This window comes from Bradyrhizobium sp. SBR1B (genome assembly GCF_014198205.1).
Classification (GTDB): Bacteria; Pseudomonadota; Alphaproteobacteria; order Rhizobiales; family Xanthobacteraceae; genus Bradyrhizobium.
In genome coordinates, this window is record NZ_JACIHC010000025.1 from 1 (window position 1) to 55,205 (window position 55,205).

Consider the following 55,205-nt stretch of genomic DNA (forward strand, 5'->3'; position numbering starts at 1 on the left):
ACTGCTGGCAGGCTCGTCGGCCATTTCTACATACACAATGGCGACGATTCAGGCTTCGTTTGCGAACGCGGCTGAGTTCTTCAACAGCCTGCTAGTCGTCGCCGCGGCTGCAATCCTGCTCGGGCGAACCATCAAGGGGTTCGAGATTCGTGTCGTCGGCGCAGCGCCCCGCGCGGCCCGGTTCGGCGGCTTCAACGCCAATCAACTGATCATCCTGACCTTCGCGATATCAGGCGCGCTCGCAGGGCTCGCCGGCATCATCGAGGTGGCAGGTCCGGTCGGACATCTCCAGCCCGGCATCTCACCCGGCTACGGTTTTACTGCGATCATCGTCGCCTTCCTCGGCCGGCTGAACCCGCTTGGAATATTAATTGCAGGCCTTTTCCTCGCGCTGACTTTTATCGGCGGCGAGCAGGCGCAGATCGCGATGAAGATTCCATTGGATGTCACCAAGGTCTTTCAAGGCATTCTGCTGTTCTACGTGCTCGCCTGCGATTCCCTGATTCTCTATCGCTTCAAGCTGAGCTTCCCGAACCGTCAGGTGGCCAGTGGAACTCATTGAAGCCATCATCCTGGCCGTGCTCGCCGCGTCCACGCCGCTCCTGATCGCTGCGACCGGAGAGCTCGTGACCGAGCGCTCCGGTGTGCTCAATCTCGGCGTCGAGGGCATGATGATCGTTGGCGCGGCCTGCGGCTTTGCCGGCGCCTGGCTCACCGGATCGGTCTTCGTCGGCGCGCTGTTCGGCATCATCGCGGGCACGATGATGTCGCTGATCTTCGCATTGATGGCCCTCGGGCTCGCCGTCAACCAGGTGGCGACGGGACTCGCACTGACCATCCTCGGCGTCGGGCTGTCCGGACTGATCGGCGCCGGCTTCGTCGGCGAGCGCATCACGCCGGCGGTCCATCTCGCCATTCCGGGCCTCACCGACATCCCGCTGGTCGGGCGCGTGCTGTTCGGCGAGGATGGCTTCGTCTACTTCTCGATTGCACTCGTCGTCGGCGTCTGGTGGTTCCTGTACCGCACGCGGGCGGGATTGATCCTGCGCGCCTGCGGCGACAACCACGTCTCCGCACATGCGCTCGGCTATCCCGTGCTGCGTATCCGCACCTTCGCCGTGATGTTCGGCGGCGCCTGCGCCGGCCTTGCCGGCGCTTATCTGCCGCTCGCCTATACGCCGTTCTTCATTCCCGGCATGACCGCGGGCCGCGGCTGGATCGCACTGGCGCTGGTGGTGTTCTCGTCCTGGCGGCCGGGCCGGCTCGTGATCGGCGCCTATCTCTTCGGGGCCGTGACGATCCTGCAATTGCATGCGCAGGGCTGGGGCATCGGCATTCCCTCGCAATTCATGTCGGCGCTGCCTTATCTTGCGACGATCATCGTGCTGGTCCTGCTTTCCCGCGCGCGCAGCGGCGGCTCGACCGCACCCGCCGCGCTCGGCACCGTGTTCGTGCCGGACCGCTGAATTTCATTTCCGCGGCGCGCGCGATGGGGCGCGCAGGTTGCGGATCGTGGCTTTCCCCTGACGTTTGGAGATCGATGATGAGGAAATCACTTCTTGCGCTGGCCGCCGGACTCCTGCTCGTCGGCAGCGTCAGTGCAGTCTCCGCCGCCGACAAGCTGAAGGTCGGCTTCATCTATCTGGGTCCGATCGGAGATTTGGGCTGGACCTATCAGCACGATCTGGCGCGGCAGGCGCTGGTGAAGGAATTGGGCGACCAGATCGAGACCACCTATCTGGAGAACGTGCCAGAAGGCCCGGACGCCGAGCGCTCCATCGAGCAGCTCGTCCGTGCCGGCAACAAGCTGATCTTCACGACCTCGTTCGGTTACATGGATCCGACGCTGAAGGTCGCGAAAAAATATCCGAACGTGCATTTCGAGCACGCGACCGGCTACAAGCGCAATCCGAACATGTCGACCTACTCGGCCAGATGGTATCAGGGCCGCTACATCCAGGGGCTGATCGCGGCCAAGATGTCGAAGTCCGGCGTGCTCGGCTATATCGGCTCGTTCCCGATTCCGGAGGTCGTCTCCGGCATCAACGCGACGATCCTGGCGGCGCAGACCATCAAGCCTGACATCAAGGTCAAGATCATCTGGGCCAACACCTGGTTCGACCCTGGCAAGGAGGCCGACGCCGCCAAGGCGCTGATCGACCAGGGCGCCGACGTGATCATGCAGCACACGGATTCGCCCGCCGCGATGCAGATTGCCAGCGAACGCGGCAAGCTCGCCTTCGGCCAGGACTCCGAGATGATCAAGTTCGGGCCCAAGACCCAGCTGACCTCGATCCTCGACACCTGGGGCCCCTATTACATCGAGCGGGTCAAGGCCGAGCTTGCCGGCACCTGGAAGTCCCAGGACAGCTGGGGCGGCCTCGACAGTCACATGTTCGCGATGGCGCCCTACACCAATATGCCCGACGAGGTGAAAAAGCTCGCCGAGGATGCCCAGGCCGCGATCACTGCAGGCAAGCTGCATCCGTTCAAGTGCCCGATCGTTGGGCAGGACGGCAAGCCGGTCGAGTGCAAAGGCGGCGATCACCTCGACGACGGCCAGATCCTCGGCATGAATTTCTACGTCAAAGGCATCGACGACAAGCTGCCGGGCAAGTAGCACGCTTCTTGCTTAGGCTAGATCACCTGCTCCTCCCGGAGGAGGTTCGGAGGGGGTGGCCAGAAGCACCCGGCACTTGTGGTCGCCCCCTCTTTCATCCCATCCGCATGAGCCGCGCCGCCGAGCTGTGGCGGCGGATGAGGTCTGCCACATCGAGGCCGGGGATCGCGCCGTCGATCACGGCCCATCGTCCCCCCACCATCACCCGGTCGGCCCGATGCGCCCCGCACAGCACCAGCGCGGCCAAGGGGTCGCCATGGCCGGAGAAGCGCAATTCGTCGAGCCTGAACAGCGCGAGGTCCGCGGCCTTGCCGACCGCAATCTCGCCGAGTTCCGGCCGGCCGACGCAGGCCGCGGAGCCCTTGGTGGCCCAGCGCAGCGCGTCCTTGTGGCTGACCTTGGCCACGCCATAACGCGCCCGTTGCAGCAGGAACGCAGCCCGCACCTCCTGCATCAGGTTCGAGCCGTCGTTCGAGGCCGAGCCGTCGACACCGATCCCGACGCCGGCCTCCTCCATCTCGCAGACCGGGCAGCAGCCGGACGCCAGCAGCTGGTTGCTGCACGCGCAATGGCTGATGGTCGTCTTCGCCTTGCCAAGCCGCTTCATCTCGTCGGCATTGAAGAATATGCCGTGGGCGAGCCAGGTCCGCGCATTGAGCCAGCCGCATTGCTCGAGATAGTCGAGTGGACGACAGCCATACATCTGCTGGCAGAATTTGTTCTCGTCCTCGGTCTCGGCGAGATGGGTGTGCAGGCGCACGTCCAGCTTGTCGGCGAGATCGGCGGTGGCGCGCATCAGCGACGTCGTCACCGAGAACGGCGAGCACGGCGCCAGCGCGATCTGTACCATCGCATCGGCGCCGCGCTGGTGGTGCCTCGCCACCACGCGCGCGCTGTCGGCGAGGATCGTGTCCTCGTCCTGCACGACGCTGTCAGGCGGCAGGCCACCGTCCCGCTGCGACAGGTTCATCGAGCCGCGCGTCAGCAGCACCCGCACGCCGAGACGACTTGCGACGCCGACCTCGATATCGACGGCATCCTCGAGACCCGCGGGGAAGACGTAGTGATGATCCGTCGTGGTGGTGCAGCCCGAGAGCAACAGCTCGGACATCGCCACGGTGACGCCGAGCTCGAGCGCCTCAGGCGTCAGCCTCGCCCACACCGGATAGAGCGCCTTGAGCCAGGGGAACAGCTCCCGATCCATCGCCGCCGGCAGCGCCCGGGTCAGGGTCTGGTAAAAATGGTGGTGGGTGTTGATCAGGCCCGGCAGCACGACATGTGCGCTCGCATCGAACACCGCAACATCGGCGGTCGCAGGCGTGGCGCCGGCCGGCACCAGCTCGACGATGCGACCGTCCGTCACGACGATTCCGCGCTCGGCACCGTCGGCGAGGACGGCCAGGGGATCCCTGATCCAGATCGGCTTTGTGTCGCTCATGATCCCGATTCTCCTCATACCCGCTGACAGGCCAGCCGAGTAAACGCTGGCTCGATCACCTTCGCGCCACGACTTGCTTGTTGCGACTTGGCTCCGGTCTTGCAAGAATCATCGACACGATTCACCGGCGGAAGCTTTGGCGCAGCCATGGATTTGAATACCATCACGACAGTGGCCCGTCCGCAAACACGGACACAATTGCCGGCCTGGACGGCAGGCGACGCCTGGCTCGCGGGCGGCACGTGGTTGTTCTCGGAGCCGCAGGTCCATCTGAAGCGGCTGATCGATCTGACCGATTTGAAATGGCCGGCGCTGACGATCACAGACAGCCATCTCTCCATCGCCGCCACTTGCACGGTCGCGCAGCTCGACGGACTTGCCTGCCCGTCCGACTGGCTCGCCGCGCCGCTGATCAACCAGTGCTGCCGCGCCTTCCTTGCCTCGTTCAAGATCTGGAAGACCGCAACCGTCGGCGGCAATCTCTGCATGTCGCTGCCGGCGGGACCGATGATCTCGCTCACCGCAGCGTTGGGCGGCGTCTGCACCATCTGGAAGGCCGGCGGCGGCGAGCAGAAGATTCCTGTCGTCGACTTCGTCACCGGCAACCAGCGCAATCGCCTGACGCCGGGCGACCTGCTTCGCCAGATCGATATTCCGATTGCCGCGCTGAAGCGCCGCACGGCATATCGCCAGATCTCGCTGGCGCCGGTCGGCCGCTCGGCGGCGCTCCTGATCGGCAGCCTCGATGCCGATGGCACGCTGACGCTGACGGTCACCGCATCGACGGCGCGGCCGATCCAGCTGTCCTTTCGCCGGGCCCCGGACGCGAGCGTGCTGCGTGACGCGATCGTCCAGCAGATCACGGATGACCTGTACCACACCGACATCCACGGCCAGCCGCTCTGGCGCAAGCACATGACATTGCGGCTCGCGGAAGAGGTTCGCCGCGAGTTGCTGGGGGCAATGCCGTCATGAGCTTCGAGATCAACGGCAAACCGTTTGCGCAGGAACCGCGCGCCGGCCAGTGCCTGCGCACGTTCCTGCGCGAGCTCGGCCATTTCGGCGTGAAAAAGGGCTGCGACGCCGGTGACTGCGGCGCTTGCACCGTGCTGCTCGACGGCGAGCCGGTGCACAGCTGCCTGATCCCGGCGTTCCGGGCCGAGGGACGCGCCATCACCACGATCGAAGGTCTGGGCGGAGACCACGGCACGCATCCGATGCAGCAGGCTTTCCTCGACGCGCAGGGCTTTCAATGCGGCTTCTGCACCGCCGGCATGATCCTGACCTGCGCCTCGCTGAACCAGGCGCAGCGGACCGATCTCGGCGCGGCGCTGAAGGGCAATATCTGCCGTTGCACCGGCTATCGTTCGATCGAGGACGCATTGCTCGGCAACACCAATGTCGAGGCGAGCGTCGAGGCCGGCGCCGCGTTTGGCCGCAGCCTGCCGGCGCCCGCAGGCCCCGACATCGTGCGCGGCGAGGCGCGCTACACCTTCGACACCGCCATCGACGGACTGCTTCACGTCAAGCTGGTGCGGTCGCCGCATGCCCACGCCAGGATCGTCGCGATCGACAAGTCGGAAGCGCTGAAGGTTCCCGGCGTGCACGCGGTGCTGACGCATGAAGACGCACCTTCGATGCTGATCTCGACCGCGCGGCACGAGATGGACTGGATGGACCCCGAGGACACCCGCGTTCTCGACGACGTCGTGCGCTTCATCGGCCAGCGGGTTGCCGCCATCGTCGCCGAGAGCGAGGCCGCCGCCGAGGAGGCCTGCCGCCGGCTGAAGCTCGATTATGAGCTTTTGCCTGCGCTGATCGAGCCGGAGCAGGCGATGGCGCCCGGTGCGCCCATCATTCATCCCGACCGCACCACCGCGAACCGCATCGCCGACGCCCAGCGCAACCTCGCTGCGGAGACACATGGCGAGTTCGGCGACGTCGCGGCGGCGCTCGCGACATCTGCCGTCACCTACGAGGCCACCTTCCACAGTCATCGCGTCCAGCATGCGGCGCTGGAGACCCATGGCGGCCTCGCCTGGCTCGATACTTCCGGCGTGCTCAATGTCCGCACCTCGACGCAGGTGCCGTTCCTGACCCGGCGCGCGCTGTCGGACATCTTCAAGCTTCCTCCCGACAAAGTTCGCGTGTTCTGCGAGCGCGTCGGCGGCGGCTTTGGCGGCAAGCAGGAGATGTTCGTCGAGGACATTCTGGCGCTCGCTGCGCTCAAGACGGGACGTCCGGTGAAGCTGGAGCTCACCCGCGAGGAGCAGTTCATCGCGACCTCGACGCGGCACCCGATGCGGGTCAACATCAAGGCCGGAGCGGATGCCGACGGCAAGCTCACCGCGCTCCAGCTCGACGTGCTCTCCAACACCGGCGCCTACGGCAATCACGCCGGCCCGGTGATGTTCCACTCGCTGTCGGAGTCCATCGCAGTCTACAATTGCCCGAACAAGCGGGTCGACGGCTACGCCGTCTACACCAACACGGTGCCGGCGGGTGCGTTTCGCGGCTATGGCCTGCCGCAGACGTTGATCGCGATCGAGGCCGCGATCGACGAGCTGGGCGAGCAGCTCGGCATCAACCCCTACGAGATGCGCCGGCGCAACATCGTGAGGGACGGCGATCCCATGCTGTCGCCGCCGCCGTCCGAATTTCACGACGTGCTTTACGGCTCCTACGGTCTCGACCAGTGCCTCGACCTCGTCGAGCGCGCGATGCAGGCTGACGGCCCGCAGCCGGACCTGTCGCCGGACTGGCTGATCGGCGACGGCGTCGCGCTGACCATGATCGACACCGTGCCGCCGGCGGGCCACCTCGCCGACGCGACGATTACGCTCAACGACGACGGCGGCTTCGATCTCACCGTCGGCACCGCCGAATTCGGCAACGGCACCAGCACCGTGCACCGGCAGATCGCCGCGACCACGCTGGCGACCACCGTCGACCGGATCCGCTTGCGCCAGTCCGACACCGCCCATGGCGGCCACGACACCGGCGCCTATGGCAGCGCGGGCATGTTCGTCGCCGGCAAGGCGACGCATGCGGCTTCCATTCAGCTCGCGACCGAGCTGAAGGTGGCCGCCGCCGGCGCGTGGCTCTGTGACATCGGGAGCTGCGTGCTCGAGGACAATGCCGTCGTCAGCGGCGTCCGGCGCATGCCGTTTACGGAGCTGGCGAAGCTCGCGCGCGAGCACGGACAGCCGTTCGCAGGCAGCGGCAATTCCACCGGCACGCCGCGCTCGGTCGGCTTCAACGTCCAGGGTTTTCGCATCGCCGTGAACAAGGCCACCGGCGAGCTCAGGATACTCCGGAGCGTCCACGCCGCGGACGCCGGCATCGTTGCCAATCCGATGCAGTGCCGCGGTCAGGTCGAAGGCGGCGTTGCGCAGGCGCTCGGCGCCGCGCTCTACGAGGAGATGGTGATCGACGCGACCGGCCGGGTCACCAACCCGAAATTCCGCGACTACCACCTGCCTTCGTTCGCCGACGTCCCGCGCACCGAAGTGTTCTTCGCCGAGACGTCCGACACGATCGGTCCGTTGGGTGCGAAGTCGATGAGCGAGAGCCCGTACAATCCGGTCGCAGCCGCGCTCGGCAACGCGATCGCGAATGCCACCGGCATCCGCTTCACCGCGCCACCGTTCAAGCCGGACCGGCTGTTTCCGGCGCTGCTCGACAAGTTTGGCGGCTCCACTGGGACGCGATAGCTCGACCACGGCGACGCTGTTCTCCCTCGCCCCGCTTGCGGGGAGAGGTGAAGAGCGCGCCTCGCATTTAGCTGCCGCGATAGGTCGAATAGCTCCATGGCGTGACCAACAGCGGCACGTGATAGTGCCCCTCTGGCTCGCTGACGGCAAAGCGCAGCGGGATCTCGTCGAGGAACGGCGGATCCGACAGCGGCACGTTGCGCTCGGCGTAGTATCTGGCAACGCTGAATTTGAGCTCATAGCGGCCGATCGGCAGCGGACGGCCGCCGATCAGCGGTTGATCGGTGCGGCCGTCCGCATTGGTGACCGCGCGCGCGATTACACGGCTCTCGCCGAGGCTTGCGAGCTCCACGAGCTCGACCGGGATGCCGGACGCCGGCTTGCCGACGTGGTTGTCCAGCACATGGGTCGAGAGCCGGCCGTGCACCTTCAGCCTGTCGTCGGCCATGACGAGCTGATCCAGCCGCAGCGCGGAGATGCGGCCGATCTCCTCGATCGCGCGCCGAGTCTCGGTCTTGGCGATATTGCGTAATCGCGTCTCGAAGTCGCGCAGCACGGAATCCCGGGTGTGACGACGCACGCAGACGATATAGGGGAAACCGAACTTGTCCCGATAGGCGCTGTTGACGCGCTCGAACGCCGCGTATTCCGCATCCGACAACCGGTCGAGGCCGGCGCTGTTCTGCTCGTCGGTCGATTCCGCCGTCAGCCCCGCCGCGCGCTGGGTCTTGCTGGCGAGATCGGGATGCGCCCGGATCAGCGCCAGTTGCGCGTCGGGTTCGGCACTCTGGATCGCCGCCATCAGCGCTGCGTGCAACTGGTTGACGCCCGCAAACGGCCGCTTGTCGGCGAGCTGCTCCGCGATCCACGGCGAATATTCGACGACATTGGCGAGCGCCGCGACGAAATCGGCCTTGCTTGCGGCATTGAGATCGGCGAGCGAGATCTGCGACATCGTCCTTCAACCGATCTCGAATGCGTCGGCCGCAAGATGAGCATGCTTGTCGTGCCAGTGCTGGGCGATCTGCAAACGCGTCGGCACCCAGACACGCTCGTGCTTGCCGATATAATCGAGGAAGCGCATCAGGCCCGCAGCGCGGCCGGGTCGGCCGGCGAGACGGCAGTGCAGACCTACCGACATCATCTTCGGCGCGGTTTCGCCCTCCGCATAGAGCACGTCGAAGGCGTCCTTCAGATAGGTGAAGAACTGCTCGCCCTCGGCAAAGCCTTGCGGGTTGATGAAGCGCATGTCGTTGGCGTCTAGCGTATAGGGAATGACGAGCTGCTTGCCGCCCGCGCTCTTGACCCAATAGGGCAGATCGTCGGCATAGGAGTCGCAGAGATAGAGGAAGCTGCCCTCCTCCATCAGCAAACGGTTGGTGTTGATCGAGGACCGCCCGGTGTACCAGCCGAGCGGCCGCGATCCGGTGGCCTCAGTGTGGACGCGGATCGCTTCCGCGATCTCGGCGCGCTCCTGCGCCTCGGTCATGTCCTTGTGCTCGATCCATTTCAGGCTGTGGCTGGCGATATCCCAGCCCGCCTCCTTCATGGCGGCGACGATCTCGGGGTTGCGCTTCAGCGCGCTGGCGACACCGAACACGGTGGTCGGCCAGTTGCGTGCGGTGAACATCCGCCACAGCCGCCAGAAGCCGGCGCGCGAGCCATATTCGAACATCGATTCGATATTGGCGTGGCGCTGGCCCGGCCAGGGCTGCGCGCCGAGCACGTCGGACAGGAACGCTTCCGAGGCGCGGTCGCCGTGCAGGATGTTGTTCTCGCCGCCTTCCTCGAAATTGACGACGAACTGCACCGCGACCCGCGCGTTGCCGGGCCACTCTGGGTGCGGCGGGTTGCGGCCGTAACCGCGGAGATCGCGCGGGTAGCGTGTGTCAGCCACTCAGACTTCCTCGAAGCGGATCGGCAGCGCGCCCTTCCACAGCACGCTTTTGCCCAGCGTCGCCAGATTCTCCAGGCCCGAGGTCAGCGTGATGAAGTGGTTGCCGGCGAGCTGGCCCATCTTGCTGGCGAAATGCACGCCGCCATAGGCCAGCAGGATCTCGGTCTCGCTGATGCCGCCGGGATAGAGGATGATCTGGCCCGGCGCGGGATAGCTGGTGTGGTTCTCGTAGCCGACGCCGAAATCGAGATCGCCGAGCGGCATCCACACGCCTTCGCCGCTCCAGCGCACATGGATGATGTGGCTTTCGAACGGCAGTGCCTTGCGGAAGGCGGCGACGGTCTTGGGCGCCAGCTGCTCCTCGAAACGGGCATCGAAGGTGAAGTCGCCGGCACGGATAACGAGTTTGCTCATCTCATCTCTCTGGATCGGGGCCGGTGGCCCCACGGATAATTTTCAAGCAAAGAGCACTCCCGACAGTTTCGCGCAAGGGGCGCGGACGCATCACCTGCGGTCGTAGGACCAGCCGAAAATGCCGCTCCGCCGCGTCTCCGGTTCCGGCTCGGCGGCCGGCGGAGGGGCTTCCTTCAGTTCCGCCCGCGGCGGCGGGGGCGGTGCCGGCAGGGTCTCGCATTTCATGGAGTAGACCAGCTTGCCGTCTGAGGTACGCCCGATCGGGGCACAGGGATCGGGATGTCCGGCCGCGGTCTTCGGCGCCAACTTGACTTGCGCGGCCGCCGGTGACGCCAGCAGCAGCAGGACCAGCAGATATCTCGACATCATTGTCGCCTGAAAGCTCGATTGGCCATTGAACCGGATTGAGGCGGGCAAGTCCATCGGCGCCGGAGGGCGCGATTGCCGAATATTTAGCCGTGTCCCGGACAAGCCGCAGCGCTTCTTGCCGCTGCTGCGCATAGCTCGGATCCAGATGGCGATACGGTACGACGCGGATGGATGGGCCCCGGCTCTGCAGCGCACCGCACCGGACGATGCTTCGCATCGCCGGGGACGCTGCGCTGCGTCCGGGGCACGAGAGCGGATTGTGGCGCATGCTGTCTCCACATGTCATTGCGATGCTCCAGTGCATATCCCAGCGGCAGTGCCGTAGGGTGGGCAAAGGCGCATAGCGCCGTGCCCACGATCTCCGTCCATAAGCGACAAGGCGTGGGCACGCTGCGCTTTGCCCACCGTACGAGATCGAGCTTGTGGCACGCAGCTCGGCTCGCAGACACGCCTTCCCGATCTCGCGGCGCAATTCGCCCGAGCTTTGCTTGGTCTCGCGACCCTCTAAATCCAAGAGGGCGCAGGGAAGGCCGGGTGCTGGCTCGCACCCGCGGTCCGCTGCGCAATAGGCACACGCAGAAGAACCGCACAGCAGCATACAGGTGGTGCCGATCACTCGGCCTTCCCTGCGCGGTGGTTGGACGGCTTATGCCGTGATCTCCCGGGAGCCGACCATTCCTTCTGGCCTCCCTCGCCCCGCGAATTTGGATGATGCAGTCTGCCCGGTTGGGCTCGCTCGCACCTTCGCAAGGACTTGACCGTAGCAACGACGGCCAGGACCACACGGTTTTGCCGTACGCACGGCCCGCCATTTCGCCGCAGTTTTTCCAGCCCTGTCGACGGAGCCGGAAACTTACAGACGAGACGAAGCCTGGCAGCGCCGCTCATCCGCACGAAGCCTCGGGCTCACAGGGACTACCCGCCCTGCCCGCGCCTCTCGTGCCGACGCTGCCGCGTCCACCGCAAGCCCGGCTCGCGACAGTGACGACCACATAGTCGCCCCTCTTGGGTCAGCCGGGATGGACGACACATACGTCGAAACCGAATTTCGGTAAAGTGGAATATTTTTAGCGAAGCGGATTGACAGCGGGCGACACAGGCTCGGCCCCGTAGCCCGGATGGAACGCCAGCGTAATCCGGGACGGTGCGAGATGCCGGGCGGGCGGACCCGGATTGCGCTTCCGCCGTCGCTCTTCGAGCTATGGCGGACAAGTCGCTTCATCCGGGCTACGAGCGTACCGACGCATCAAAAAAGGGCGGCACAAAGTACCGCCCTTTTCGCGCAACCCAATCCGGGCCGCGTTGAAAACAGCCGCTCAGTAGCCCGGATCGTAATAGAACGGACTGCCGCCGCCGTAATAGCCTTGACCGCCATAATAGCCGGGACCGCCGTAGTAGGGACGCGAACCATAATAATAGCGGTTCTCGTAGTAGTCGCGGCGCCGCTGCTCGGCGATCACCCCGCCGATGATCCCCGCCGCGGCGCCCATGAAGGCGAGGCCTGCGGCGTTCGACCCGCGCCGATAATAGTGGCGCCGCCGGGCGCTGAAATCGGTGACGTCGGAGGAGCCCTGCCCTGCCGTGACGGGCTTTCCAGACACCGCCCCGGGGGACGCCGCAGCCGAGGGCGATGCGGAGGTTGCGACCAATGCCAGGCTTGCGAACGCGGCCAGCACCATGTTGCGGCCGGCTGCGGAAATCATGGGTCTCACAGTCATTTTGACCTTCCTATAATCTTGCCGATGCTCTTGCCAAACGTAGGGATGTGCAAACCGGATTCAATGCGCAAACCGTTGAGATGGTTTCATGTTCGCGGCAATCTGCCACGTTTCGAACGATTGTAAACCGAACGACCAACTCGCAGCTTGAACCATCGAACCTGAGCGGATAATGAACAGCCGCGCCGTTTTTCGGTCGCCGTAAGCGTTTCACGTGAACCAACGCATCAACCGACGCCGTCGGGATCGATGCCATTTGCAGGGTTCAACGTGATCGACGCGTCCTTTTCCAAGAGAAATCAGATGATTGTGGTTCGCAAACTGCCGGCGCGCTATGCGCCGATCGTGATGCCGTTCGTGCTGTCCATCCTCATGACGGCCGTGGTGTCGGTCATTTCGACGCTCCGGAGCTTAGGGGCGACGCCGGCGTTTCTCGCGACCTGGCCGGGCGCCTGGGCGCTGTCCTGGCTGGTCGCCTTTCCGACGCTGCTGGTGGTGCTGCCGATGGTGCGGCGGATCGTGACGCTCCTCGTCGCAGCCCCGCCTCAACCAGGCCGATAGAAGGCGCCTACGACAGCGCCCCAAGCACGCCGCGCGTCGCCTTGTCGATCTCCTCGACATAGCGGCGGCGGGCGAAGTTTTCGGTGAGGAAGCCGACCACCTTGCGGCTGTCGGTGGAATCCACCACCGCCAGCATCTCGGCTTCGGCCTCGTCGAACACCGCCATCGCCGACTTCACGTTCATTTCCGGGATCAGCACGATGTCGATCAGGCGGGCGAGCTCGATCACCTGGATGTCGTCGGCGATGGTGTCGAGGTCGCTGGAGAACAGGTCCGGCAGCAGGACCAGGCCTACATATTCGTCGGAATTGTTGACGATGACGATACCGGGCCGCGATCCCAGCGCGAACTCGCGGCGGACCGCGGCGATCGTCGTGGTCGAGGGCACCTTGCCGACGTCGGAGCGCATCAGCCGCTCGACGGTGAGATTGCGCAGCCAGCCGACGTCGTTGGCGCTGCGGATGGTCTCGCCGCGCAGATGCAGGCGCCAGGTCGAGAAGGAGTGGCCGAACATGAAGCGGACGCAGATCGAGGTGACGATGCAGCCGGCGAGCACCACGGCGGTGACGTCGACGTTGCGGGTCATCTCGAGCACCAGGAACGACATGGTCAGGGGGCCGCCGACGATGGCGACACCGAGCGTCGCCATGCCCGTCAGCATCGCTACCAGCGGATCGATCGCGAAGTTCGGGCTGATCAAGAGCAGCACCGCGGCAAAGAACTTTCCGATCAGGCTGCCGACGAACAGCGAGGCGAAGAACAGACCGCCGCGGAAGCCGGAGGCGAGCGAGACCAGGCAGGCCGTCACCTTCAGGGCGATGATCAGCGCGATCAGGCCGATCGTCATGTCGTGAAAGAGATCGAGCACCATGGCGCCATGGCCGGCCGCCAGCACCTGCGGCGTCACGATGGCAAAGCCGCCGACGATGAGGCCGCCGATCACCGGCCGGAGCCAGATCGGCAGCCAGGCGAACAGACGCTCGAACATCGGCGAGGAGCGCATCACGGCGATGCCGACGCCGCTGGTGATCAGCGCAAGTCCGATCAGGGCCAGATATTGCTCGACGCCGACGGCGCTGACCTTGGGTATCTCCAGCGAGTATGGCGCGCCGCCGAGCCATTGCGCGGTCAGCGCGCCGGCGAGCGAAGCTGCCAGGATCGGGGCGGCGCTGCCGACCGAATAGACGCCGACGATCAACTCACAGGCATAGAAGGCCCCGGTGATCGGCGCGCCGAACGCCGCCGCGATCGCAGCCGCCGCGCCGCAGCCGACCATCAGGCGAAGATCGTTGCGGCGCAGATTGAAGAACTTGCCGAACAGCGAGGCGATCCCCGAGCCGATCTGGGTATAGCCCGCCTCGAGGCCGACCGAGGCGCCGCAGCCGTTGGAGATGAGCGTCTGGCTCGACACGATGACGCTGTCCCGCATCGACAGATTGCCGCCGCGCAGCGCGTTCGCCTCGATCGGATCGACCGCATTCGAAATCTTCATCCGACGCCGCGACCACTCCATGATGCCAAGCGAAAGCCCACCCAGCGCCGGCGCGATCAGTGCCGCCCACGGGCTGACGCTCGCGTGGGCCGACAAGTGGACATCGACGGGAATTCCATAGATCACCACGTGCGCGATCTGCGCGATATGCGCCATCAGCGTCACCACCGCGCCGGCCAGCGTGCCGATCACCAGCGCCAGCGGGATCAGGTAGAACTCGTTGCTGCGCAAGAGGGCACGCAGCCGAACCATGGTGCGGTTCGTCCCCTTGCGATCCACGAGATGCCTGATCCGCACGAACACCTTCTGCCTGCCCTACCCTTCCGACAGGCCGTAGCCGGCCATGCGCTGGCGGACCCGCTCGATCTCGGCGCTGGGAAGCAGCGGCGGCTGTCCGATCTGGAGGCAACCGTGATATTGCCGCGCCAGCGTTTCCACCTCGACGGCGAGCCACATCGCCTTGTCCAGCGTCTTGCCGATCGCGATCATGCCGTGATGGTCCAGCAGGCAGGCAAGCCGCCCCTCCAGCGCCTGCACCGCATGTTCGGACAGCTCCACGGTTCCGAACGTCGCATAGGGCGCGCAGCGGATGCTGTCGCCGCCGGCCGCCGCGATCATGTAGTGCACCGGCGGAATCTCCATGCCCATGATCGCCAGGATGGTGCAATAGGTCGGATGGGCGTGCACTACGGCGTTGACGTCACCCCGTGACTTCAGGATGTCGCGATGAAAGCGCCATTCGCTCGACGGCTTCTGATCGGGCGCATGTGTGCCGTCCATGGCCATGAAGACGATCTGGTCCGGCGTCATGACCTCATAGGGCACGCTGGTCGGCGTGACCAGGAGCCCGTCCACATGCCGGACAGAGATATTGCCCGAGGTGCCCTGGTTGATGCCGAGCGCGTTCATGCGCCGGCAGGCGTCGATGATGGCCTGTCTCTTGGCGGGCTCGTCCGCTGTCATCGACATCCCGATTTCCTGATCGATGGTCTTGTTAGACCGGAAGTACGTCAAAGCAACATGGCAGTGCAAGCGAAAGCGGCCCGGATCCGGTGCCACCTTGTCGCCCCTCCCGCCAAACCACGATATGGACGGCAAAATCGACAAATTCACAGATTGTCGCAGCCCTATGACAGGCTGGTCCTGACCGCCGCAATCCCGTTGATCACGAACTGCACGGAATAGGCGGCGAGCAGCATGCCGAGGACGCGCGACAGCACCGCATTTCCGGTGCGTCCGAGGGTCGTCGCGATCAAATGTGCCGAGACGAAGCACAGCATGCAGAGCAGGCAGACCGAGAGGACGACCGCGATGATCACCGCGAGTCTCGCCCCATAGCCGGCATCGCCCGAAAGCAGCAGCGTGGTCGCAATCGCGCCGGGGCCGGCCATCATGGGGATGGCCAGGGGAAACACCGCGACATCGGAGGCGTGCTCGGACGTCGCCTTGTCGGCCTCGCGGGCCTCGCGATGCGGACGATCGCCGAAGATCATCTGGTAGGACACGCCGAACAGCAGCAACCCGCCGGCAATCTGGAAGGCGGGGATCCCGATCCCGAGCTGGCGCAGCAACCAGTTTCCGACCAGCGCGATCACCACCAGGATCGAGGCTGCGATCAGCGGCGCGCGCAGCGCGATGGTTCGTTTGACCTTGTCGGGCATGCCCCCTGTCGCGGCCAGGAAGGCCGGCGCAAGGCCGACCGGGTCGACCACCAGCAGCAGCGTCACGAAGGCGGACAGGGCGAAGTCGAGCATGTGTCGGTGGGATCCTTGGACGCTGGAACGATGGCTGCCGGGCTGACTTAGCCCAGCAAAGCCGCTTTGGAAATCACTGGAGGCGACAATGAGCGACAGTGGAATCGGAATGCTTCTCGGCCAGCTCTCGGCCAACCTGCTCTGGCTCTGGTTCATCGGAGCCTTCGTGCTCGGCGGGGTCCTCGTCTATGGCGTGATGAAGGCCGGCCACCTCAGGCGCAGCGAGCGGGCGCAGCTCGATCGCAATACCGAGGCACGGCAGCGCCAGGAAGATCCCTACAAGCGCCCGACCTGAACGGTTGCCGCGCGCGCCGGTTGCAGTTTGGAACTTTCGTTCTCCAACCGGCTTTGAACGCCTGAGGATTGGGGAAGGAGATGCCTTCCCGTGTCACCTCAAGAGGAGGACATATGGCTAAACGAGCGAAGAAACGCGCACCCAAGAAGACCGCCGCGCGCCGACCGCGTCAGGCGCCGAAAATGCTCAGCGACCTGTTTCTGGAAACGCTGAAGGACATCTATTTCGCCGAGAACAAGATCATCAAGACGCTGCCGAAGATGGCCAAGGCCGCGCAATCGAAGGATCTGGCGGCCGCTTTCAACAAGCACCTGCGTGAGACCCAGGGCCAGGTCAAGCGTCTGGACCAGATCTTCAAGATGCTGGGCAAGCCGGCACGCGGCAAGCCCTGCGAGGCCATCAACGGCATTACCGACGAGGGCGCCGAGATCATGAAGGAGTTCAAGGGCGCACCTGCGCTCGATGCGGGGCTGCTCGCGGCCGCCCAGTCGGTCGAGCACTACGAGATCTCCCGCTATGGCACCCTGCGCACCTGGGCCGAGGAGCTCGGCATGCAGGACGCAGCAAGGCTGCTTCAGGCGACGCTGGAGGAAGAAGAGGCGACCGACCATACGCTGACCGAGCTGGCGACGTCCGTGATCAACCTCGAGGCGGAAGAAGATTACCGCGCCGCGGCCTGACCCGCGCCCCTGCCGATGACGGAACGCCGCGGCCAAAGCCGCGGCGTTTGCATTTTGGGCCAAAGCCGCGGCGTTTGCTTTTGCGATCGCACGACGGCGCATGGCACGTCAGCGCCACCGCACTGGATTTCCCGGGAACCAGCCCCATATGCAGGCTTTCCCACCCCTGAGCCCGCATCATGCAACCCAAAAATCCCCTCGACTGGATGCTGTCCGAAGCCCTGGACCAGCTGACGCGCGCCGAGCGGCTGCGCCAGCAGTTCGGCCGCCAGGAAGCCTGCTGGGAGCCGCCGATCGACGTGCTCGAAACCGAGCATGAGCTGCTGATCCTGGTCGCGCTTCCCGGCGTCAATCCGGACAATGTCGAGACGGTGATTCACGACGGCGTGCTCGTCGTCTCCGGCCAGCGCACGCTTCCGCCGGAGCTTCGCAACGCCCGCATCCACCGGCTCGAGCTGCCGCAGGGGCGTTTTGAGCGCCGCATTGCATTGCCCCTTGGCCGCTACGCCATCAGCCGCTTCGTGATGGACGGCTGCGTCGCGCTACGCCTCGCCAAATCCTGAGGTCGATCATGGCCACCGAACAGATGAACAACGAACAGACCAGTAACGACGTGAAGATCCCCGAAGACGCGCTGATCATGGTCGCCGTACGCGACATGGTGCTGTTTCCCGGCGCGATCGGGCCGATCGCGATCGCGCGACCGAAATCGATCGCGGCGGCGCAACAGGCGCTGCGCGAGCAGCGGCCTATCGGCATCGTCCTGCAGCGCAATCCCGAAGTCGACGATCCCACGCCGGACGACCTCTACCGGGTCGCGACCATCGCCAACATCGTGCGCTACATCACCGCGCCCGACGGCACCCATCACATCGTCTGCCAGGGCGTGCAGCGTGCGCGCATCCTCGACTTCCTGCCGGGGACGCCGTTCCCGGCCGCGCGGATCCAGCAGATTCCGGAGCCGACCACGACTTCGCCCGAGATCGAGGCGCGCGCGCTGAATCTGCAGCGCCAGGCGATCGAGGCGATCGAGCTGCTGCCGCAGGCGCCGCCCGAGCTGGCCGCGATGTTCCAGGGCACCACCGCGCCCGGCGCGCTGGCGGATCTGGCGACCTCGTTCATGGACATCAAGCCGCAGGACAAGCAGGAGGTACTGGAGACCATCGACCTCGCCTTGCGCGTCGAGAAGGTGTCCAAGCATCTGGCCGAGCGGCTGGAGGTGCTGCGCATCAGCAATGAGATCGGCCAGAAGACCCGCGCCAGCTTCGACGAGCGGCAGCGCGAGGCGATCCTGCGCGAGCAGATGGCGACCATCCAGCGCCAGCTCGGCGAAGGCGACGGCAAGGCGGCCGAGGTCGCCGAGCTGACGTCTGCCATCGCCAAGGCCAACATGCCGCCGGAGGCGGACGCGCACGCCAGGAAGGAGCTGCGCCGCTACGAACGCATGCCAGAGGCGGCCGGCGAAGCCGGCATGGTCCGCACCTATCTCGACTGGCTGATCGAGCTGCCCTGGGGGCTGCCCGCGGAGAAGCCGATCGACATCAAGGAAGCGCGAGCCATCCTCGACGCTGATCACTTCGGCCTGGAGAAGATCAAGGGCCGGATCATCGAATATCTGGCGGTGCGCAAGCTGGCCCCGCAGGGCAAGGCGCCGATCCTGTGCTTCGTCGGCCCGCCCGGCGTCGGCAAGACCTCGCTCGGCCAGTCCATCGCGCGTGCGATGGATCGCCCCTTCGTGCGCGTCAGCCTAGGCGGCGTGCATGACGAGGCCGAGATCCGCGGTCACCGGCGCACCTATATCGGCGCGCTGCCCGGCAACATCATCCAGGGCATCAAGAAGGCTGGCAGCCGCAACTGCGTCATGATGCTGGACGAGATCGACAAGATGGGCCGTGGCGTGCAGGGCGATCCGTCAGCTGCCATGCTGGAGGTGCTCGACCCCGAGCAGAACGGGACGTTCCGGGACAATTACCTGGGCGTGCCCTTCGACCTGTCGCGCGTGGTGTTCATCGCGACCGCCAACATGCTGGACCAGATCCCGGGCCCGCTGCTGGATCGCATGGAGCTGATCAGCCTCGCCGGCTACACCGAAGAGGAGAAGCTGGAGATCGCGAAGCGCTATCTGGTACGGCGTCAGCTCGAGGCCAACGGCTTGACCGCCGAGCAGGCCGAGATCGAGCCGGAGGCGCTGAAGCTGGTCGTCAAGGGCTACACCCGCGAGGCCGGCGTGCGTAACCTCGAGCGCGAGATCGGCAAGCTGTTCCGGCATGCCGCGGTGCAGGTCGCCGAGGGCACCGCCGTGAAGGTCGTGGTGGGGGCGAAGGACATCGCCACCGTGCTCGGCCAGCCGCGCTTCGAGGGCGAGATCGCGCAGCGTACCAGCATTCCGGGCGTGGCCACCGGCCTTGCCTGGACGCCTGTTGGCGGCGACATCCTGTTCATCGAGGCTTCGCGAGTGCCCGGCCGGGGCGGCATGATCCTGACCGGCCAGCTCGGTGAGGTCATGCGCGAGAGCGTGCAGGCTGCGCTGACGCTGGTGAAGAGCAAGGCCACGCAGCTCGGCATCGATCAGTCGGTGTTCGAGAAGAGCGACATCCACGTTCACGTTCCGGCGGGCGCAACCCCGAAGGACGGACCGAGTGCGGGCGTTGCGATGTTCACGGCGCTGACCTCCCTGCTCACCAACCGCACGGTGCGCAGCGACACCGCGATGACCGGCGAGATCTCGCTACGCGGCCTGGTGCTGCCGGTCGGCGGGATCAAGGAGAAGGTGGTGGCGGCCGCGGCGGCGGGCCTGAAGCGGGTGATGCTGCCGGCGCGCAACAAGCGGGACTATGACGACATCCCGAAGAGCGCGCGGGACAACCTCGAATTCATCTGGCTGGAGCGCGTCGACGAAGCCATCGCCGCGGCGCTCGAGCCGGTCGAGGTCAAGGTCGAAGCGGCGGAGTGACTGCGATGAAGAAACTGCTTGAGAAAGCGAAGAGATCGCGGACGACGCAGCGGCTGCGCCGGTTGCTCGATCGCGCGATCGACCGGGTTCGCGATGGGCTGGCGGCGGCCGGGCCGCAGCTTCAACCCATTCCGGTCCGGGTGAAGCGCCGCAAGGGTTGAGCCCTCCGTCTCAGGCCCTCGCGGCTGCCCCAATCAAAAGGCCCCCTCCGACCCGAGGGGGCCTTTGCGTTGTTAGCCCACGGCGTCCTTGGCCGCCTTGACCGGGCGGGCGCGGACGATCTTGCGGGCCGGCTTGGCCTTGAACATCATCTCTTCACCCGTGAACGGGTTGGTGCCCTTGCGCGCCTTGGTCGCGGGCTTCTTGATGACCACGAACTTGGCGAAGCCCGGCACCAGGAACAGGCCGTTCTTCTTGAGCTCCTTGTGACCGACGTCGGTCAGCGTCTCCATGACGTTCTTGACGTCGCGCTTGGAAAGCTCGGTGGCGGTCGCAATCTTTTCGATCAACTGCGATTTGGACATTTGGGTTGGCATCGTGTCTCCTCTGATTCGTTGCCGGTTGCATATTAGACCAACCGGCGAAGGCCTATAGCCTTCTGCACAGTTTTGTCGCGGTTTTACGGGCTTTTTTGGCCCTCAGCGGCAAAAAACCCTGCTTTTTAGCTACTTCCGGAGCGGGAGAAGCCTCGGGCAGCGGATTTTACCTTGTTTCAAAGGCCCGCACGCAACCTTGCTAAAGCTGATTCGCCGCTTTCGACAAGCGACGAGGTGCCTCTTTGTGCGCGGAGAAGCGCGTTTCGCCCTAGAAAATAAGGCTAGATCGTCGCGTTGGGACGTCTCACCCGCTCCCTCACCCTATTCCCACAGGGGCGCGGCGAGCTTCGCGCGCGCTAGATGCGCTCGATGATGATGGCCGGCGCCATGCCGCCAGCGGCGCACATGGTGACGAGACCACGCTTGAGGTCGCGCCGTTCGAGCTCGTCGAGCACGGTGCCGATCAGGATCGAGCCGGTGGCGCCGATGGGATGGCCGAGCGCGATCGAGCCGCCATTGACGTTGACCCTGGCGCGATCGAGCTTGAGGTCGCGGATATATTTTTCCGCAACCACCGCAAACGCCTCGTTGATCTCGAACAGGTCGATGTCGTCAACGGTCAACCCCGCCTTCGCCAGTACCTTGCGCGTGGCCGGCACCGGCGCGTTCAGCATCAGGGTCGGCGAGTCCCCCATATTGGCCATCGCGACGACACGGGCGCGGGCTTTAAGGCCATGCGCTTTGGCGTAAGCGGGCGAGGCCAACAGGATCGCGGCGGCGCCGTCGACGACGCCGGACGAGTTGCCGGCGTGATGCATGAAGTCGATATCGAGATCAGGATATTTCTGCAGGATCAGGCCGCGATAGGTCGTGCCCCTGTCATCGAGCGCGTAGTCGGCCACCGCCGGGAATGCCGGCTTCAGGCTGCTGAGGCCCTCCATCGTGGTCTGCGGCCGCGGATATTCCTCGTGGTCGAGCGCGAGGCTGCCGTCTTCGCGATGGACAGGCACGAGGCTCTTCTTGAAGTGGCCGTTCGCCATGGCATGCGCGGCGCGCTTCTGGCTTTCGAGCCCGAGCGCGTCGACGTCCTGTCGCGTGATGCCTTCCATGGTCGCGATCGCGTCCGCACAGACGCCCTGATGCGACTGCGGATGCCGCGCGCGCAAGCGCAGATTGCCGGAGTCCATCATCATCGGGCCGCCGCCGCGGCGTCCTTCCATCGACATCATCTCGCAGCCGCCGGCGATGACGAGGTCTTCCGCGCCCGCCATGATCGAGGATGCGGCCATGTTGACGCTGGTGATGCCGCTTCCGCAGAAGCGATCGAGTGTCACGGCGCTGGCGCGCACGTCATAGCCGGCATCGAGCGCCGACATACGGCCGAGATCGCCGCTTTGCGTTGCGACCTGCGCGCTGCAGCCCCAGACGATGTCGTCGACATCCGCGGTGTTGATGCCGGTCCGATCCGCGAGCGCGCGCAGCACGGTGGCGCCGAGCTGCTGCGGATGAATGCCCGAAAGCGCGCCCTTGCCGGCCTTGCCGACGCCGCGCGGGGTCCGGCAGGCATCGATGATCAGCGCGTCAGCCATTGGCGTTGTCCTCTTGCTGGTGGGTGTTGCGGATGGTTTTGAATCAGGGGGAGAAGGGAGTCAATGCGAGACGTTTACCGCTTCGCACCCGGATTTTCCGCTGCGCGGTTAGCGCTGAAAGTCTCCGTGACGTCATGGCCGGGCCTGTCCCGGCCATCCATGCCCTGCCGCACCGCGCGAAGAACGTGGATGCCCGGGACAAGCCCGGGCATGACGGCATCTGGTGCGTCCGGGAGGAAACCGGCTACGCCCCCGCCGCGTTCTTCGCGATCACGTTGCGATAGAAGCTGGCGCTGAGTTTCGGCGTGCGGACCTGGGTGTCGAAATTGACGTGGTACAGCCCGAAACGCTTGTTGAGGCCGTACACCCACTCGAAATTGTCCATCAGGCTCCAGAGGAAATAGCCGCGCACGGGCACGCCCTCGGCGGTGGCGCGCTGGAGCTGGGCGAGATAGTTGCGCAGATACATGATGCGGTCGGTGTCGTAGATCTTGCCGTCCGGCGTGACGACGTCGTCGCCGGAGGCGCCGTTCTCGCTGATGTAGATCGCATCCGTCTTCCAGATCTTTGCCGCCAGCTTCGGCACCCAATAGAGCGTCTCCGGTCCGACGCGCAGCCAGTCCGAGTTCATGTGCGGGAACGATTTCGGGATCGGCAGCGGCATGAAGCCCGCGCCCTGGTCGGAGGCCACCACATAGTTCTGCGGCGCGTAGATGTTGAGGCCGAGGAAATCGACCGGCGAGGAGATGATCTTCAGCTCCGCATCGGTGTATTTCGGCGCGTTGGGGCCGGCGAATTGCAGGAAGGCGTCGGTGTAGCGGCCCGTCATGATGACGTTGAGATAGCCGGCATTCATCTCGCGCAGCGCGATCTCCGCGGCACGGACGTTCTCCGGCGTGTCGATCGCGGGCGCGCAGGCATCGATGTTCTCGGCCGGCCCCACTCTGGTGCCGCGGCGGCCATGGGCGCGCACCGCCTGCACCGCGATCCCGTGCGCGAGCGCGCTGTTGTGCCTGATCTGGTTGACCTCGGCTTGCGGCAGCGTCACGCCCGGCGCGTCGATGCCGATGCCGTAACCGAAATAGACGAAGCGGCCGCTCTCGTTCAGCGAGAACACGTTTTTGACGCGGTCGGTCAGATGCTCGGCAACATAGGCGGCGTAGTCGCCGAAGATCTTGCAGGTTTCCGTCGAGCGCCAGCCGCCGAAGCGATCCTGCAGTGATTGCGGCAGGTCCCAATGATAGAGCGTCAGCCACGGCTCGATGCCGTTCTTCAGGAGCTCGTCAATGAGCCGATTGTAGAAGTCGAGCCCCTTCGGGTTGGGCTTGCCGTCGCCGTCCGGAAACAGCCGCGGCCAGGCCACCGAGAAGCGGTAGGCCTTGCAGCCGAGCGCCTTGATGAGCGCGATATCCTCCTTGTAGCGGTGATAGTGCTCATTGGCGCGGTCACCGTTGGTGCCGTCCTCGATCTTGCCGGGGATGCGCACGAACTTGTCCCAGATCGAGGCCCCTCGCCCGTCCTCGTTGACCGCGCCCTCGACCTGATAGGACGAGGTCGCCGTGCCCCAGACGAAGCCCGCCGGGAAACCGCTGCCGCTGCGCGGCGGCGATGCCGGCCTGGCGTCGGCTGCCTCCAGAGGATTTGCCATTCCGGCCGCGGACAATCCCGCCAGCTTGGCAAACTGGCGACGCGAGACCTTGTCCGACATGGTAATGCTGCTCCAAGGGTGATGCTGATGCTGCGGCACAATGGCGCGTCGCAGGCGGTTTGAGAAGCCGTGGGGTCGGGATTTGCGGATGCAGAATTGTGGCACACCGACCCACGACAGAATTTACTTCAATTAACCTGCAAAACCCTCCGTTCTCCAGCAAGTTTTACGTCGCGCCATGTCGGTCAAGCGATGGAGACGGAAGATGAGCGAAGAGACAGACTTTGAGACGACGGGCATTGGACGCCGGGATGTTCTCCTTACGGCAGGGGCCATGCTGGCAGGAATGGCGGCAACCAACCCGGCGGCTGCAAATGCCCAAGGCGCTCCGCGCCCCGCTTCGGTTGCTCGCGATTCCGCGCCACTCGGCGCGCGGCTGCAAGGCGTTCAGCATTTCGGCGTGACCGTGCAAAACATGAATCGCGCCTTCGAGTTCTACACCGAAGTGCTCGGCGGCACCGAGATTTTCCGCGACGGAGATTTCCAGGGTGAACCGATCCACAACACGCTTTTGACCGATCAGGAAATCGAAGCGCGCGAACGCCATGTCAACCCGCGCACGATCGGGGTTCCCGATCTCAGGGGAGGCACACAACGCTTGGACGTACGCTTCGTCCAGTTCGACAACGTCGTGATCGAGCTTCTGCAGTATCGCGACGCTGGCCAGCCATCGGGCAGCGGCGACAGCTTCGCAGAAGCGCGCGACCACATGAGCCCGGCGTTTCCGCGCTCCATGCACATCTGCTTCTATGTGAGGGATGACGTCGACTTCAACAAGTTCATCCACGACCTGGAGGCAGAATCGGCGCGCCGCGGCATGACCCAGGTGCGGGCCAATCGTGTGATCACCGTGACATCAGAGCAGCAGCGCCGCGCCGCCCCGATGGAGGCGAACACCAATCGCATCACGCAGGGCCTCTCGGAAGGCTGGGAGCTGATTTATTGCAAGGGCCCAGAGGGAGAGCAGCTCGAGTTCGTCAAGGCTCTGGGTCCAGTGAAGAAGCGCTTCAGCGACGCGCTCGCCGCCCGCCAGCAGCGGGGCTAGAGCAATTATCGCAGAGAAGGACGATCTCCATGATGTCACGGAAACGAATGATCCTGGCCCTCGTCGCCACAGCTTCACTGGCCGGCGCAGCATCAGCCACCGCTCAGGAACGCGACGGCGTTCGCTATCGTGCCATTCCCGATGGCGCCTATTCGGTCGTCGCCGAAGTCCGCGCCAAACCGGGCAAGGAACGCGCGCTTCGAGAGGCAACGCTGCCGCTTGTCGCGCTTGTCCGAAGCGATCCCAAGAACCTGGTCTACTTCTTCCAGGAGGACCGCGAGACACCAGGACGCTTCATCTTCTATGAGATCTTCGCAAGCCGCGACGACTTCGAGGCCCACAATGCCATGCCCTACGTCCAGCAGTGGTTCGGCCGGCTCCCCGAGCTCGCCGAGGGGGGCGTCGTGGTCAGGCGGTTGGAGATACTCGGCCACAACGGAGGTTGAAGTCGCGCCTCGCCGTCGCAGCGAGCCCGCGGCGAGCGCTTGAACCTGATTGCTGAATTTACCTTCAGGACAAGCGGGCAATCTGCCGCCGGGCGATCGACCCCGCTGTGGGCTCGTCAAGAATCTCGCGTGCCCGGTCAAGTCCGGGCACACACTCTCGATCGCCGAGACGCCCCAACAGCTCCTTGAGCACGGCGTGCGCGACTTCCGCCCGTCCGGCCATCAACTCCAGTTCGGCGAGACCGACACTGGCATCGCATTCATGGAAATAGATACCTTGAGCGCGCGTCAACTCGATCGCGCCCCTGAACAGGCTCCTTGCGGCGCTCAGATCGCCCGGCCGATTCCGCGCCATCAGGATCCTTGCGAGGACGGGGTGATGCCGTCCAATGAGTCGGCCGTCCCGATCACCGAGACATTGTGTCATTGCCTGCTTTGCCGCAGCCTCCGCCCCATCCAGATCGCCCAGCCTGCGTCGCGTATCCGCGAGCTCAACCCAAAGGGTCGGATGAAGCGTCCCTGTCTTCAGGATGAATCTGTCCTGCAGATTGTGGGTCAGGCTGCGTTCTGCCGCTTCCAGGTCACGGGCTTCCTCGCGGATCAGAAGAGCCTGAAAGACATCGACCAGAACGCGCCATGGACGATAGAGGCTGGACACAGCTTCGAGCTTCCGCAGATAGAGTCTGACACGTTGAAAATCGCCAGATGCAAGATGGGCCCAGATAGCTCCCTGCGCGAGCACGAAGTACAGGGTCGTCACGTGGCCCTGGCTTTCCGCTTGGCTGACGGTAGATGCCAGCAGAGACCGCGCCTGATCGGGATAACCCAAATAGAACTTCGTAAGCCCGAGCCCGACCTTGCAGGAGATGATCGAGTCGATGCCGCCGAAATAGAGCGAAACTCTCCGGGGAATCGCCGATCGGTCATTCAAGAACGCCTCGAATTTCTGGTGCGCCAGCGTCATATCGGAGGCCTCAAAGGCCTGGAAGGCGGACCAGCGCAGGAGAAGCCTCGACATCACGGCATCGTTCGATCTCCTGCATACCGCCGCGAACGCATCGATGTAGGGCGAGGCGGGACGCCTGGTCAGGAGCATGTTCTGGATGATGCCGTAGAGCGCCCGCATCTCCAGGAGATCGTCGCGCGCGATTTGTGCTGCGCGCCAGGCGTGCTCGTAGAGGCTCGCACCCTCAAGACCCGGTACATAGACCTGCTCCGCCGCGAGCGCGACCAGCACGCGAGATCTCACGGCGGGTCCGACATCGGGACTGCTGTCGGCAAAGCGCAACGCCAGCTCCAGATGAGGAACGCCTTGCGCGAGTGAGGTGAACTCGAGCCATAGACGTTCGGCTGCAAGAACCAGCGCTATTCCGAGGCCGGGCTTGACGGAAAACGCCCAATCGAGAGCGACGCGAACCTCGTCGATGTAACCACGCAGCTGTGCACTGTCCGCGACGGAATCGCAGGCATCCCAATCCCTCCGCTCCAGCATGTCGAGGAAATAGCGCGCATGGCGCTCGTGCACCCGTTCCCGGTCGTCTGCCGCGTCCGATGCCCGAGTGGCGTAGGCCCGGGTGGTCTCCAGCAAGCGATATTCCAGCGGCGCGGCCCGATGATCGAGGCTCAGAAACGACTTGCTCGCTAATGCGGCAACCGCTTCGCGGACACCTCCCATGTCCAGATCGTCATCGCCTGCAACCGCAATTGCAGCACCGAGGGTGAAAGGCCCGGCAAAAATGGAGAGGCGCCCGAGCACCACCCGCTCCCTTTTGGGAAGAAGATTGTAGCTCCAGTCGATCGTTGCGGCGAGCGAGCGATGACGCGGAATTGCGGTCCGACGATCCACCCAGAGCAGGGAGAATCGTTCGTCGAGCCCGCGACGAACCTCTTCGATGCCGAGGACGTCGACCATCGACGCCGCGAGTTCGATCGCCAGGGGCATCCCGTCGAGGCGCCGGCAAACATCCGCGATCGCGGCCGCGACGGTATCATCGATCGCGAAGTTCGGCGTTCTCCGGCAGACCGTTCGCGTGAACAATTCTGCCGATGAATAATCCTGAACGTTTCCGGCTGTCACCGGAACAGACGACGGCGGGGTTTCGAGCGGATCGAGACGCCAGACAAGTTCGCCTTCGATCCGCAGGGTTTCGCGGGTCGTCACCAGAATATGGACGTCGCGGGTGCCGCTGAGCACGCTTTCAACGAGGAGCGCGACGCTCTCGGTGACATGCTCGCAGGAATCCAGGACAAGCAACAGACGCCGGCCATGAAGGGCAAGCAGGACCTGATCGAGACTTGCAGCCATCTGAACCGGCAGATCAAGCGCGCCGGTGACGGCCGCATAGATCTGACTTCCGTCAGTGATACGGTCGAGCTCGACAAGGCAGACTCCGTCGCAATAGGATTTCTCAAGCTCGCTCGCCACGGCAAGCGCGACGGTCGTCTTGCCGATGCCGCCGGGCCCAAGGATGGTGACGAGCCGGTCGTTCTGCAGAAGCTCGCTGATGTCGCCGATCACCGCGGCGCGGCCGATCGGCGCATGCATCGCGCCGGGCGCGCGCGATCGGCGCTTCGATGGGTGATAGACGCCGACGTCTCCGACGAAGCGGTAGCCGAAGGACGCCTCTGCGCGGATCAGGTCTCCGTATTCAAGCAGAGCCTTTCTCAGGCCGGAGATCTGAACCTTCAGGTTGTCCTCGGTCACGGTTCGCCCGGGCCATGCGCGATCGTAGAGCACGGCCCTTGAAACGAGCTCACCCGGAGCTTCCAGCAAGGCGCCCAGAATCGCGGCCGCACGCGAGCCGAGCCTGACGTGAGTCTCACCGTGCAACAGCAAGCGTCTGGCCAAGCTGAAACGAAACGGTCCAAACGTGATTTCCGGACCCGCCATCGCCTGCCCAGCCCTCAGCGCCCTGATGGTCGATCGGTCGACAGCTCAGCGAAGGCACCGAGCGAGCGCTGACCTTCCGGCGGCAGCAACCCGACAACGTGTCGTGGGCGCAGAGAACGATTGATCCGGACCCTGGGAACCAGGATCGGAGGACATTCGGATCGAAGCAGGATCATCGGTTCTGGCCAGTGCTCAGCCGGTACGAATAAACGGAGCTATCAGTCACCGGAGCGAAATTCTTCTCTATTGGCACGAATTAGGTCGCGCGATTTGTCGCAGACGCGAGACCTTGTCCGACATTGATGCTGCTCCCGAGATGATTGCTGCGGCCGCACAATGGCGGGCGGCAAGCGGTTTGAGAAGCGAGGTTTCAGGGTAGCAGCCGGCGCGTTCCGCGTCATGCAGCGTCCAGCGCCTTTAACTCGTCAGCCGCAGCGATGATCGCACCCCGAATCTTGACGAAATATTCCGCATCGATCCGCGACGCGAGCCAATCCAGCTCGCCCGTATGGCCGTGCTCATTCACCTTGCGGATCACGCCTTCGCTGATCAGCACGTTGAGGCAGCGCCGGACGTTCGAGCGCGGGAGCCCGAGATATTTGGAAACGTCGGAGGCCGTACGCGGCGGAGCGCCGAGCTCGTCGCTCACGCGAATCATCATCGCAACCAGCAGTTCTTCAAACACCGCGCCGAGGTGCTTGCGAGGATAGCCGCTGCGCATCGCCACGAAGCACGTCACCAACAACCTGCCGACAATAGCCGATTGCTTCTCGCGCTTCGTCACTGCTGCATCTGAATTGTTTGGGATTTCTCCGGCCATTTTCGCCACCATTGTCTTCGCTCGCGATTGTGTTTAGCTGGCGCATGCTTCGGCCGCAAATGAAGCTGTGTTAAGCTGGAGCACATCGCTCATGCGTCGGCATCTCAGACAGACTTTCGCGAACGAGACGGTCTTTGCGATTATTGTGACCTGTTTCGGGCTTCTGCCGGTCGCCATATTGCTGGTTGCTCTCTTCGTTAGGTAAACCTCCAACCCTACTCTTCGGTAAGGCGTGGATCGGCAGACGCAATAACGTCACTTTTCGGCGTCGGATGAATACCTTTCAGCGTCAGAGAGGCGGCTTTACGGCCGACCTGCCCCGATTGCGCCGACCACGACCTGCACGAGCCACGCGATGCCGGCATCTCGCATCGCCGCTTTGGTTGCGATCGCGCGGATCGCATCCGGTTTACGCGCAAAAGGCAGCTCGACGAACACCAAGCCGAAACGGCCGGCGTGGTGCTCCACCAATCTTCGCGGCAATGCTGCGATCAGATCAGATCCTGAAAGCTGGACGAGCGCCATCATGAAATTCGGGACAGTCAAGGCGATGCGGCGCTCGAGGCCGCGCTTTGCCAACATCTGATCGACGAAACCGCGCGCTTCACCACTGAGAGACACCAGCAGATGCTGTGATTGCGAGAATGCAGCACGGGTTGGCGCTTTTGCGAGGGGATGCCCCTTGCGCATGGCCAGGACAAAATCCTCGTCGTAGAGCCTGCGCGCCTCGAATCGCGGCGATACCGTCGGGAGCGGCAGCATTGCGACATCGAGCTCGCGTCTTTCGAGCATATCGAGGCTTTGGTGCCAGGGCTCCCCGATCGCGCCGCCGCGTGGCGCAGGCATCAGGTGGATCAGGGCGAGGTCGATATGGGGGGCCGCAGTCGCGATCGATCGCAGGAGCTGCACGGATGTCGAGACCAGTACGGCATCGGGGGCGCCAATCGTGAACCGGCGGCGGCTCTTCGCGGGGTCGAACGGTGCAGCCGAGCCGATCAGCTGTTCGATCCGCGCGATGATCTCGGTCACGGGCTCCTCGAGCTCCAAGGCCCGCGCCGTTGGAACGACGCCCTTTGGTGTCCGCAGAAACAGCGGGTCGTTCAGCAGGAGACGGAGCCGGCCAAGCGCATGGCTGACAGCCGACGGCGTCAGGCTCAGCCGGCCTGCAGCACGCGCGACATGACGTTCTTCCAGAACGACGCGGAAGAGCACGAGGAGATTCAGATCGATCCTGGATAGATCAATTTGGTTCAGCATGATGCTGAAATCATATCGCTGGATTCATCAAGTTCAAGGGCTCATGGATGGGTCGTTCGTCGTTCGACCAGGAGACGTGAAATGACCCAGAGACCGCCCGGCGTGAACAATTGGCCGGACCGGCAGGAGAAGATGTCGCGGCGCTCGATGATGGCCGCCACGGCTGCAATTCCGCTGTCCGTTCAGCTTTCAACCGATGAGGCCGTCGCAAACGACGCGATAGCGAGCCTCATCGAACGTGCCCGCGCGAAAAATGCCGCCTTCATGCGCGGCGACATGGATCGCTGGCTCCAACTCGTCCGCATCGCGCCGGATTTCACGTTGATGCAGCCCTTCGGCGGGCCTGCCAGTCGCGGATTCGACGCAAGCCCCAGACGCCTGGCCGACCTGTCGCGATACTTCAGGGAAGGCGAAACCGAGCTCGATGTCTCGCAAACCTATGCATCGGACGCGCTCGTCGTTCTCGTCATGATCGAACACCAGCGGGCCGAAGTGGGCGGATTGCCGGCTCAAGACTGGTCGCTGCGCGTGACCGAGGTCTACCGCAAGGATGGCACGGATTGGCAACTTGTGCACCGTCATGCCGATCCGCTGGTCCGAAGCATCACCTTGCAACAAGCCGCGATACTTGCCCGGGGCTGGCCGGAGGAAAAATGATATCCCTCACCTCGCTGGAGCGGCCTGCCAGCTGGCTCGTGACGTCACTCGTCGCGATAGAGAATTTTCAGCGCGAGCGCTTCGGCAGCTTTGGCAGCTTGTCGGGATTGAATGCCGGGAACTGCTCGGTTCGTTCATCTGCCGGCGGCTGCTGTTCGGTCAGAATGAGCGTGCCCTGGAGGATCATTCCGGGCACCTGTTGGGCCGTCGCGGTGTAAGTCGCGATCTTGCCGGGGCAGTTTCCCTCGATGTCCAGGGTGAGCTCGTCTTCCACGCCGAAGACCGTCGCACGCCCGTCGGTATGACGCTTCGTTGATACGGTGGCGGTGAAGCGATCTCCGTCGACCCGGCACGAGCCGTGATAAGTCATCAGGCTGTCACGGCCCCAGATCTGCCCGTCTGCGACATGGACGATCCCGGTGCCCTGGTCGATCGGCGTCTTGTACCACGCCGCATATGTGCCGTCCTTCAGCATGGGAGCAGTCTCCCTTGGCCATTCCCGCACGATAATCCGCATGATTAGCGCTAAGGAACCGTTAATCGCGCGGCCCGTGCCAATCCGGCCTTTCCTTGCGCAGCTCGGCTTCAAGCTCCTCGACGATGCCGTGAAGCAGGCACGCGGCAAGCGGATCCGTCACCTCCCGCTCCAAGCGCCGATAACGCGCGATCTGGCACTCCTGCTCCATCAATTGGTGCTCTGTCATCACATGGGCCCTCCGACGAACTGACGCGGAGACAGCCAGGCAGTTGCATTAAAATTTTCAGATCATTTGACATGGTTTCCGGTTGGTAAAGACGACGCAGCCGCCGGGCCAAACCGTCCAAGGGCGGCCTCTCTAGGAGACCAGACGAAGCCAGACGTCTCTGCTTGCCAGCGTGCCATTCGGCGTGGCGATCTCCATGTCCACGACGTGTAGAGAGCCGGGCTCGTCTCCATAGATGTACCTGAGGTGCCACATGGGACCCAGGTCCGGCGAAATGACAAAATCGTCCAATCCGTCGGTGATATCTCGAACGGCCTCGCGATGCGTCAAAGGCGCAGAAAACATCGCATCGATCAGGTCGGCGAGGCTCATGCCCTCGACGAGCATAAGTCGCGCGACCTCGTCACCGTAGACGTGCCGAAGCGCTGAAACGATAGCAGCGACGGCATCCGGATTCTTCAACGCCACAGCAAAGCGAGCCTCCGAGCCCATCATGCCGGAGGCGGGATATTCTGCAAGCTCAGCGAGCGGAACAAGAGGCGCTGGCTCCGGCCGCGGCACTCGGAGCCGATGCTTCGCCGCTGGCCTTGGATACGGCACCCGCGCCTAGAAGGTCACCCGCATCCCCGCGTAGAACGCACGGGGCCTCGCCGGGCTCAGCGAGCGCGGGTCGGTAAACTCGGCGCCGCCGTTGGTGAAGTTGGGCAAGGCCTCGCGGTCGAAGAACTGTCCGTAGGTCGCGTAGCGCTTGTCGAAGATGTTGTCGATCTTGCCATAGAGCTGGATGTTCTTCGTCACCTGGTAGGAGGTGTGGAGATTGAACACGGTATAGGACGGCAGCTTCGCGTACTGGTTCGACTCGTCGCCGACCAGGTATTGGCTGGAGACGAACAGCGCGTTGCCGCCGACCTTCCAGACGTCGGTCACGGCATAGTCGATGCCGACCTTGATGCGGTGGCGCGGGATCGCGGGAAGCTGGTTGCCGGGTGAGACCCGGATGGTCTCGGTGGCCGGATCGGCAAACGGGCTTTCCGAGCCCAGCTCGAGCGGATCGAGGAAGCGCGCGTCGACGAACGCATAGCTCGCCTGGAACTGGAGCGTGGGAGACTTGATGTTGACTTCGGCCTCGAGACCCTGCCGCCTGGTACGGCCGACATTGGAGAAATAGCCGAAGCCGGTCCGTCCTACCGCGGGTATCGCGACGATGTCGTCGTTATTGGTGGCGCGGAATCCGCCGATCTTCCAGCCGAGCATGCCGATGTTCAGCTCCTTGGAGCCGCGCAGGCCGGCTTCGACGGTCCTGGACACGACCTGCTTGAGCGGCGGATCGGAGACCAGAAACGCCGCATTGAGGCAGGGCCGAGCTGGATCGGAGCAACCGAGCTCGAGTGGCGTCGGCACGCGGTTGGCCTCGGAATAGCCGGCATAGGCGGTCAGCCCCGGCGTGATCCTGTACGTGCCCCCGATCACCGGATTGAAGCGGGTGAAGGTGTGATCGCCGTTGAGATCGGTTCCGAGCTGATCCTCCAGCTTGATGCGCGCGACATTGAAACGGCCGCCGCCGGTGATGGCGAAGGCGTCCGTGACGTTGAACGTGTCCATCGCATACAGGCCGTTATATTGGTTGACGGTCCGCAGCGAGACGGGACCGGCAACCGGTTCCGGCTGGCCGGTCGGCCCCAGGAAGAGGCCGCTGCCGCTGACGACGTAGTTTTCTCCGATCGAGCCGATCTCGGCGGTGGCGTTGTAGCGCGTCACGCTGGCATCGTAAGTCGCGCCCATCACGAAGCGATTGTCATGCCCGAACAGTTGATCGGTGTTGGTGGCCTGCCCTGACACGCCGAAACTGGTCGAGCGGATCGTGCTCCGGTCGATCTCGCCGAGGATGGTCCCCAACGGATACGGATTGACGAGCTGCGCGCCGTTGGTGCCATTCGCCGGCGTCGTATCATCGCCGAAGCACAACAGCCCCAAGGCGGCGCATTCCTGCACGTCGGTCGGATTGCCGTCGACGAGCTTCTGCTCGTACCTGCGCACATGCGCGGTGCCTTCGAGCGTCCAGGTCGGCGTCGGATCGACCTTTCCGGTCAGGTTGAGATAGCCGACGCGGTTGGAGGTGGTCTGCGGCGTGGTGTAGGTCGCGCCCCAATATTTGTCGAGCAGCTCGGCTGGAACGGTGGCGCTGGCGCCGAAATCGTTCTTGGCCACGCCCATATTGGCGTGGAATTCGCTGTCGCCGGCCTTGTAGCCGACATCGCCGTAGAAGCGCCGCACGGTTGATTGCGAGAAATTGCGGAAGCCGTTATCGCGCAGGCCTTCGAGCGCGGCATAGACGCCGTAATTCTTGTCGACCTGCTTGCCCCATTGCGCCGAGCCCTGGACGCGGCCGAACGACCCGCCCATCACGTCGATCTCGGCGCCCTGATAGGTGAAGCCGTCCTTCATTTGCAGGTTGATGGCGCCTCCCAGCGCGTTGAGGCCGAAGGCGGGATTGTTGGTCACCAGCGTCACCGACCTGATGGCGGCGGTCGGGATCAGGTCCCAATTGACCGCGTCCGAGAAGGCTTCGTTGATGCGGACGCCGTTCTGGTACACCGCAAGGCCTTGCGGCGTGCCCGTCACGGGCGAAGCCACGAAGCCGCGGAATTCGACATCCGGCTGGAACGGATTGCCGGTGACCTCGGTGATGTTGACGCCGGCGATGTTGTCGCGCAGCGCGTCGGTGACGTTCAGCGAGCCGGTGCGCTTGATCTGGCTGGCATCGACGGCGTTGATGGCCGACGGGACCTTGTCGACATCGAGACCCCTGCCGGTGCCCGGCGCGGTCGGATAGACATAGATGCGGGTGCGGGGACTGGCGGACGAGGCCGCTCCGATATGCGCGACCGGCCGCGTCGGCGCGGTGCGCCTCGCCACCGACGGCGGCGGCGCCGCCACTTCGACGGGCGGCAGATTCTGAACGTTGGTCTCCTCGTCCTGCGCGGCCCCCGCGGGGCTCGCCAAGACCACCCCGGACACCAGACCGGTCGACACCGAGGCCATCAACAAACGACGCCTGAACGAAAGAACCTTGCCCATCCCCGCCTTCCCATCCGTGACCACCGGCTGTTTTGATTTTCGCCGATTGGTCGGAACGAGTGTATTCGGCGGCCGATCGCGCGCCAGCCACAAAAGGTCGGGCAATATCGGCTCCCGTTTTCCCGACGAAATCGGGAATTATTCCCGATCGCTTCGGGAGCGGTCAGGCGGCCGCGGTCGGAACCAGCGCTTCCACGGTCAATCCGCCGTCGCCGGAGACAACGTTGAGCGTGCCGCCGAGCGCCAGAATCCGCTCGCGCATGCCGACGAGGCCGAAGCCGAGCTTCTGGCCCGACTCCATGCCACGGCCATTGTCGCTGACCCGCACCCGGGCGCAAAAGCGACCGTCCTGCGCCGTCTGCTGCGCCGGCTCGATGACGACATTGACCGAGGTCGCGCCGGCGTGGCGGAACACGTTGGTGAGCGCCTCCTGCACGATGCGGTAGATGGTGAGATCGGCGGTCTCGCCGGTGACCCCCAGCGATGGCGAGATCACGGTCTCGATGGCGACATCGGGATGCGATTCCCGCCACAGCCGCGACAGCGATTCGAGCGCCTGGCGCAGCCCGAACTCGGCGAGGCCGACCGGCCGGAGCCGTTCCAGCACGCGGCGATTGAACTGCTGCAGCGCGTTGATCTGCTCCAGCATGGCGCTGCCGTGTTTTCGCACCGCCTCCGCACTCGGGACGCGTCCATCCGCCTGCTTCGCCAGCGCGCCGGCATGCGCCCGCAGCGAGAACAGATACGGCCCGAACTCGTCGTGGAGCTCGCGCGCGATTTCCTTGCGCTCGATGTCCTGGAGCGACACCGCCCGCTCGGCGAGGCGCCGCTTGTCCTCGACCGCCTCACCGAGGGTTGCGGCAAGGTGGTTGAGCTTGGTGCAGATTGCAGCGAGCTCCGGCGCGCCGCCCGGTGCGACGCGGGCCTCGTAATGTCCGCCTTCGAGCTTCCCCATTGCCTCGGCCAGAGACTGGAGCGGGGCCAGCGCCCGGCCGACCACTTTCATCATCAGGAAAAACAGCGCCAGCGCGATCGCTGTGCCGACCTCGAGCTGGGTCACGATGCCGTCCCAGATTTCCGCGATCTCGTCATCGGGATGCGAGGTGATCAGGAGCGAGCCGGGCTTGCCACGGATCGAGACCGGCACGCTCACCGCGGTCTGCTCGGGATGGACCAGGCTGACGAACCAGGCCGGCGGCCCGCGCGTGTCGGCGTCAGTGTCAAGCCGGGGCGGCGTCTGCGCATTGCCGCCGGTGTCCCGAAGCGTGATGCTGACATGGCGCAGGCGGCTGAGATCGCGCGCGATCTGGTTCAACCTGGCATCCGGATCTGGCGCCTCGTTGAGATCGGCAACGATCATCTCGATGAATTCGCGGGCGAGCCGGATCACGCTCTGATCCTCGGCCTGCACGCGGGGACCTGCCTCCGCGACCTGGCGGCCGATATTGACGGCGAGCCCCAGCGCCAGCAGCAGCGCCAGCAAGAGGTTGATGCGCCCGCGCAAGGATAGATTTTGCCACATTGGTGTCGCCCGTGCCTCGCGAAGCCTCGCCTGCCGCTGTCCGATGACGTTGACAGCGGCGAAGCGCCCGATATCTAATCGGAAGCGTACAGCAATCCCGGCCGGGCGCGAAACAGGCCGACGCTGTCACAAGGAAACGCCTATGCGCATTCTGATCGTCGACGATCATCCCATTGTCGCCTCCGGCTGCCGTGCCGTGCTGGCCGACGAGGGCGAGATCGAGATTCTGGAGGCCGCCGACGCCGAGGACGGCGAATGCGTCTTCATCGTCGAACGCCCCGACCTCTGCATCATCGACATCAATTTGCCGACCGTCTCCGGCTTCGAGCTCGCGCGCCGCATCCTCGAGCGCGCGCCGGAGGCTCGCATCATCATGTTCAGCATGAACGACGATCCGGCCTTTGCCGCGCGCGCGATCGAGTGCGGCGCCAAGGGCTACGTCTCCAAGACCGGCGACCCCGACGACCTCGTCGAGGCGATCCGTGCCGTCGGCGGTGGCGGCACCTACCTGCCGAGCGCGATCGCGCGCAGCATCGCCTTCGCAGGACCGACGCTGGCGCAAAGCCCGCTGTCGAAGCTGAATGCGCGCGAGATGGAGATTTTGCGGCTGCTCAGCGCCGGCAAAAGCCTGTCCGAGATCGCCTGGCTGGTGCAATCGTCCTACAAGACGGTCGCCAACACCTCGTCCATCATCCGCCAGAAGCTCGGGGTGAAGACCTCGGTCGAGCTGGTGCGGCTGGCGATCGACAGCGGTGTTGCCTGACGCAGGCAGCTGCCACAAATTCGGTCACACAAGCGTTGCAATATTGATGTGGTGAGATGCCACGGAGTGAAGGCATGACGATTCAGACTGTCTCGACCAACAAATCCTACGGCGGCGTGCAGGGCGTGTATCGCCATGCGAGCCAGGCGACCGGAACCGACATGGTGTTCTCGGTCTATGTTCCCCCGCATGCCGACGGCGCCAAGCTGCCGGTGGTCTGGTATCTGTCCGGGCTCACCTGCACCCATGCCAACGTCACCGAGAAGGGCGAATTCCGCAAAGCCTGCGCCGAGCTCGGCCTGATCTTCGTCGCGCCGGACACCTCACCGCGCGGCGCCGACGTGCCGGGCGATGCCAACAACGCCTATGATTTCGGCTTAGGGGCCGGCTTCTATGTCGACGCGACGCAGGAGCCGTTCGCGCGCAACTATCGGATGTGGAGCTATGTCACCGACGAGTTGCCGAAGCTCATAGCGGGAAATTTTCCCGTCGACGCCAAGCGGCAATCGATCATGGGCCATTCGATGGGCGGCCATGGCGCGCTGACGGTGGCGCTGCGCAACCCGCACCGTTTTCGCGCCGCGAGCGCGTTCGCGCCGATCGTGGCGCCCTCGCTGGTGCCCTGGGGCACCAAGGCGCTGACCGGCTATCTCGGACCGAACAAGGACGCCTGGCGCGGCCACGACACGGTGGCGCTGATCGAGGACGGCGCGAAATTTTCCGGCTTCCTGGTCGATGTCGGCGAGGCCGACAATTTCCTGAAAGAACAGCTCAAGCCGGAGCTGTTCGAAGCCGCCTGCACCAAGGCGGGCATCCCGCTGACGCTGCGCCGTCAGGCAGGCTATGACCACAGCTATTATTTCATCTCGACCTTCATGGGCGATCACCTGCACTGGCATGCGGAGAAGCTGAAGGGATGACCGGCTTTCTTCTCCCCTCGTGATGAGGGGTATCTCTCCGCGCGCGCAGTATCGTAGGGTGGGCAAAGCGAAGCGTGCCCACGATTTCTCTCGAATCATTGATTGATCGTGGGCACGGCGCAAGTGCGCCTTTGCCCACCCTACGATTCCCAATTCGCTGAGAGAATATCCTACTCCCGCTTGCCGTAATTCGGCGCCAATAACCGGTTGCGGATCAAATAGCTCATCGTGCGGGTCCAGGCTTCATCCGTGTTGCCGCGCATGTCGGCACTGGCGGCGGCGATCATGTTGCCGGTCTTCACGTCGCGCAAATAGATGTTGAGATTGATGATCAGGTTCGAGACCTTCTGCACCATGCCGGTGATCTCGAGGTCAGCGCCCAATTCGCCGGCGAGCTTGAGGTCGCAGCCGCCGCAGGCCTGTAAGTTGGCGTGACGGGCGGCATCCCTGACCGGCGCGATGTCGAGTACCTGGAACCTGCCGGACTCTGTCAACTCCTTGCGCAGCTGCTCGCTGATGAGCACGAGCCGTGCCTCTTCGGGCCTGGAGCCGTAGAACTCCCCTGGCAGGCTGGTGTCGATCAGCTCGAAATCGAACACGGCCAGTTTCGGTGGATCGGCGCGCGCGAGCGAAGGCGTCAACAGCAAAGCGGCGATCATCATCAATGCTCGCATGATCGTGATTCCAGGCCTCGCGCGCGCAGGGACGAAATGCGGGGTTGCATGCCCTGCCAAATCGGTCATGCTCGAAGCAGAGACAATTCTCCACCTGCGGTCAAGCCGGGGAGATCGTTCGGAGGAAACATGATCCGATGGTTGGTCGGCCTGATTGGCTTAGGTCTTGCTGCGACGAGCGCGCTCGCGGCGGAGCCTGCCCTGATCGGCGTCGGCTATCTCGGCCTCGCCGGCACCAGATCGACGCTGTCGCTGGTCGAGCAGCCCGCGGAGAATGACGGCGTCGCGGGCGCGCGGCTCGCGATCGAGGACAACAACACCACCGGTAAATTCCTGGGCCAGCGGTTCGCGCTGGAGGAGCGCCGCATCAAGGAAGGCGAGGACGTCGTCCAGGCTGCGGCTGCCCTTGCCGAGAAGAACAGCTTCATCATCACCGACCTGCCGGCCGACGCGCTGCTGAAAGTCTCGGACGCCTTGCGCGACCGTGGCACGCTGCTGTTCAACGCAGGCGCGATCGACGAGCGGCTGCGCGAGGCCGATTGCCGTGCCAACGTGATCCACACCGCGCCGACGCGGGCGATGCTGGCCGATGCGCTCGGACAGTATCTGGTATGGAAGAAGTGGTCGCGCTGGCTGCTCGTGGTCGGCTCGCATGACGAGGACAAGCTGTTTGCCGATGCGCTCCGGCGCACCGCCGCGCGGTTCGGCGCCAAGATCGTCCAGGAAAAAACCTTCGAGGACAAGGGCGGCGCGCGCCGCACCGATAGCGGCGTGACGCTGATCCAGCGCCAGATGCCGGTGTTCACGCAAGGCGCGCCTGCTTACGACGTGCTGGTCGCCGCCGACGAGAGCGAGGTGTTCGGCGCATATTTGCCCTATCGCACCTGGGATCCTCGGCCCGTCGCCGGCTCGGCCGGCCTCGTGCCGCGCAGCTGGGACGCCGCGCAAGACCAGTGGGGCGCGATCCAGATGCAGAACCGCTTCGTGAAGCTGAACTCGCGGCGCATGACCGCGCTCGACATGCAGGCCTGGACCGCAGCCCGCATGATCGGCGAAGCGACCTCGCGCACCAATTCCGGCGACGTCAAGAAAGTCACCGACTTTATCAAGGGCCCGGATTTTTCGGTCGCCGCCTTCAAGGGCACGCGGCTGACCCTGCGCGACTGGAATTGGCAATTGCGCCAGCCGATCCTGCTGGTCGATGGCCGCATGGTGGTGTCGGTCTCGCCGCAGGAGGGTTTCCTGCACCAGGTCTCCGAGCTCGACACGCTCGGCTACGATCGTCCGGAGAGCAAATGCAAGCTGAAGTGAGAACGCAGATGTTGCGCATGTGGCGTGTGGGGCTCCTGTCCGGATTGGCGCTCGCGGCAGCGCCCGCCCATGCATTCATCGCCTATGTCTCGAACGAGAAGAGCAATACGGTGACGGTGATCGACACCGAGAGCTGGACCGTGACCAAGACCATCAAGGTCGGCCAGCGCCCGCGCGGCATCGATTTCACGCGCGACGGCAAGTTCGTGATGGTCGCCGTCGGCGACGACGACACCATCCAGGTGATCGATGCCAAGACGCAAGCCGTGGTGGATAGCCTGCCCTCCGGACCCGACCCGGAATTGTTCGCGCAGGATGCCGCCGGCAAGATCCTCTATGTCGCCAACGAGAACGACAACACGGTGACCGTGATCGACCTCGAGAAGCGCGCCCGGCTCGGCGACATCCAGGTCGGCGTCGAGCCCGAGGGCATGACCATCAGCCCCGACGGCAAGACGCTGATCAACACGTCGGAAACGACCAACATGGCGCATTTCATCGACACGGCGTCGCGCCAGATCGTCGCCAACGTGCTGGTTGATGCACGGCCGCGCTTTGCCGAGTTCAAGCACGATGCTTCCGAAGTGTGGGTCTCCTCCGAGATCGGCGGCACCGTCTCGGTGATCGACCCGAAGAAGCACGAGGTGATCGGCAAGGTCACGTTCGAAATTCCGGGCCTGCGGAAAGAGGCGATCCAGCCGGTCGGCATCGGCATGACCAAGGACGACAAGACCGCCTTCGTCGCGCTCGGCCCCGCCAATCGCATCGCCGTCGTCGACGTCGCCTCGCGCAAGGTGACGAAATATCTGCTGGTCGGTCAGCGGGTCTGGCATATGGCGTTCACGCCCGATGAAAAATACCTGCTCACCACCAACGGCGTGTCGAACGACGTCTCTGTTATCGACGTCGCCGCGCAAAAGGTGATCAAGACGATTCAAGTGGGCGAACTGCCCTGGGGCATCACGATCGCACCATGACCAGCCCCGCTCCGATTCCCGAGCCACAGGAGGCGCTGAAGCTGGAAGCGGCGGCGGTGCCGGCGCTGTCGATCGGCGGCGTCAGTCATTCCTATGGGCAGCGGCGTGCGTTGATCGACGTCTCCTTCAACGTGCAGCCGGCGAGCTTCACCGCCCTGCTCGGCCTCAACGGCGCCGGAAAGAGCACGCTGTTCTCGCTGATCACGCGCCTGTTCGGCATCCAGAGCGGCCGGGTCGGCATTTTCGGCCACGACATCAGCAAGAGCCCCGGCGAAGCGCTGCGGCTACTCGGCGTCGTATTCCAGCCGCGTACGCTCGATCTCGACCTGTCGCTGACGCAGAACCTGCTCTATCACGCCGCGCTCCACGGCATCAGCCGGAGCGAGGCCGCCGCACGCAGCGCCGAGCTGCTCGGCCGCATCGGGCTCGCTGACCGCGCCGGTAGCAAGGTGCGCGATCTCTCGGGCGGACAGATGCGGCGGCTGGAAATCGCCCGGGCGCTGCTGCACCGGCCGCGGCTGCTGTTGCTGGACGAGCCGACCGTCGGCCTCGACGTCAAGGCGCGCGCCGACATCATCAGCCAGGTCCGCCAGCTGGTGACGGAGCAAGGCATCGGCGTGCTCTGGGCCACGCATCTGTTCGACGAGATCATGCCGAGTGACGACCTCGTGGTGCTGCACCAGGGCAAGGTGCTGGCGCAGGGGCCGATGAACCGCGTCGTCACCGAGGCCGGCGCGCAGGACGTCAACACCGCCTTCATGCGCCTGACCGGCGCGCAAACCATGCCGGGAGGCGGCGCATGAGCAGCATCACCACGCGTGACGCCCCGCGCGGCTTCTCGGCCCAGCAGTACCTGACCTGCCTCACCGGCATCGTCTGGCGCGAGGGGTTGCGCTTCCTGCATCAGCGCGAACGCTTCGTCTCGGCGCTGGTGCGGCCGCTGGTGTGGCTGTTCATCTTCGCCGCCGGCTTCCGTCAGGTGCTCGGCATCTCCATCATCCCGCCCTACGAGACCTACATCCTCTACGAGGTCTATATCGCGCCCGGGCTGATGGCGATGATCCAGCTCTTCAACGGCATGCAGTCCTCGCTCTCGATGGTCTACGACCGCGAGATGGGCAACATGCGCACGCTGCTGGTGAGCCCGCTGCCGCGCGGGTTCCTGCTGTTCTGCAAGCTGCTGGCGGGCACCGCAGTGTCGCTGCTCCAGGTCTATGCGTTCCTGCTGATCGCCTGGTTCTGGGACATCACCCCGCCGTCATCGGGCTATCTGACCGTGCTGCCGGCGCTGATCCTGTCCGGGCTGATGCTGGGCTCGCTCGGTATGCTGATCTCCTCCGGCATCAAGCAACTCGAGAACTTCGCCGGGGTGATGAATTTTGTCATTTTCCCGATGTTCTTCGCCTCGTCCGCGCTCTATCCGCTGTGGCGGGTGCAGGAGGGCAGCCCTTATCTGTACTATCTCTGCGAGGCCAATCCGTTCACCCATGCGGTCGAGCTGATACGCTTTGCACTCTACGGGCAAATCAACTGGGTCTCGCTGGCAGTGGTCGCGGCTTGCACAATCGTCTTCATGATCGGCGCAATTCTGGCCTATGATCCCTCGCGTGGGCTGGCGCGACGGGGCCCCGCAGGAGGCGAAGGATGAAGGTTCTGGCAATGGCTGTTGTGGCGCTGGCGCTGTCGGGCACGACCGCGCGCGCGGCCGATCCGCGCTATCCCGACTGGCCCTGCACGCAAGCCAAGGTGCCGGAGATTTCACTTGCCGCCGTCTGGGCCGGCCCGGCACTCGACGACGTCCAGAACAAGTGGAAGGACGACGCCAAGGTCAGCGCGCTGGTCGCAAAACTGTCGGCGCGCAAAACGCCGCTCGATGAGGCCGAAAAGTCCGTGAAGGAATTTCTGGCCGCCTCCGCCACCGACAAGACCGCGAAGGCAAAGCTCCTGTTCGCCGGCCTGTTCGACACGCTCAATGCCCAGCGCTCCCAGGTGATGGCCGGGCTCGAACGCGTCAGCCGCAAGCAGCGCGAAGCCGCCGACAAGATTCGCGAGGAGACGATCGCCCTTCACGCGCTGCAGGGCGCGACGCCGCGCGACGAGGCCAAGGTCGAAGCGCTCGGCAACGAACTGATCTGGAAAACCCGCATTTTCGAGGACCGTCACAAGGTCGTGCGATTCGTCTGCGAGGTTCCAACCACGATCGACCAGCGCCTGTTCGCACTTGGCCGCGTGATCCAGCAGGAAATGGAATAGCGCCCGCCTCGCTGGCGCCCACCACAGGTTCCCGGATCGGCCCGGTTAACCTTTGCCCTGCTATCTGCCGGAACCAAATCGATCTAGGATGGCTTGTCGAAGTGAACTCCAAGACGTCGGGAGGCCTCGATGGGAACCACAAGATTCATCTGTGCGGGCGCTGCGGCCCTCAGCATGCTCGCAACCAGCGCCCTTGCTGACGACATGACCGGAATGGTCATGCGGATCGATCGGCTCAACGGCACGATCTCGATCCAGCAGACGCAGAAGGGCACCGTCGGTGGCAGCGCTGGCGGCGCCGGCGCGCTCCAGGAGTACAAAACCAAGGACGCCGCGATGCTGGAGGCCGTTCATGCCGGCGACAGGGTGAACTATTCTGCGACCGAGAACAACGGCACGGGCACGCTGACGAAGCTGCAGAAGCAGTAGGCGCTTCGCCTCTCCCCGCTTGCGGAGGGGGAGTCTCCGCGAGTCCAACTCTCACCGTCCCAGAGGAGAGTCCCCCTCACCCCAACTCTCTCCCCGCAAGCGGGGCGAGGGAGCAGACCTGCGTTCACTCGTCTACTGCTCCGGCCGCGGCTCCGGCTGCACCTCTTCCGTCGGCAGCTTGGCGCGCTCCCAGCCGTCGGTGCCGTCAGGGTACCAGGCGATGTTGGTGTAGCCATAGGCCTGCGCGCGCTTGGCGGCGTTCCAGGACATCCAGCAGTCGGCGAGGCAATAGATCACCAGCAGTGCGGCCTTGTCGCCACGCGAGGCCTGTGCGAGGCCGCGCTGGAGATAATCGTCCATGGCCGGCGGCAAACTGCCGTAGCCGGTATCCGGCAGCCAGATGCTGCCCGGAATGTTCTTGCGCGGCGCATCGCGCCACACCGTGCCTGCTGGAAGGTTCTTCGGCTTCGGCGGGCGCGGCAGCACGTCGACGAATGCACCGCTCCTGGCGCGCCAGATCGCTTCGGCTTCCACAGTGTTAAGCACGCGCGCGCCGGCGAGCGTCGCCGGCACCGGTGCGCGATAATTGTCGGCGCGATAACCCTCGGGCTCGAACGGCTCCTGCTGCTGCGCGGATGCCGGCACCGCCAACGCGGCAACGACGAGCGCAGCGGCAAGACGCCGCCTCATGGCGACTTCTTGGCCGCCTCCGCGCTGAGCGGCCGATCGCTCTCGTCGAGCAACGGTATACCGAAGTCGACCAGGATCTTGTTGATCTCGCCCTGGTTCTCCTGGATCAGCTTGTTGAGCTGTCGCTTCCAGTTCTGGTCGGCGGGACGCACGCCCATGCCGATGCGATAGACCAGCTTCGGCCCCGTGGTTTCCTTCACCAGCGGCGTGACGTGAAGCGAGCCGACCTTCTTCGCGTAGTAGCCGGCCATGGGTCCCCACAGCACCCCGGCGTCGATCTTGCCGGCGGCGAGGTCGTCGACCATCGCTTGCGCCGAATTGTCGTAGCGCGTGTCGATCATCAGCGGATAGGGTTTTGCACCGCTCATCAGGCCGGCAATGGCCATGTTGGTCGCCGGCGGCGTTCCGGCGACGATGCCGACATGCTTGCCCTTCAGCTTCGGATCCTCGAGCGTATCGACGTCCTCGAGCCCGCTGCCGGCCTTGGCGACTAGGGCGTACGACGTGCGGTAGTAGGGATTGGTGCCCTGCACGACGTCATCGCCTTGCGGAAAGCCCATGATGACGTCGCAGCGATGCGCGCCCAGCGTCATCCGCACGAAGCCGGTGGCCTGCGGGAAGAAAACGTAGTCGAGCTTCTTCTTGAGCTTGTCGGCAAACAGCTCGGCCAGCTTGTTCTCGAACCCCTCGCCCTTCTCGTTCGAGAACGGCAGATTGCGCGGATCGGCGCAGACGCGCAGCACGTTCGGGTCGACCAGCTCGAACGAGAGGTCGCCGCTGTCGCTGGTCTGTGCGATGGCGACATCGCCGAACGCACAGGACGCAACCAGGACCCCCAGTGAAAACAACCAGCGACGATGTCGTCCGGCCTCCGTCATCGCGCTTCCTCCTCGTTTTGTTTGAATGCTATCCATGCAACGCATGACGCGCCATGTTTTGCCAGACTTCGCTGGCTTTGCTTTGTTGCAGTGCAATGCAGCAACCCTTTGAACTGAGGCAGAAAAGTGTCTCGCATCGCTCGAGTGATCGCAGCCTTGTCCCTGCTGGGGATCGTAACGCTAGCACGGGCCGGGGCGGCCGAATTGCCTGTGAGCGAAGTCGCACCGGGAATCTTCGTACACTCCGGGGCCATTGCCCTGATGACCCGCGAGAACGAGGGCGACATTGCCAATGTCGGCTTCATCGTGGGCGATGATGCCGTAGCCGTCATCGACACCGGCGGCAGCCTCCGCGAAGGTGAGGCCCTGCTGGCCGCCGTGCGGGCTCGCACGGCCAAGCCGATTCGCTATGTCATCAACACCCACGGCCATCCCGACCACGTCTTCGGCAACGCGGCCTTCGCCGCCGGAGACACCAGCTTCGTCGGTCACAGCAAGCTGCCGCAGGCGCTCGCGACGCGCGGACCCTACTATCTCGACAATTTTCGCCGCATCATGGGCAGCGAATTGATCGATCCCGTGAAGATCGTTGCCCCGACCCTCTTGGTTTCGGACACGATGACGCTCGATCTCGGGTCGCGTCGCCTGACCTTGCGCGCCTGGCGGACCGGGCACAGCGACAGCGATTTGACCGTGTACGACGAGACGACGAAAACCCTGTTCGCAGGCGACCTCGTCTTTCTTCGCCACATTCCGGTCATGGACGGCAGTATCCGCGGCTGGCTCGACACGTTGAAGGAATTGGAGACCATCCCGGCGCAACGCGTCGTTCCCGGTCACGGCCCCGTGAGCGACTGGCCTGCTGCGCTGGCCGATGAGCGGCGTTACCTGTCAACGCTGTTGTCCGACGTGCGCACGCTGAACAAGAAGGGCGAGCCGATCCGAGCCGCCGCCGACAAGGCGGCTGCACAGGAGCGACCGCGCTGGGAGTTGTTCGGCGATTACAATGCCCGAAACGCAACTGCAGCATTTTCGGAAATTGAATGGGAGTAGCAGGCGCGCTACGATAGGTGCAGGAGATCAGCCTCGCTGACTCCGGGGACCATGACCATGACCCGATGGACACGCCACCTGCCCTTGATCGCCGCCCTGTTCGGCATCGCCTTCGCCGCACCAGTGCAGGCTGAAGAAGCCGACGATCCCTGGCCGGGCCTGGTGCAGGACATCTTCAACAGCCGTGCGATGAATGACGGCAGCGCCGTCATCGGCATCGAGATGCCGTATCGCGCAGAGGACGCGGCGATCGTGCCGGTGACCCTGCGCAGCAAGCTGTCACCCGCAGACAGTCGCCGTATCCGTTCGATCACGCTCGTGATCGACCGTAACCCGGCGCCGATGGCGGCGAAGTTCGAGCTCGGCTCCGATGCCAATGTCACGGAGATCTCGACGCGCGTGCGTGTCAACAATTACACCGATGTGCACGCGGTGGCCGAGCTCAGCGACGGCCAACTCTATGTCTCGAAAGTCTATGTGAAGGCCTCGGGCGGCTGCTCGGCGCCGGCAGGAAAGAACGCCGAGGAGGCGCAAAACCGGCTCGGCCAGATGCGCTACCGGCAGTTTGCGCGCGAGGAAGCGCCCGCGAGCCGCATCCGCGAAGCGCAGATCATGATCGGCCATCCCAACAATTCCGGCCTGCAGATGGACCAGGTCACGCAGCTCTACATTCCCGCCTTCTTCGTCAACCAGCTGAAGCTGACGCAGGACGACAGCCCCGTGCTGTCGATGGAAGGCGGCATCTCGATCTCGGAAGATCCCAATCTGCGCTTCACCTACGTCTCCAACGGCGCCAAGCGTTTCCGCGCGGAAGCAAAGGACACGGATGGGCACGTGTTCCGGAATGAGTGGGATGTAGAGAAGCCGGGGACGTGAGAGGCGGATCACCCTCCCCTGGAGGGGGAGGGTCGGCTCACATGGAGCGCAGCGAAATGTGAGACGGGGTGGGGCGACGGTCTCTCCACATCCGACATTGCCGAGTGGAGAGATCACCCCACCCCGCTCGCGCTGCGCGCGATCGACCCTCCCCCTCCAGGGGAGGGTAAGACATCGCCGCTATCATCAGAAACACCTCACCTCGGCTTCCGCCTGCGCGCGCCGCAAATCGTTCACTGCCGTGTTCGCCTGCTCGGAGGTGCGGAACTGGACGCCGAGGTTGCCGCGGACCTGGGACATGCTGAGCGCGGTCTCGGCAGTCATGTAGCGCTCATAGGTGACGATCGAGGCGACCACATCGATCGAGCAGGAACATTGCTCGATCGATTGCCGGCTCTCGCCATTGGCCTTCATGCAGCCATAGACATACTCCGCGCGCGCGGACGTCGGATAATCATTGGCCTCCTCGGCCCGCGCCACGCACGCGGTCGCCGCCAACACCGTCAATGCGGCGACAATCGGTCGTAGCTGTCCGGCCAGTTTCATGCGCATCCTCCCGCGGGTTGCGAGCAAAGCTATGCTATGCGTATTGTCCTGAAAAGCACTCTGTCAGAGGAAACGGCTCACAAGGTGATGAGAGCATTTGGCGTGATAAGGGCACTTGGTCGGACATTTGCGCTGGCGACGACGCTGGCGCTGACATTGGCCGCGCCCGGCCGCGCCGCGGATACGATCCGCCTTGCGGTGCAGAAAACCGGGACATTTTCCTGGGAGCTGGCCGCGATCCGCGCGAGCGGCCTCGACAAGGAGGCGGGCCTTTCGCTCGAGGTCACCGAGCTCGCGAGCACCGAGGCCGGCAAGATCGCGATGCGCGCAGGCAGCGCCGACATCATCCTGTCGGACTGGCTGTGGGTGTCGCGCGAGCGCGCGCTCGGTGCCAAGCTCACCTTCTATCCCTATTCCAGCGCGCTCGGCGCGGTGATGGTACCCGCATCCTCTCCGATCAAGACGCTCGCCGACCTGAAGGGGCGCAAGCTCGCGGTCGCCGGCGGGGCGATCGACAAGAGCTGGCTGCTGCTCCAGGCGAGCATGAAGCAGGACGGCATCGACCTGAAGTCGGAGGCGACCATCGCCTACGGCGCCCCGCCCCTGATCGCCGCCAAGGCGCTCGACGGCGAGATGGAGGCGAGCCTCAATTTCTGGAATTTCTGTGCCCAGCTCGAGGCCAAGGGATTTCGCCGCCTCGCCGGCATCGAGGACATTCTGCCGAAGCTCGGTGCCAAAGGCGCGGTCTCCGCGGTCGGCTATGTCTTCGACGAGAATTGGGCGGCGAGCCATCGCGACGCCGTGGCGCGCTTCATCACGATGACGCGCAGGGCCAAGGACCTGCTAGTGACCTCGGATGCGGCCTGGGACAAGATCGCGCCGCTCACCGGCACGTCCGACGCAGCCATGCTCAAGACCTATCGCGACCGCTATCGCGACGGTATTCCGCGCCGGAGCATCGACGACGAGGAGAAAGACGCGCGCGTGCTCTACCGCGTGCTCGCCGAGATCGGCGGCCGCGACCTCGTCGGCCCGGCGGCCGAGCTCGATCCGGGCACGTTCTATCACGCGGTCCCCGGAGATTGAGGTGCTGCGTCTTCTGTCGTTCGCCCTGTTTCTCGCGATCTGGTGGATTGCCGCGCTGTTCGTCGGCGGCGCGAAGCTGCCCTCCCCGCCGGCCGTGCTCGAGGTGATGATCGCGGAAGCCTCATCCGGCGCGCTGTTCCTGCATCTCGGCGCCACGCTGGCGCGCGTCACCCTCGCCTTCGTGCTGGCGATGTCGCTCGGCAGCGCCATCGGCTACTTGATGGGACGGGTCAGGCTTGCGGATAAGCTCGGCGATCCCTGGCTGATCCTGCTGCTCAATTTGCCGGCGCTGGTCGTGATCGTGCTGGCCTATATCTGGGCAGGCCTGACCGAGGCCGCCGCGATCGCGGCGATCGCCATCAACAAGCTGCCGACCGCGGTCGTCACCTTGCGCGAGGGCACCCGCGCGCTCGACCGCTCGCTCGACGAGATGGCGAGCGTGTTCGCGATGCCGCGCTGGCGCGCGTTCCGCCATGTCGTGCTGCCGCAGCTTGCGCCCTATATCGCGGCGGCCGCCCGCTCCGGACTGTCGCTGGTGTGGAAGATCGTGCTGGTCGCCGAGCTCTTGGGACGTCCGAACGGCGTCGGCTTCGAGATCGGCGTCGCCTTCCAGCTGTTCGACACGCCGCGGCTGCTGGCCTATTCGCTGACCTTCGCCGCGGTCGTGCTCGTGATCGAAACCTTGCTGGTGCAGCCGTTCGAAGCCCGCGCAACACGGTGGCGGCCCCGTGCGGCTTGAGGTCGAGATCACAGGCAAGACGTTCAGGAGTGCCGCGGGCGGGACGCACGAGGTGCTGGCGCCGCTCAAATTCGCGCTTTGCCCCGGCGAGGTCGGTGTGCTGATCGGCCCCTCCGGCTGCGGCAAAAGCACAATGCTGCGCATCATCCTCGGGCTCGATAGCGATTTCAGGGGCCACGTTGCGCGGCCACCGCAGGCGCGGATCGGCATGGTGTTCCAGGAGCCGCGGCTGTTGCCGTGGCGTTCGGTCGAGCAGAATGTGCGGCTGGCGGCGCCCGACGTGACCGAGGCGAAGCTGTCGGAGCTGTTCAGAATTCTGGAGCTGGAAGCGCATCGAAGCCACTTTCCCGGCGAGTTGTCGCTCGGTCTTGCCCGGCGCGTCGCGCTCGCGCGCGCTTTCGCAGTCGAGCCCGATCTGTTGGTGCTCGACGAGCCCCTCGCCTCGCTCGACGATGCGCTCGCCGGCCGCCTGCGCGACGAGATCGCGACGCTGGTGGCCAGCCGTCCGGTGATGACGCTTTTGGTGACACACAGTCTTGACGATGCAGTGCGCCTCGGCGACCGGCTGTTCTTCCTGTCGCCGCGGCCAGCGCGGATCGTGGCCGAGGTGCCTATCGGCATCCCGCGCGACAGACGCGACGAAGCCGAGATTGCGGCGATCAAGGCCGGCCTCGCCCAACGAACTCAAGGCGACCGCACTGAGCGAGATGTCTCATAGCCGGTCGCCTGGCGGACGTGCTAGGCTGGGCCGGCGGCGGAGTCGATGATGACGCGGACGGTCGCCCTCTCAACGCTGGCAACGCTTGGTCTTGCACTCGTCACGATGACGGCGGGCGCGCAGGACATGATGCGCGACGTCGACCTCACCTCCCCCGCGATGGTCTCGTCCGAAATGACCAGGCCAGAGGTCGAGGCCGTGCTGGCCAAAGCGAGCGCCGCGCAGCCTGCCGATTTCACCGGCAAACGCCTGTCGGGCCTCGATCTCTCGGGGCTGGACCTGTCCAACGCGGTCTTCCGCGCCGCGCGGCTCAACAAGACAATACTCCGAGACGCCAGGCTTGACCGTGCAATCCTCGATCAGGCGTGGCTGCTGGATGCGGATCTTACCGGCGCAAGCCTGAAGGGCGCCAATCTGTTCGCCTCGCAAATGGCCCGCGCGCGTCTCGACGGCGCGAACCTGTCAGGAGCGCGCATCGCTGCCGATCTCACCGGCGCAAGCCTGGTCGGCGCTTCGATCGCGGACGCGAATCTGGGCGCCGATATGCGCAACCAGTCGATGGGGCTGATGCGCGCGGTGCTGAGATCCGCCAATCTGGAACGGCTGAACGCGCGCAACGCCGATTTGTCGCGCGTCGACCTCGAATTCGCAGTCCTCAGGGGCGCCGATCTGAGCGGCGCATCACTGAAAAACGCCCAACTCGGCGGAGCCGATCTGACGGGCGCCATCGTCATCGACGCCGATTTCGACGGCGCCGATCTCGTCTCGGCGAAGCTGATCGCACTGAACGGCCTTGACCGCGCCAAAAATTTCGACAAGGCAAAGAACCGCGAGCGCCTGATCAGGGAATGATGGCCCGCCTTTGGGAGGACTGGCTGATGCGTTGGGTTCTAGCTTTGATCGCGTCGTTGACGCTTGCCGGCGAAGCCGCCGCGCAGGCCAAGGGCAAGGGCATAAGGCTCTGGAACCTGACGACGGAGACGATCTCCGGCTTCCAGCTCTCACCCGCCGGCAAGACCGACTGGGGCCCGAACCAGTGCTTGAACGACAAGGACAAGGAGGTCGACCACGACGAGCGGCTGCGCATCACCGGCGTCGAGCCGGGCCGCTACGACGCCAAGGTCAGCTATCCCAATGCGCGGCAATGCGTCGTTCGCGACATCGAGATCAGGGCGGACGCGGTGTTCTCGATCGCCGACAAGGATCTGAAAGACTGCAGCAAGTAGCGAGACGCCTCACGCCCTGTCGTTCGGGTGCGGATATTCGCAGCGCCACCGCACCGCCTGCCACTTCGGATGGTCGCCGACCCATTGCGCGATATAGGGGGGCGCGGCCATCGCGCATTGCCGCGGCGACCCGCCATAGTTGAACATCAGATGCTGTTCCTCGCAGGTCGCAGGCGAGAGCACCGCACACACAGTCACCACCAGGTCAATCGGGTTCATGCCGGGATCCTCTCGCAAGGCGCGGTCAAGATTAGCACGAAAGGTTACGTTCCACGGAAGCGGAAGTTTCAGATCCGGGCGAGAAATGGGGCCGGAACTGGGCTCTTCCCGTGCTTCCGGGCAAAGCAAAGCCCGGGCATGACGACGCTCTCTGCTAAAAATTAACCCCGAACACCATCCGGGCCTGGTGGCGTTCGAAATTGACGAGGTCGAGATTGCCGCCCGATCCGGCCGGGCGCCCCCAGGCCTGCATGCTCCAGCTCAAGGTCAGCCGCGAGCGTTCGGAGAGCTGGAAATAAGCGGTCGGGCCGACGAACAGGGCCTGGCCTGAAAACTCGCCGAGGCCGATGCCTTCGTATTGCCGGAAGTAGCGCAGCTCGCCGCCGAGCAGCATGTTGGGCCGCACACGCACCAGGCCGGCGAACGCCGCACCGATCGTCGAACTCTTTTCCGACTGCCCTGCCACCTCGAAGCGCGCCCATTCCGGTTGATAGATCAGGTTGAGGGCGCCGATGGCAAAGTTCGGGATGAGTTCGCGGTCGAAAGCGAGGGTGAATTCGGTGCCGTACATCCGCCCCTTCGCGCCGCTGGTCTCGTCGATGCGGTCGCCATGGAGCTCGGCGGCGATGGTGAGGCCGAACGGGGCGTGCTCGCGGTTGAGCAGGCGATAACGCAGGTCGAGCGAGGCGCCCTGGAAGTTGATCTGGCGGCGGTCGTCGATATCAGGGACACCGGTGATGTCGTGCAAGCTGGCGGCGGCGCCGACCTCGATGCGGAAGTTCGGCAGCGGCACGATCTCGATCTCGACCTCTTTCTCAAGAGCGCGATAGGTCCCGCCGCCCTTGCCGAAGCGCCCCGTCGTCTGGCTCTGGAATTCGCGCTCGCCGGGATTGCCGACATCGGTGCCGATCATGAAGCCGAAGATGTGCTCGGTATCGAAGCCCTCCTCGGCGTGCCCATGCGTCGGTGTCAGCGCGATCGCGCCTGCAATCACCATCAGAAGTCTGCGAACTCCGCCGCGCATCCCCATGCCCCGAAGGCGCGCGCCGCTTTGATGCGGCAGCAGCGCTGACCGAGCATCAGCGTAACACACTGCAGCAAGAGCGTGGTCGAGATTTTGATGGAAGATGATTGAAGCCTGCGCAGGCGTGTCATCGCGTCGATGGCAAGACGCAGAGCACAACGATGCCAGGCCTGAGATCCGACACTGCCACGGCTTCGACGGCGTTCACCGTCGAAGCCGCGGCAGGTCGTCAGTCTTACTTGCGCGCAGCGCAGGCGTACATGTTGATTTCCATGCCGACCGGCACTTCCACGATCTTCGGAGCTTTCCAAGCCATTCGGGGTCTCCCCAAGGTATTGAGCGCGACATCGCGCGGCGCAAAACCTAGGGCTGCGTTAGGTGCAGTTCAAGCCTCGATTCGCCTGTCGAGCGCGTCCGTGTCGATTCTTCGCGGCTGCATTTCTCTCTCGGACAAAGCCAGTTCCCTCTTGGTCAAACACGACCTGCGGGACACCGTCTTGTGCGACGCACCGCACGTCGAATCGACACGAATGGCACCGTCGCCGTCAGCAGCCCTTGTCGGCCATTGCGGCGTCCGGCTTGGCACCTTCGGCGCGCTGAGCCGCCGTCGGCTGGCTCTGCATCTGCCGCTGCGCATCTTCGGATGAAGCCGGCGTTTCACCACTTGCACGATTCATCGTGCTGGTCGGCGGATGCTGGCTGGTGTCGCCCGCTGAACTGGACGAGTGCGACTGCGCTGCGCCTACCGTCACGGGACCAGAACCGGCATCCTTGTCAGTGCTGGCGCTCTTGTCAGTGCTGGCGCTGCCCGTGTTGCACGGGCCGGCGACGGCGACGCCGGCGCTCAACGCCAGGATCGCGCAGGCAGCAAGAATGGAACGTTTCGTGTTCATCTGCATCTCCTCTTCTCCCGCCGCGCTGCCCCGGCGCCGAGCAGGACTCGCGAAGAGAACAGGCCGAACAGCCTGATGTTCCGAGTGTCGGAGCGGAAATGCCCGCAAACGCCCCCTCGTCTGTTCCGATTCACCGTTCACCGCAACAATCGCAGCAGCGACCGGCCAGCGCGCGAATTCAGCTCCTTCGCATCCAGCGTTCCGTCCTTGTCGGGATTGGCCGCGTTGAAGCGCTGCTCGACCACGGCGAGATATTCGTCGAGCGTCAGGGTCCCATCGCGATCGGGATCGGCCGCGGCAAGCTCTTTCGCCGTCAACCGCCCGCGCAATTCGCGCGCGTCGAGCGTGCCGTCACGATCGGGATCGAGCTTTGCGAACGTTGCGGCGGCCGCCTTCTTCACCTCGGCAAGATCGAGCGTGCCGTCATTGTCGGTGTCGAACAACTTGACTGCGCTGCCGGAGGCCGACCACGCCGGACCGGACAACAATGCAATGGTGAGTGCAAGCGCAACTGAGCGACGCGAAATCATCAAGACCTCCCAGATGAAGAGCCCCGGTTCGGGCGGGACACAACGAAATAAATCCACAAGCGGTCCCAGGTTCAAGTCCGTAACTGCAACTTGCGCGCGCGACAACCCCGGGGAACCCGGCTTGCGCCCCCGAACGACCGACGCCCGGAGCTGCGTCGCGTCGCGGGATTTTTCAGCGTCTCCGCACAAGTGGGACTCGGTTGCCGTCAGGTTTCCGTAAGGTGACCGGCGCCTGTTCAACGATATCGACACGACACTTATGACTTTCGTATTGACGCGTTTTGGTTTCCGACGGAATGTTGCTCCCGCAGCGTCAAAAGGCGCGCATATTGGGAGGAACGGATGAAACGCTTTGCGATGGCCGCGAGCCTCGTCATGCTTGCATCGACTTGTGCAAGCGCACAGACCACCGAGCAACTGGTCAAGGGCGCGACCGATACATCGAACGTTCTCAATTACGGGATGGGCTACAATCTGCAGCGCTTCTCGACGCTGAACCAGATCAACAAGGACAGCGTCAAGAACCTCGTCCCGGTCTGGAATTACTCGTTCAACGACGATCGCAGCGAGGAATCGCAGCCGCTGGTGTACCAGGGCGTGATCTACGTGACCTCGCACAACGCGACCATGGCGGTCGACGCCAAGACCGGCAAGCAGATCTGGAAGACCAAGGTCGAATATCCCGCCGAGACGCCGCGCATCGTCTGTTGCGGCATCATCAATCGCGGTGCGGCGCTCTATGACGGCAAGGTGTTTCGCACCACGCTCGACGCCAACGTGATCGCGCTCGACGCCAAGAACGGCAAGGAGCTGTGGCGGCAGAAGGCGGCCGACATCAAGGAAGGCTACTCCATGACGGTGGCCCCGCTTGTCGCCGACGGCGTCGTCATCACCGGCATCTCCGGCGCCGAATTCGGCACCAGGGGATTCATCGACGGCTGGGATCCTGCGACGGGCAAGCATCTGTGGCGCACCCATTCGATCCCCTCACCGGAAGAGCCCGGCGGCGATACCTGGAAGGGCGATACCTGGAAGCTCGGCGGCGGCTCGACCTGGATCACGGGGTCTTATGATCCCGAGTTGAACACGATCTATTGGGGCATCGGCAATCCCGGACCGTTCAACTCGGCGGTGCGTCCCGGCGATAATCTCTACACCTGCTCGGTGCTGGCGATGGATCCCAAGACCGGCAAGATCAAGTGGCACTACCAGTTCTCGCCGAACAATCCGTTCGACTATGACAG

Annotated in this window: 59 protein-coding genes (1 of these 59 running past the window's edge); 30 read left to right on the forward strand and 29 right to left on the reverse strand. The window is 64.5% G+C overall.

The window, feature by feature from the left end; all coding sequences use genetic code 11:
* The 3 genes from GGD61_RS36050 to GGD61_RS36060 all read left to right on the forward strand — a co-directional run.
* The coding region (locus GGD61_RS36050; protein ID WP_409362485.1) for an ABC transporter permease at positions 1–562 on the forward strand (562 nt) is incomplete at its 5' end.
* The gene (locus GGD61_RS36055) at positions 549–1,466 is read left to right on the forward strand and encodes an ABC transporter permease (RefSeq protein WP_018319150.1); all 918 of its coding nucleotides are present in this window, start codon (positions 549–551) and stop codon (positions 1,464–1,466) included. The genes GGD61_RS36050 and GGD61_RS36055, both read left to right, overlap by 14 nt.
* Before the next feature lie 77 nt (positions 1,467–1,543).
* On the forward strand, positions 1,544–2,620 hold the full coding sequence (locus GGD61_RS36060; protein ID WP_183232129.1) for a BMP family ABC transporter substrate-binding protein: 1,077 nt from the start codon (positions 1,544–1,546) through the stop codon (positions 2,618–2,620).
* A 94-nt stretch (positions 2,621–2,714) separates the two neighbouring features.
* Here the strand turns inward: GGD61_RS36060 and GGD61_RS36065 are convergent, their stop codons facing one another.
* Positions 2,715–4,058, reverse strand: coding sequence for an 8-oxoguanine deaminase (locus tag GGD61_RS36065; protein WP_183232107.1), 1,344 nt, complete (start codon positions 4,056–4,058; stop codon positions 2,715–2,717).
* Between the two features lie 147 nt (positions 4,059–4,205).
* On the opposite strand from GGD61_RS36065, the gene GGD61_RS36070 reads away from it, so the two are divergent.
* Both GGD61_RS36070 and GGD61_RS36075 read left to right on the forward strand, forming a co-directional pair.
* Positions 4,206–5,033: an FAD binding domain-containing protein gene (locus tag GGD61_RS36070; protein WP_092261787.1), complete on the forward strand. Its 828-nt coding sequence runs from the start codon at positions 4,206–4,208 to the stop codon at positions 5,031–5,033.
* Positions 5,030–7,771, forward strand: coding sequence for a molybdopterin cofactor-binding domain-containing protein (locus tag GGD61_RS36075; protein WP_183232108.1), 2,742 nt, complete (start codon positions 5,030–5,032; stop codon positions 7,769–7,771). The genes GGD61_RS36070 and GGD61_RS36075 overlap by 4 nt, the downstream gene beginning before the upstream one ends.
* A 67-nt stretch (positions 7,772–7,838) precedes the next feature.
* On the opposite strand, the gene uraD is transcribed toward GGD61_RS36075, so the two are convergent.
* The 5 genes from uraD to GGD61_RS36100 all read right to left on the reverse strand — a co-directional run bounded on the left by uraD (position 7,839) and on the right by GGD61_RS36100 (position 12,169).
* Entirely contained in the window at positions 7,839–8,726 is an 888-nt protein-coding gene (uraD, locus tag GGD61_RS36080) for a 2-oxo-4-hydroxy-4-carboxy-5-ureidoimidazoline decarboxylase (RefSeq protein ID WP_092261789.1), read from the reverse strand.
* Between the two features lie 6 nt (positions 8,727–8,732).
* Complete coding sequence (gene puuE / locus GGD61_RS36085; RefSeq protein ID WP_183232109.1) at positions 8,733–9,668, reverse strand: allantoinase PuuE; 936 nt, start codon at positions 9,666–9,668, stop codon at positions 8,733–8,735.
* Positions 9,669–10,082, reverse strand: coding sequence for a DUF3830 family protein (locus tag GGD61_RS36090; RefSeq protein WP_014493672.1), 414 nt, complete (start codon positions 10,080–10,082; stop codon positions 9,669–9,671).
* A gap of 90 nt (positions 10,083–10,172) precedes the next feature.
* Complete coding sequence (locus GGD61_RS36095; protein ID WP_183232130.1) at positions 10,173–10,448, reverse strand: hypothetical protein; 276 nt, start codon at positions 10,446–10,448, stop codon at positions 10,173–10,175.
* 1,319 nt (positions 10,449–11,767) lie between these two features.
* Positions 11,768–12,169, reverse strand: coding sequence for a hypothetical protein (locus GGD61_RS36100; protein WP_092261791.1), 402 nt, complete (start codon positions 12,167–12,169; stop codon positions 11,768–11,770).
* Positions 12,170–12,472: 303 nt separating this feature from the next.
* Here GGD61_RS36100 and GGD61_RS36105 point away from each other — a divergent pair, with 303 nt between their 5' ends.
* Positions 12,473–12,730 (forward strand): DUF2798 domain-containing protein, encoded by a 258-nt coding sequence (locus GGD61_RS36105; RefSeq protein ID WP_026202400.1) that lies wholly within the window; start codon positions 12,473–12,475, stop codon positions 12,728–12,730.
* Positions 12,731–12,737: 7 nt separating this feature from the next.
* Here GGD61_RS36105 and GGD61_RS36110 read toward each other — a convergent pair whose 3' ends face one another.
* The 3 genes from GGD61_RS36110 to GGD61_RS36120 all read right to left on the reverse strand — a co-directional run bounded on the left by GGD61_RS36110 (position 12,738) and on the right by GGD61_RS36120 (position 15,976).
* Positions 12,738–14,525: a chloride channel protein gene (locus tag GGD61_RS36110; protein WP_018320683.1), complete on the reverse strand. Its 1,788-nt coding sequence runs from the start codon at positions 14,523–14,525 to the stop codon at positions 12,738–12,740.
* Positions 14,526–14,537: 12 nt separating this feature from the next.
* Entirely contained in the window at positions 14,538–15,191 is a 654-nt protein-coding gene (locus GGD61_RS36115) for a class II aldolase/adducin family protein (RefSeq protein WP_183232110.1), read from the reverse strand.
* 158 nt (positions 15,192–15,349) lie between these two features.
* Positions 15,350–15,976, reverse strand: a complete 627-nt coding sequence (locus tag GGD61_RS36120) for a MarC family protein (RefSeq protein WP_183232111.1) — start codon at positions 15,974–15,976, stop codon at positions 15,350–15,352.
* 88 nt (positions 15,977–16,064) lie between these two features.
* Between GGD61_RS36120 and GGD61_RS36125 the strand changes: the two genes are divergently transcribed.
* The 5 genes from GGD61_RS36125 (at position 16,065) to GGD61_RS36145 (ending at position 20,065) form a co-directional block, all read left to right on the forward strand.
* Positions 16,065–16,271, forward strand: coding sequence for a hypothetical protein (locus GGD61_RS36125; RefSeq protein WP_018320686.1), 207 nt, complete (start codon positions 16,065–16,067; stop codon positions 16,269–16,271).
* A gap of 113 nt (positions 16,272–16,384) precedes the next feature.
* Entirely contained in the window at positions 16,385–16,951 is a 567-nt protein-coding gene (locus tag GGD61_RS36130) for a ferritin-like domain-containing protein (RefSeq protein WP_092261794.1), read from the forward strand.
* Positions 16,952–17,130: 179 nt separating this feature from the next.
* On the forward strand, positions 17,131–17,514 hold the full coding sequence (locus GGD61_RS36135; RefSeq protein WP_028142669.1) for an Hsp20/alpha crystallin family protein: 384 nt from the start codon (positions 17,131–17,133) through the stop codon (positions 17,512–17,514).
* Between the two features lie 8 nt (positions 17,515–17,522).
* A complete protein-coding gene (gene lon / locus GGD61_RS36140; protein ID WP_183232112.1) occupies positions 17,523–19,904 on the forward strand; it encodes an endopeptidase La in 2,382 nt (793 codons plus the stop codon).
* A gap of 5 nt (positions 19,905–19,909) precedes the next feature.
* Positions 19,910–20,065: a hypothetical protein gene (locus tag GGD61_RS36145; RefSeq protein WP_183232113.1), complete on the forward strand. Its 156-nt coding sequence runs from the start codon at positions 19,910–19,912 to the stop codon at positions 20,063–20,065.
* A gap of 72 nt (positions 20,066–20,137) precedes the next feature.
* Here the strand turns inward: GGD61_RS36145 and GGD61_RS36150 are convergent, their stop codons facing one another.
* The 3 genes from GGD61_RS36150 to GGD61_RS36160 all read right to left on the reverse strand — a co-directional run bounded on the left by GGD61_RS36150 (position 20,138) and on the right by GGD61_RS36160 (position 23,737).
* Complete coding sequence (locus GGD61_RS36150) at positions 20,138–20,440, reverse strand: HU family DNA-binding protein (protein ID WP_018320691.1); 303 nt, start codon at positions 20,438–20,440, stop codon at positions 20,138–20,140.
* A gap of 356 nt (positions 20,441–20,796) precedes the next feature.
* A complete protein-coding gene (locus GGD61_RS36155; RefSeq protein ID WP_183232114.1) occupies positions 20,797–22,029 on the reverse strand; it encodes an acetyl-CoA C-acetyltransferase in 1,233 nt (410 codons plus the stop codon).
* A 244-nt stretch (positions 22,030–22,273) separates the two neighbouring features.
* Complete coding sequence (locus GGD61_RS36160; RefSeq protein WP_183232115.1) at positions 22,274–23,737, reverse strand: GH1 family beta-glucosidase; 1,464 nt, start codon at positions 23,735–23,737, stop codon at positions 22,274–22,276.
* 205 nt (positions 23,738–23,942) lie between these two features.
* Here GGD61_RS36160 and GGD61_RS36165 point away from each other — a divergent pair, with 205 nt between their 5' ends.
* Together GGD61_RS36165 and GGD61_RS36170 are read left to right on the forward strand one after the other, a co-directional pair.
* Complete coding sequence (locus GGD61_RS36165; RefSeq protein ID WP_026202401.1) at positions 23,943–24,782, forward strand: VOC family protein; 840 nt, start codon at positions 23,943–23,945, stop codon at positions 24,780–24,782.
* A 29-nt stretch (positions 24,783–24,811) separates the two neighbouring features.
* The gene (locus tag GGD61_RS36170) at positions 24,812–25,228 is read left to right on the forward strand and encodes a putative quinol monooxygenase (RefSeq protein ID WP_246786135.1); all 417 of its coding nucleotides are present in this window, start codon (positions 24,812–24,814) and stop codon (positions 25,226–25,228) included.
* A 64-nt stretch (positions 25,229–25,292) separates the two neighbouring features.
* On the opposite strand, the gene GGD61_RS36175 is transcribed toward GGD61_RS36170, so the two are convergent.
* From GGD61_RS36175 to GGD61_RS36185, 3 genes are all read right to left on the reverse strand, one after another.
* On the reverse strand, positions 25,293–28,118 hold the full coding sequence (locus GGD61_RS36175) for a winged helix-turn-helix domain-containing protein (RefSeq protein ID WP_183232116.1): 2,826 nt from the start codon (positions 28,116–28,118) through the stop codon (positions 25,293–25,295).
* A gap of 397 nt (positions 28,119–28,515) precedes the next feature.
* On the reverse strand, positions 28,516–28,950 hold the full coding sequence (locus GGD61_RS36180; protein ID WP_018320697.1) for a helix-turn-helix domain-containing protein: 435 nt from the start codon (positions 28,948–28,950) through the stop codon (positions 28,516–28,518).
* A gap of 291 nt (positions 28,951–29,241) precedes the next feature.
* Positions 29,242–30,195, reverse strand: coding sequence for a LysR family transcriptional regulator (locus GGD61_RS36185; protein ID WP_183232117.1), 954 nt, complete (start codon positions 30,193–30,195; stop codon positions 29,242–29,244).
* 81 nt (positions 30,196–30,276) lie between these two features.
* Between GGD61_RS36185 and GGD61_RS36190 the strand changes: the two genes are divergently transcribed.
* On the forward strand, positions 30,277–30,852 hold the full coding sequence (locus tag GGD61_RS36190) for a nuclear transport factor 2 family protein (protein ID WP_183232118.1): 576 nt from the start codon (positions 30,277–30,279) through the stop codon (positions 30,850–30,852).
* Between the two features lie 67 nt (positions 30,853–30,919).
* Here GGD61_RS36190 and GGD61_RS36195 read toward each other — a convergent pair whose 3' ends face one another.
* The 5 genes from GGD61_RS36195 to GGD61_RS36215 all read right to left on the reverse strand — a co-directional run bounded on the left by GGD61_RS36195 (position 30,920) and on the right by GGD61_RS36215 (position 36,156).
* On the reverse strand, positions 30,920–31,327 hold the full coding sequence (locus tag GGD61_RS36195; RefSeq protein WP_018320701.1) for a hypothetical protein: 408 nt from the start codon (positions 31,325–31,327) through the stop codon (positions 30,920–30,922).
* A 61-nt stretch (positions 31,328–31,388) separates the two neighbouring features.
* Positions 31,389–31,541, reverse strand: a complete 153-nt coding sequence (locus GGD61_RS36200) for a hypothetical protein (protein ID WP_177237433.1) — start codon at positions 31,539–31,541, stop codon at positions 31,389–31,391.
* Between the two features lie 147 nt (positions 31,542–31,688).
* Positions 31,689–32,051: a hypothetical protein gene (locus GGD61_RS36205; protein ID WP_092261803.1), complete on the reverse strand. Its 363-nt coding sequence runs from the start codon at positions 32,049–32,051 to the stop codon at positions 31,689–31,691.
* A 111-nt stretch (positions 32,052–32,162) separates the two neighbouring features.
* The gene (locus GGD61_RS36210) at positions 32,163–34,634 is read right to left on the reverse strand and encodes a TonB-dependent receptor (RefSeq protein WP_183232119.1); all 2,472 of its coding nucleotides are present in this window, start codon (positions 34,632–34,634) and stop codon (positions 32,163–32,165) included.
* A 163-nt stretch (positions 34,635–34,797) separates the two neighbouring features.
* Positions 34,798–36,156, reverse strand: coding sequence for a histidine kinase (locus GGD61_RS36215; protein ID WP_183232120.1), 1,359 nt, complete (start codon positions 36,154–36,156; stop codon positions 34,798–34,800).
* A gap of 142 nt (positions 36,157–36,298) precedes the next feature.
* On the opposite strand from GGD61_RS36215, the gene GGD61_RS36220 reads away from it, so the two are divergent.
* Together GGD61_RS36220 and fghA are read left to right on the forward strand one after the other, a co-directional pair.
* On the forward strand, positions 36,299–36,919 hold the full coding sequence (locus GGD61_RS36220) for a response regulator transcription factor (protein ID WP_183232121.1): 621 nt from the start codon (positions 36,299–36,301) through the stop codon (positions 36,917–36,919).
* 74 nt (positions 36,920–36,993) lie between these two features.
* Positions 36,994–37,839 (forward strand): S-formylglutathione hydrolase, encoded by an 846-nt coding sequence (fghA, locus tag GGD61_RS36225; RefSeq protein ID WP_183232122.1) that lies wholly within the window; start codon positions 36,994–36,996, stop codon positions 37,837–37,839.
* 170 nt (positions 37,840–38,009) lie between these two features.
* On the opposite strand, the gene GGD61_RS36230 is transcribed toward fghA, so the two are convergent.
* Entirely contained in the window at positions 38,010–38,582 is a 573-nt protein-coding gene (locus GGD61_RS36230; RefSeq protein WP_091966648.1) for a DUF3280 domain-containing protein, read from the reverse strand.
* 60 nt (positions 38,583–38,642) lie between these two features.
* Here GGD61_RS36230 and GGD61_RS36235 point away from each other — a divergent pair, with 60 nt between their 5' ends.
* From GGD61_RS36235 to GGD61_RS36260, 6 genes are all read left to right on the forward strand, one after another.
* Positions 38,643–39,824 carry an ABC transporter substrate-binding protein gene (locus GGD61_RS36235; RefSeq protein WP_183232123.1) on the forward strand — a complete coding sequence of 394 codons (1,182 nt, stop codon included), beginning with the start codon at positions 38,643–38,645 and terminating at the stop codon, positions 39,822–39,824.
* Between the two features lie 8 nt (positions 39,825–39,832).
* Positions 39,833–40,801, forward strand: a complete 969-nt coding sequence (locus GGD61_RS36240; RefSeq protein ID WP_177237447.1) for a YVTN family beta-propeller repeat protein — start codon at positions 39,833–39,835, stop codon at positions 40,799–40,801.
* Positions 40,798–41,604, forward strand: a complete 807-nt coding sequence (locus tag GGD61_RS36245) for an ABC transporter ATP-binding protein (protein WP_183232124.1) — start codon at positions 40,798–40,800, stop codon at positions 41,602–41,604. The genes GGD61_RS36240 and GGD61_RS36245 overlap by 4 nt, the downstream gene beginning before the upstream one ends.
* Entirely contained in the window at positions 41,601–42,449 is an 849-nt protein-coding gene (locus GGD61_RS36250) for an ABC transporter permease (RefSeq protein ID WP_092261809.1), read from the forward strand. Before GGD61_RS36245 ends, GGD61_RS36250 begins: the two co-directional genes overlap by 4 nt.
* The gene (locus GGD61_RS36255) at positions 42,446–43,054 is read left to right on the forward strand and encodes a hypothetical protein (RefSeq protein ID WP_183232125.1); all 609 of its coding nucleotides are present in this window, start codon (positions 42,446–42,448) and stop codon (positions 43,052–43,054) included. Before GGD61_RS36250 ends, GGD61_RS36255 begins: the two co-directional genes overlap by 4 nt.
* A gap of 129 nt (positions 43,055–43,183) precedes the next feature.
* Complete coding sequence (locus GGD61_RS36260; protein ID WP_018320714.1) at positions 43,184–43,483, forward strand: copper-binding protein; 300 nt, start codon at positions 43,184–43,186, stop codon at positions 43,481–43,483.
* 132 nt (positions 43,484–43,615) lie between these two features.
* Here GGD61_RS36260 and GGD61_RS36265 read toward each other — a convergent pair whose 3' ends face one another.
* Complete coding sequence (locus tag GGD61_RS36265) at positions 43,616–44,173, reverse strand: PQQ-dependent catabolism-associated CXXCW motif protein (RefSeq protein WP_179735799.1); 558 nt, start codon at positions 44,171–44,173, stop codon at positions 43,616–43,618.
* On the reverse strand, positions 44,170–45,051 hold the full coding sequence (locus GGD61_RS36270) for a substrate-binding domain-containing protein (RefSeq protein WP_183232126.1): 882 nt from the start codon (positions 45,049–45,051) through the stop codon (positions 44,170–44,172). Before GGD61_RS36270 ends, GGD61_RS36265 begins: the two co-directional genes overlap by 4 nt.
* A 126-nt stretch (positions 45,052–45,177) precedes the next feature.
* On the opposite strand from GGD61_RS36270, the gene GGD61_RS36275 reads away from it, so the two are divergent.
* Together GGD61_RS36275 and GGD61_RS36280 are read left to right on the forward strand one after the other, a co-directional pair.
* On the forward strand, positions 45,178–46,104 hold the full coding sequence (locus GGD61_RS36275) for a quinoprotein relay system zinc metallohydrolase 2 (RefSeq protein WP_092261813.1): 927 nt from the start codon (positions 45,178–45,180) through the stop codon (positions 46,102–46,104).
* A 57-nt stretch (positions 46,105–46,161) separates the two neighbouring features.
* On the forward strand, positions 46,162–46,980 hold the full coding sequence (locus GGD61_RS36280) for a quinoprotein dehydrogenase-associated SoxYZ-like carrier (protein ID WP_177237449.1): 819 nt from the start codon (positions 46,162–46,164) through the stop codon (positions 46,978–46,980).
* 186 nt (positions 46,981–47,166) lie between these two features.
* On the opposite strand, the gene GGD61_RS36285 is transcribed toward GGD61_RS36280, so the two are convergent.
* Positions 47,167–47,526: a hypothetical protein gene (locus GGD61_RS36285; protein WP_092261859.1), complete on the reverse strand. Its 360-nt coding sequence runs from the start codon at positions 47,524–47,526 to the stop codon at positions 47,167–47,169.
* 87 nt (positions 47,527–47,613) lie between these two features.
* On the opposite strand from GGD61_RS36285, the gene GGD61_RS36290 reads away from it, so the two are divergent.
* Genes GGD61_RS36290 through GGD61_RS36310 form a run of 5 tightly spaced genes read left to right on the forward strand, consistent with a single transcriptional unit; the run spans position 47,614 to position 51,295 of the window.
* Positions 47,614–48,612, forward strand: a complete 999-nt coding sequence (locus GGD61_RS36290; RefSeq protein ID WP_183232127.1) for an ABC transporter substrate-binding protein — start codon at positions 47,614–47,616, stop codon at positions 48,610–48,612.
* A gap of 1 nt (position 48,613) precedes the next feature.
* Complete coding sequence (locus GGD61_RS36295; protein ID WP_018320721.1) at positions 48,614–49,351, forward strand: ABC transporter permease; 738 nt, start codon at positions 48,614–48,616, stop codon at positions 49,349–49,351.
* A complete protein-coding gene (locus tag GGD61_RS36300) occupies positions 49,341–50,069 on the forward strand; it encodes an ABC transporter ATP-binding protein (protein WP_092261816.1) in 729 nt (242 codons plus the stop codon). Before GGD61_RS36295 ends, GGD61_RS36300 begins: the two co-directional genes overlap by 11 nt.
* 48 nt (positions 50,070–50,117) lie before the next feature.
* On the forward strand, positions 50,118–50,921 hold the full coding sequence (locus tag GGD61_RS36305) for a pentapeptide repeat-containing protein (RefSeq protein WP_177237451.1): 804 nt from the start codon (positions 50,118–50,120) through the stop codon (positions 50,919–50,921).
* A 26-nt stretch (positions 50,922–50,947) separates the two neighbouring features.
* A complete protein-coding gene (locus GGD61_RS36310; protein ID WP_026202409.1) occupies positions 50,948–51,295 on the forward strand; it encodes a hypothetical protein in 348 nt (115 codons plus the stop codon).
* Between the two features lie 9 nt (positions 51,296–51,304).
* Here GGD61_RS36310 and GGD61_RS36315 read toward each other — a convergent pair whose 3' ends face one another.
* The 5 genes from GGD61_RS36315 to GGD61_RS36335 all read right to left on the reverse strand — a co-directional run bounded on the left by GGD61_RS36315 (position 51,305) and on the right by GGD61_RS36335 (position 53,961).
* Positions 51,305–51,514 (reverse strand): hypothetical protein, encoded by a 210-nt coding sequence (locus tag GGD61_RS36315; protein ID WP_092261818.1) that lies wholly within the window; start codon positions 51,512–51,514, stop codon positions 51,305–51,307.
* A gap of 154 nt (positions 51,515–51,668) precedes the next feature.
* The gene (locus GGD61_RS36320) at positions 51,669–52,511 is read right to left on the reverse strand and encodes a hypothetical protein (RefSeq protein ID WP_244550802.1); all 843 of its coding nucleotides are present in this window, start codon (positions 52,509–52,511) and stop codon (positions 51,669–51,671) included.
* Between the two features lie 262 nt (positions 52,512–52,773).
* The gene (pqqA, locus tag GGD61_RS36325; protein WP_012029362.1) at positions 52,774–52,854 is read right to left on the reverse strand and encodes a pyrroloquinoline quinone precursor peptide PqqA; all 81 of its coding nucleotides are present in this window, start codon (positions 52,852–52,854) and stop codon (positions 52,774–52,776) included.
* A gap of 229 nt (positions 52,855–53,083) precedes the next feature.
* On the reverse strand, positions 53,084–53,437 hold the full coding sequence (locus GGD61_RS36330; RefSeq protein WP_092261820.1) for a hypothetical protein: 354 nt from the start codon (positions 53,435–53,437) through the stop codon (positions 53,084–53,086).
* 131 nt (positions 53,438–53,568) lie between these two features.
* On the reverse strand, positions 53,569–53,961 hold the full coding sequence (locus tag GGD61_RS36335) for an EF-hand domain-containing protein (protein ID WP_018320726.1): 393 nt from the start codon (positions 53,959–53,961) through the stop codon (positions 53,569–53,571).
* 342 nt (positions 53,962–54,303) lie between these two features.
* On the opposite strand from GGD61_RS36335, the gene GGD61_RS36340 reads away from it, so the two are divergent.
* Positions 54,304–55,205 carry the 5' portion of a methanol/ethanol family PQQ-dependent dehydrogenase gene (locus GGD61_RS36340; RefSeq protein WP_018320727.1) on the forward strand. It continues 763 nt past the right edge of the window, so only the first 902 of its 1,665 coding nucleotides appear in the window; it begins with the start codon at positions 54,304–54,306; its stop codon lies beyond the right edge, outside the window.

Bases quoted from the DNA above. Each gene is read 5' to 3' on its own strand.
- GGD61_RS36230 (WP_091966648.1), bottom strand. From the start codon at position 38,582: ATGACCGATTTGGCAGGGCATGCAACCCCGCATTTCGTCCCTGCGCGC.
- GGD61_RS36320 (WP_244550802.1), bottom strand. From the start codon at position 52,511: ATGGTGATTGCAGGCGCGATCGCGCTGACACCGACGCATGGGCACGCC.
- GGD61_RS36120 (WP_183232111.1), bottom strand. From the start codon at position 15,976: ATGCTCGACTTCGCCCTGTCCGCCTTCGTGACGCTGCTGCTGGTGGTC.
- GGD61_RS36135 (WP_028142669.1), top strand. From the start codon at position 17,131: ATGCAACCCAAAAATCCCCTCGACTGGATGCTGTCCGAAGCCCTGGAC.
- GGD61_RS36065 (WP_183232107.1), bottom strand. From the start codon at position 4,058: ATGAGCGACACAAAGCCGATCTGGATCAGGGATCCCCTGGCCGTCCTC.
- GGD61_RS36070 (WP_092261787.1), top strand. From the start codon at position 4,206: ATGGATTTGAATACCATCACGACAGTGGCCCGTCCGCAAACACGGACA.
- GGD61_RS36165 (WP_026202401.1), top strand. From the start codon at position 23,943: ATGAGCGAAGAGACAGACTTTGAGACGACGGGCATTGGACGCCGGGAT.
- GGD61_RS36215 (WP_183232120.1), bottom strand. From the start codon at position 36,156: ATGTGGCAAAATCTATCCTTGCGCGGGCGCATCAACCTCTTGCTGGCG.
- GGD61_RS36155 (WP_183232114.1), bottom strand. From the start codon at position 22,029: ATGGCTGACGCGCTGATCATCGATGCCTGCCGGACCCCGCGCGGCGTC.
- GGD61_RS36245 (WP_183232124.1), top strand. From the start codon at position 40,798: ATGACCAGCCCCGCTCCGATTCCCGAGCCACAGGAGGCGCTGAAGCTG.
- GGD61_RS36115 (WP_183232110.1), bottom strand. From the start codon at position 15,191: ATGTCGATGACAGCGGACGAGCCCGCCAAGAGACAGGCCATCATCGAC.
- lon (WP_183232112.1), top strand. From the start codon at position 17,523: ATGGCCACCGAACAGATGAACAACGAACAGACCAGTAACGACGTGAAG.
- fghA (WP_183232122.1), top strand. From the start codon at position 36,994: ATGACGATTCAGACTGTCTCGACCAACAAATCCTACGGCGGCGTGCAG.
- GGD61_RS36235 (WP_183232123.1), top strand. From the start codon at position 38,643: ATGATCCGATGGTTGGTCGGCCTGATTGGCTTAGGTCTTGCTGCGACG.
- GGD61_RS36315 (WP_092261818.1), bottom strand. From the start codon at position 51,514: ATGAACCCGATTGACCTGGTGGTGACTGTGTGTGCGGTGCTCTCGCCT.
- GGD61_RS36335 (WP_018320726.1), bottom strand. From the start codon at position 53,961: ATGATTTCGCGTCGCTCAGTTGCGCTTGCACTCACCATTGCATTGTTG.
- GGD61_RS36170 (WP_246786135.1), top strand. From the start codon at position 24,812: ATGATGTCACGGAAACGAATGATCCTGGCCCTCGTCGCCACAGCTTCA.
- GGD61_RS36270 (WP_183232126.1), bottom strand. From the start codon at position 45,051: ATGACGGAGGCCGGACGACATCGTCGCTGGTTGTTTTCACTGGGGGTC.
- GGD61_RS36130 (WP_092261794.1), top strand. From the start codon at position 16,385: ATGGCTAAACGAGCGAAGAAACGCGCACCCAAGAAGACCGCCGCGCGC.
- GGD61_RS36330 (WP_092261820.1), bottom strand. From the start codon at position 53,437: ATGCAGATGAACACGAAACGTTCCATTCTTGCTGCCTGCGCGATCCTG.
- GGD61_RS36265 (WP_179735799.1), bottom strand. From the start codon at position 44,173: ATGAGGCGGCGTCTTGCCGCTGCGCTCGTCGTTGCCGCGTTGGCGGTG.
- GGD61_RS36305 (WP_177237451.1), top strand. From the start codon at position 50,118: ATGACGCGGACGGTCGCCCTCTCAACGCTGGCAACGCTTGGTCTTGCA.
- GGD61_RS36175 (WP_183232116.1), bottom strand. From the start codon at position 28,118: ATGGCGGGTCCGGAAATCACGTTTGGACCGTTTCGTTTCAGCTTGGCC.
- GGD61_RS36310 (WP_026202409.1), top strand. From the start codon at position 50,948: ATGCGTTGGGTTCTAGCTTTGATCGCGTCGTTGACGCTTGCCGGCGAA.
- GGD61_RS36285 (WP_092261859.1), bottom strand. From the start codon at position 47,526: ATGAAACTGGCCGGACAGCTACGACCGATTGTCGCCGCATTGACGGTG.
- GGD61_RS36220 (WP_183232121.1), top strand. From the start codon at position 36,299: ATGCGCATTCTGATCGTCGACGATCATCCCATTGTCGCCTCCGGCTGC.
- GGD61_RS36205 (WP_092261803.1), bottom strand. From the start codon at position 32,051: ATGATGGGCTCGGAGGCTCGCTTTGCTGTGGCGTTGAAGAATCCGGAT.
- GGD61_RS36100 (WP_092261791.1), bottom strand. From the start codon at position 12,169: ATGACTGTGAGACCCATGATTTCCGCAGCCGGCCGCAACATGGTGCTG.
- GGD61_RS36185 (WP_183232117.1), bottom strand. From the start codon at position 30,195: ATGCTGAACCAAATTGATCTATCCAGGATCGATCTGAATCTCCTCGTG.
- GGD61_RS36190 (WP_183232118.1), top strand. From the start codon at position 30,277: ATGACCCAGAGACCGCCCGGCGTGAACAATTGGCCGGACCGGCAGGAG.
- GGD61_RS36210 (WP_183232119.1), bottom strand. From the start codon at position 34,634: ATGGGCAAGGTTCTTTCGTTCAGGCGTCGTTTGTTGATGGCCTCGGTG.
- pqqA (WP_012029362.1), bottom strand. From the start codon at position 52,854: ATGGCTTGGAAAGCTCCGAAGATCGTGGAAGTGCCGGTCGGCATGGAA.
- GGD61_RS36095 (WP_183232130.1), bottom strand. From the start codon at position 10,448: ATGTCGAGATATCTGCTGGTCCTGCTGCTGCTGGCGTCACCGGCGGCC.
- GGD61_RS36180 (WP_018320697.1), bottom strand. From the start codon at position 28,950: ATGGTGGCGAAAATGGCCGGAGAAATCCCAAACAATTCAGATGCAGCA.
- uraD (WP_092261789.1), bottom strand. From the start codon at position 8,726: ATGTCGCAGATCTCGCTCGCCGATCTCAATGCCGCAAGCAAGGCCGAT.
- GGD61_RS36260 (WP_018320714.1), top strand. From the start codon at position 43,184: ATGGGAACCACAAGATTCATCTGTGCGGGCGCTGCGGCCCTCAGCATG.
- GGD61_RS36060 (WP_183232129.1), top strand. From the start codon at position 1,544: ATGAGGAAATCACTTCTTGCGCTGGCCGCCGGACTCCTGCTCGTCGGC.
- GGD61_RS36255 (WP_183232125.1), top strand. From the start codon at position 42,446: ATGAAGGTTCTGGCAATGGCTGTTGTGGCGCTGGCGCTGTCGGGCACG.
- GGD61_RS36240 (WP_177237447.1), top strand. From the start codon at position 39,833: ATGTTGCGCATGTGGCGTGTGGGGCTCCTGTCCGGATTGGCGCTCGCG.
- GGD61_RS36250 (WP_092261809.1), top strand. From the start codon at position 41,601: ATGAGCAGCATCACCACGCGTGACGCCCCGCGCGGCTTCTCGGCCCAG.
- GGD61_RS36150 (WP_018320691.1), bottom strand. From the start codon at position 20,440: ATGCCAACCCAAATGTCCAAATCGCAGTTGATCGAAAAGATTGCGACC.
- GGD61_RS36125 (WP_018320686.1), top strand. From the start codon at position 16,065: ATGAGCGACAGTGGAATCGGAATGCTTCTCGGCCAGCTCTCGGCCAAC.
- GGD61_RS36195 (WP_018320701.1), bottom strand. From the start codon at position 31,327: ATGCTGAAGGACGGCACATATGCGGCGTGGTACAAGACGCCGATCGAC.
- GGD61_RS36075 (WP_183232108.1), top strand. From the start codon at position 5,030: ATGAGCTTCGAGATCAACGGCAAACCGTTTGCGCAGGAACCGCGCGCC.
- GGD61_RS36160 (WP_183232115.1), bottom strand. From the start codon at position 23,737: ATGTCGGACAAGGTCTCGCGTCGCCAGTTTGCCAAGCTGGCGGGATTG.
- GGD61_RS36090 (WP_014493672.1), bottom strand. From the start codon at position 10,082: ATGAGCAAACTCGTTATCCGTGCCGGCGACTTCACCTTCGATGCCCGT.
- GGD61_RS36145 (WP_183232113.1), top strand. From the start codon at position 19,910: ATGAAGAAACTGCTTGAGAAAGCGAAGAGATCGCGGACGACGCAGCGG.
- GGD61_RS36280 (WP_177237449.1), top strand. From the start codon at position 46,162: ATGACCCGATGGACACGCCACCTGCCCTTGATCGCCGCCCTGTTCGGC.
- GGD61_RS36290 (WP_183232127.1), top strand. From the start codon at position 47,614: ATGAGAGCATTTGGCGTGATAAGGGCACTTGGTCGGACATTTGCGCTG.
- GGD61_RS36105 (WP_026202400.1), top strand. From the start codon at position 12,473: ATGATTGTGGTTCGCAAACTGCCGGCGCGCTATGCGCCGATCGTGATG.